Annotated in this window: 59 protein-coding genes, 1 CRISPR repeat array and 1 riboswitch (1 of these 61 running past the window's edge); of the genes, 17 read left to right on the top strand and 42 right to left on the bottom strand. The window is 62.7% G+C overall.

Annotation, left to right across the window (positions count from 1 at the left end):
- The 11 genes in view from flgL to flgB are tightly spaced (at most 18 nt apart) and all read right to left on the bottom strand, a layout consistent with a single transcriptional unit that may run on beyond the window.
- Positions 1-463 carry the 5' portion of a flagellar hook-associated protein FlgL gene (flgL, locus tag B3C1_RS09190; protein WP_008484391.1) on the bottom strand. Its footprint begins 437 nt before the window's first position, so only the first 463 of its 900 coding nucleotides appear in the window; its start codon is at positions 461-463; its stop codon lies off the left edge, out of view.
- On the bottom strand, positions 463-1,803 hold the full coding sequence (gene flgK / locus B3C1_RS09185; protein WP_008484390.1) for a flagellar hook-associated protein FlgK: 1,341 nt from the start codon (positions 1,801-1,803) through the stop codon (positions 463-465). Before flgK ends, flgL begins: the two co-directional genes overlap by 1 nt.
- A gap of 2 nt (positions 1,804-1,805) precedes the next feature.
- Complete coding sequence (locus tag B3C1_RS09180) at positions 1,806-2,222, bottom strand: rod-binding protein (RefSeq protein ID WP_008484389.1); 417 nt, start codon at positions 2,220-2,222, stop codon at positions 1,806-1,808.
- An 11-nt stretch (positions 2,223-2,233) separates the two neighbouring features.
- Positions 2,234-3,346 carry a lateral flagellar basal body P-ring FlgIL gene (fgIL, locus tag B3C1_RS09175; protein WP_008484388.1) on the bottom strand — a complete coding sequence of 371 codons (1,113 nt, stop codon included), beginning with the start codon at positions 3,344-3,346 and terminating at the stop codon, positions 2,234-2,236.
- Between the two features lie 12 nt (positions 3,347-3,358).
- Positions 3,359-4,024: a flagellar basal body L-ring protein FlgH gene (flgH, locus tag B3C1_RS09170; protein WP_008484387.1), complete on the bottom strand. Its 666-nt coding sequence runs from the start codon at positions 4,022-4,024 to the stop codon at positions 3,359-3,361.
- Positions 4,025-4,034: 10 nt separating this feature from the next.
- On the bottom strand, positions 4,035-4,820 hold the full coding sequence (gene flgG, locus B3C1_RS09165) for a flagellar basal-body rod protein FlgG (protein WP_008484386.1): 786 nt from the start codon (positions 4,818-4,820) through the stop codon (positions 4,035-4,037).
- Positions 4,821-4,838: 18 nt separating this feature from the next.
- Positions 4,839-5,570: a flagellar basal-body rod protein FlgF gene (flgF, locus tag B3C1_RS09160; RefSeq protein WP_008484385.1), complete on the bottom strand. Its 732-nt coding sequence runs from the start codon at positions 5,568-5,570 to the stop codon at positions 4,839-4,841.
- A gap of 11 nt (positions 5,571-5,581) precedes the next feature.
- Entirely contained in the window at positions 5,582-6,766 is a 1,185-nt protein-coding gene (flgE, locus tag B3C1_RS09155) for a flagellar hook protein FlgE (RefSeq protein WP_008484382.1), read from the bottom strand.
- Positions 6,763-7,422: a flagellar hook assembly protein FlgD gene (locus tag B3C1_RS09150; RefSeq protein ID WP_008484380.1), complete on the bottom strand. Its 660-nt coding sequence runs from the start codon at positions 7,420-7,422 to the stop codon at positions 6,763-6,765. The genes flgE and B3C1_RS09150 overlap by 4 nt, the downstream gene beginning before the upstream one ends.
- A 9-nt stretch (positions 7,423-7,431) precedes the next feature.
- Complete coding sequence (gene flgC / locus B3C1_RS09145) at positions 7,432-7,869, bottom strand: flagellar basal body rod protein FlgC (protein WP_008484379.1); 438 nt, start codon at positions 7,867-7,869, stop codon at positions 7,432-7,434.
- Position 7,870: 1 nt separating this feature from the next.
- A complete protein-coding gene (gene flgB / locus B3C1_RS09140) occupies positions 7,871-8,251 on the bottom strand; it encodes a flagellar basal body rod protein FlgB (RefSeq protein WP_008484378.1) in 381 nt (126 codons plus the stop codon).
- Positions 8,252-8,406: 155 nt separating this feature from the next.
- On the opposite strand from flgB, the gene flgA reads away from it, so the two are divergent.
- From flgA to flgN, 3 genes are read left to right on the top strand one after another with little or no spacing between them, the layout of a single operon-like run.
- Positions 8,407-9,084, top strand: coding sequence for a flagellar basal body P-ring formation chaperone FlgA (gene flgA, locus B3C1_RS09135; RefSeq protein ID WP_192813361.1), 678 nt, complete (start codon positions 8,407-8,409; stop codon positions 9,082-9,084).
- Positions 9,085-9,141: 57 nt separating this feature from the next.
- Positions 9,142-9,402 carry a flagellar biosynthesis anti-sigma factor FlgM gene (locus tag B3C1_RS09130; protein WP_008484376.1) on the top strand — a complete coding sequence of 87 codons (261 nt, stop codon included), beginning with the start codon at positions 9,142-9,144 and terminating at the stop codon, positions 9,400-9,402.
- Positions 9,399-9,827, top strand: coding sequence for a flagellar protein FlgN (flgN, locus tag B3C1_RS19360; protein WP_008484375.1), 429 nt, complete (start codon positions 9,399-9,401; stop codon positions 9,825-9,827). Before B3C1_RS09130 ends, flgN begins: the two co-directional genes overlap by 4 nt.
- Here flgN and B3C1_RS09120 read toward each other — a convergent pair.
- The 16 genes from B3C1_RS09120 to B3C1_RS09045 form a co-directional block, all read right to left on the bottom strand.
- The gene (locus B3C1_RS09120) at positions 9,787-10,206 is read right to left on the bottom strand and encodes a flagellar FliJ family protein (RefSeq protein ID WP_008484374.1); all 420 of its coding nucleotides are present in this window, start codon (positions 10,204-10,206) and stop codon (positions 9,787-9,789) included. The genes flgN and B3C1_RS09120 overlap by 41 nt on opposite strands.
- Positions 10,206-11,522 (bottom strand): FliI/YscN family ATPase, encoded by a 1,317-nt coding sequence (locus tag B3C1_RS09115; RefSeq protein ID WP_008484373.1) that lies wholly within the window; start codon positions 11,520-11,522, stop codon positions 10,206-10,208. The genes B3C1_RS09120 and B3C1_RS09115 overlap by 1 nt, the downstream gene beginning before the upstream one ends.
- Positions 11,519-12,178 carry a FliH/SctL family protein gene (locus tag B3C1_RS09110; protein WP_008484371.1) on the bottom strand — a complete coding sequence of 220 codons (660 nt, stop codon included), beginning with the start codon at positions 12,176-12,178 and terminating at the stop codon, positions 11,519-11,521. Before B3C1_RS09110 ends, B3C1_RS09115 begins: the two co-directional genes overlap by 4 nt.
- A gap of 2 nt (positions 12,179-12,180) precedes the next feature.
- Positions 12,181-13,176: a FliG C-terminal domain-containing protein gene (locus B3C1_RS09105; protein WP_237750987.1), complete on the bottom strand. Its 996-nt coding sequence runs from the start codon at positions 13,174-13,176 to the stop codon at positions 12,181-12,183.
- On the bottom strand, positions 13,169-14,836 hold the full coding sequence (gene fliF / locus B3C1_RS09100; protein WP_008484369.1) for a flagellar basal-body MS-ring/collar protein FliF: 1,668 nt from the start codon (positions 14,834-14,836) through the stop codon (positions 13,169-13,171). The genes B3C1_RS09105 and fliF overlap by 8 nt, the downstream gene beginning before the upstream one ends.
- A gap of 12 nt (positions 14,837-14,848) precedes the next feature.
- Positions 14,849-15,175, bottom strand: coding sequence for a flagellar hook-basal body complex protein FliE (fliE, locus tag B3C1_RS09095; protein ID WP_008484368.1), 327 nt, complete (start codon positions 15,173-15,175; stop codon positions 14,849-14,851).
- A gap of 9 nt (positions 15,176-15,184) precedes the next feature.
- Positions 15,185-16,501 (bottom strand): sigma-54-dependent transcriptional regulator, encoded by a 1,317-nt coding sequence (locus tag B3C1_RS09090; RefSeq protein ID WP_156804514.1) that lies wholly within the window; start codon positions 16,499-16,501, stop codon positions 15,185-15,187.
- A 2-nt stretch (positions 16,502-16,503) separates the two neighbouring features.
- Positions 16,504-17,262, bottom strand: a complete 759-nt coding sequence (locus B3C1_RS09085; RefSeq protein ID WP_008484366.1) for a MotY family protein — start codon at positions 17,260-17,262, stop codon at positions 16,504-16,506.
- Between the two features lie 376 nt (positions 17,263-17,638).
- A riboswitch (cyclic di-GMP riboswitch) is annotated at positions 17,639-17,726 on the bottom strand.
- Positions 17,727-17,927: 201 nt separating this feature from the next.
- Positions 17,928-19,994: a flagellar biosynthesis protein FlhA gene (flhA, locus tag B3C1_RS09080; RefSeq protein ID WP_008484365.1), complete on the bottom strand. Its 2,067-nt coding sequence runs from the start codon at positions 19,992-19,994 to the stop codon at positions 17,928-17,930.
- A gap of 9 nt (positions 19,995-20,003) precedes the next feature.
- A complete protein-coding gene (gene flhB, locus B3C1_RS09075) occupies positions 20,004-21,131 on the bottom strand; it encodes a flagellar biosynthesis protein FlhB (RefSeq protein ID WP_008484364.1) in 1,128 nt (375 codons plus the stop codon).
- The gene (gene fliR / locus B3C1_RS09070) at positions 21,128-21,919 is read right to left on the bottom strand and encodes a flagellar biosynthetic protein FliR (RefSeq protein ID WP_008484363.1); all 792 of its coding nucleotides are present in this window, start codon (positions 21,917-21,919) and stop codon (positions 21,128-21,130) included. The genes flhB and fliR overlap by 4 nt, the downstream gene beginning before the upstream one ends.
- The gene (gene fliQ / locus B3C1_RS09065) at positions 21,916-22,185 is read right to left on the bottom strand and encodes a flagellar biosynthesis protein FliQ (RefSeq protein WP_035481623.1); all 270 of its coding nucleotides are present in this window, start codon (positions 22,183-22,185) and stop codon (positions 21,916-21,918) included. Before fliQ ends, fliR begins: the two co-directional genes overlap by 4 nt.
- A 4-nt stretch (positions 22,186-22,189) precedes the next feature.
- A complete protein-coding gene (gene fliP / locus B3C1_RS09060) occupies positions 22,190-22,915 on the bottom strand; it encodes a flagellar type III secretion system pore protein FliP (protein WP_008484359.1) in 726 nt (241 codons plus the stop codon).
- On the bottom strand, positions 22,912-23,289 hold the full coding sequence (gene fliN, locus B3C1_RS09055; protein ID WP_008484357.1) for a flagellar motor switch protein FliN: 378 nt from the start codon (positions 23,287-23,289) through the stop codon (positions 22,912-22,914). The genes fliP and fliN overlap by 4 nt, the downstream gene beginning before the upstream one ends.
- Positions 23,286-24,152 carry a FliM/FliN family flagellar motor switch protein gene (locus B3C1_RS09050; RefSeq protein WP_008484355.1) on the bottom strand — a complete coding sequence of 289 codons (867 nt, stop codon included), beginning with the start codon at positions 24,150-24,152 and terminating at the stop codon, positions 23,286-23,288. Before B3C1_RS09050 ends, fliN begins: the two co-directional genes overlap by 4 nt.
- Before the next feature lie 146 nt (positions 24,153-24,298).
- Positions 24,299-25,027 (bottom strand): Crp/Fnr family transcriptional regulator, encoded by a 729-nt coding sequence (locus B3C1_RS09045; RefSeq protein WP_008484353.1) that lies wholly within the window; start codon positions 25,025-25,027, stop codon positions 24,299-24,301.
- Between the two features lie 47 nt (positions 25,028-25,074).
- Between B3C1_RS09045 and B3C1_RS09040 the strand changes: the two genes are divergently transcribed.
- The 4 genes from B3C1_RS09040 to B3C1_RS09025 all read left to right on the top strand — a co-directional run bounded on the left by B3C1_RS09040 (position 25,075) and on the right by B3C1_RS09025 (position 28,285).
- Positions 25,075-25,575 (top strand): Mpo1 family 2-hydroxy fatty acid dioxygenase, encoded by a 501-nt coding sequence (locus B3C1_RS09040; RefSeq protein WP_008484352.1) that lies wholly within the window; start codon positions 25,075-25,077, stop codon positions 25,573-25,575.
- Between the two features lie 125 nt (positions 25,576-25,700).
- The gene (gene dkgB, locus B3C1_RS09035) at positions 25,701-26,501 is read left to right on the top strand and encodes a 2,5-didehydrogluconate reductase DkgB (RefSeq protein WP_008484351.1); all 801 of its coding nucleotides are present in this window, start codon (positions 25,701-25,703) and stop codon (positions 26,499-26,501) included.
- An 88-nt stretch (positions 26,502-26,589) separates the two neighbouring features.
- Entirely contained in the window at positions 26,590-27,579 is a 990-nt protein-coding gene (locus B3C1_RS09030; protein WP_008484350.1) for a catalase family peroxidase, read from the top strand.
- 91 nt (positions 27,580-27,670) lie between these two features.
- Positions 27,671-28,285 carry a LysE family translocator gene (locus B3C1_RS09025; RefSeq protein WP_008484349.1) on the top strand — a complete coding sequence of 205 codons (615 nt, stop codon included), beginning with the start codon at positions 27,671-27,673 and terminating at the stop codon, positions 28,283-28,285.
- A 34-nt stretch (positions 28,286-28,319) separates the two neighbouring features.
- On the opposite strand, the gene B3C1_RS09020 is transcribed toward B3C1_RS09025, so the two are convergent.
- The gene (locus B3C1_RS09020) at positions 28,320-29,288 is read right to left on the bottom strand and encodes a calcium/sodium antiporter (RefSeq protein ID WP_008484348.1); all 969 of its coding nucleotides are present in this window, start codon (positions 29,286-29,288) and stop codon (positions 28,320-28,322) included.
- Positions 29,288-30,136: a mechanosensitive ion channel family protein gene (locus tag B3C1_RS09015; RefSeq protein ID WP_008484347.1), complete on the bottom strand. Its 849-nt coding sequence runs from the start codon at positions 30,134-30,136 to the stop codon at positions 29,288-29,290. The genes B3C1_RS09020 and B3C1_RS09015 overlap by 1 nt, the downstream gene beginning before the upstream one ends.
- A 221-nt stretch (positions 30,137-30,357) precedes the next feature.
- Between B3C1_RS09015 and B3C1_RS09010 the strand changes: the two genes are divergently transcribed.
- Positions 30,358-31,266 carry a L,D-transpeptidase family protein gene (locus tag B3C1_RS09010; RefSeq protein WP_008484345.1) on the top strand — a complete coding sequence of 303 codons (909 nt, stop codon included), beginning with the start codon at positions 30,358-30,360 and terminating at the stop codon, positions 31,264-31,266.
- A 12-nt stretch (positions 31,267-31,278) separates the two neighbouring features.
- On the opposite strand, the gene B3C1_RS09005 is transcribed toward B3C1_RS09010, so the two are convergent.
- On the bottom strand, positions 31,279-31,545 hold the full coding sequence (locus B3C1_RS09005; RefSeq protein ID WP_008484344.1) for an Lpp/OprI family alanine-zipper lipoprotein: 267 nt from the start codon (positions 31,543-31,545) through the stop codon (positions 31,279-31,281).
- A gap of 156 nt (positions 31,546-31,701) precedes the next feature.
- Positions 31,702-31,866, bottom strand: coding sequence for a hypothetical protein (locus B3C1_RS20170; RefSeq protein WP_156804513.1), 165 nt, complete (start codon positions 31,864-31,866; stop codon positions 31,702-31,704).
- Between the two features lie 234 nt (positions 31,867-32,100).
- Here B3C1_RS20170 and B3C1_RS09000 point away from each other — a divergent pair, with 234 nt between their 5' ends.
- Positions 32,101-34,173 carry a TonB-dependent siderophore receptor gene (locus B3C1_RS09000; RefSeq protein ID WP_008484343.1) on the top strand — a complete coding sequence of 691 codons (2,073 nt, stop codon included), beginning with the start codon at positions 32,101-32,103 and terminating at the stop codon, positions 34,171-34,173.
- On the top strand, positions 34,163-35,296 hold the full coding sequence (locus tag B3C1_RS08995; RefSeq protein WP_008484342.1) for an acetyltransferase domain-containing protein: 1,134 nt from the start codon (positions 34,163-34,165) through the stop codon (positions 35,294-35,296). Before B3C1_RS09000 ends, B3C1_RS08995 begins: the two co-directional genes overlap by 11 nt.
- 39 nt (positions 35,297-35,335) lie before the next feature.
- On the opposite strand, the gene B3C1_RS19795 is transcribed toward B3C1_RS08995, so the two are convergent.
- On the bottom strand, positions 35,336-35,494 hold the full coding sequence (locus B3C1_RS19795; RefSeq protein ID WP_008484341.1) for a YqaE/Pmp3 family membrane protein: 159 nt from the start codon (positions 35,492-35,494) through the stop codon (positions 35,336-35,338).
- Between the two features lie 237 nt (positions 35,495-35,731).
- Between B3C1_RS19795 and B3C1_RS08985 the strand changes: the two genes are divergently transcribed.
- Positions 35,732-37,573, top strand: a complete 1,842-nt coding sequence (locus B3C1_RS08985) for a hypothetical protein (RefSeq protein WP_083858293.1) — start codon at positions 35,732-35,734, stop codon at positions 37,571-37,573.
- 44 nt (positions 37,574-37,617) lie between these two features.
- Here B3C1_RS08985 and B3C1_RS08980 read toward each other — a convergent pair whose 3' ends face one another.
- The 3 genes from B3C1_RS08980 to B3C1_RS08970 are packed head-to-tail and all read right to left on the bottom strand — an operon-like array spanning position 37,618 to position 42,211.
- The gene (locus B3C1_RS08980; protein ID WP_008484340.1) at positions 37,618-40,695 is read right to left on the bottom strand and encodes a MexW/MexI family multidrug efflux RND transporter permease subunit; all 3,078 of its coding nucleotides are present in this window, start codon (positions 40,693-40,695) and stop codon (positions 37,618-37,620) included.
- A complete protein-coding gene (locus B3C1_RS08975; RefSeq protein ID WP_008484338.1) occupies positions 40,692-41,792 on the bottom strand; it encodes an efflux RND transporter periplasmic adaptor subunit in 1,101 nt (366 codons plus the stop codon). The genes B3C1_RS08980 and B3C1_RS08975 overlap by 4 nt, the downstream gene beginning before the upstream one ends.
- Positions 41,789-42,211 (bottom strand): DoxX family membrane protein, encoded by a 423-nt coding sequence (locus B3C1_RS08970; RefSeq protein WP_035481619.1) that lies wholly within the window; start codon positions 42,209-42,211, stop codon positions 41,789-41,791. Before B3C1_RS08970 ends, B3C1_RS08975 begins: the two co-directional genes overlap by 4 nt.
- Positions 42,212-42,537: 326 nt before the next feature.
- Here B3C1_RS08970 and B3C1_RS08965 point away from each other — a divergent pair, with 326 nt between their 5' ends.
- The gene (locus tag B3C1_RS08965) at positions 42,538-43,623 is read left to right on the top strand and encodes a branched-chain amino acid aminotransferase (protein WP_008484336.1); all 1,086 of its coding nucleotides are present in this window, start codon (positions 42,538-42,540) and stop codon (positions 43,621-43,623) included.
- A 38-nt stretch (positions 43,624-43,661) separates the two neighbouring features.
- Here the strand turns inward: B3C1_RS08965 and B3C1_RS08960 are convergent, their stop codons facing one another.
- Positions 43,662-44,084 (bottom strand): RidA family protein, encoded by a 423-nt coding sequence (locus B3C1_RS08960; protein ID WP_008484335.1) that lies wholly within the window; start codon positions 44,082-44,084, stop codon positions 43,662-43,664.
- A gap of 92 nt (positions 44,085-44,176) precedes the next feature.
- Between B3C1_RS08960 and soxR the strand changes: the two genes are divergently transcribed.
- Positions 44,177-44,620: a redox-sensitive transcriptional activator SoxR gene (gene soxR / locus B3C1_RS08955; RefSeq protein WP_008484334.1), complete on the top strand. Its 444-nt coding sequence runs from the start codon at positions 44,177-44,179 to the stop codon at positions 44,618-44,620.
- A 4-nt stretch (positions 44,621-44,624) separates the two neighbouring features.
- On the opposite strand, the gene B3C1_RS08950 is transcribed toward soxR, so the two are convergent.
- Complete coding sequence (locus tag B3C1_RS08950) at positions 44,625-44,888, bottom strand: DUF4031 domain-containing protein (protein ID WP_008484333.1); 264 nt, start codon at positions 44,886-44,888, stop codon at positions 44,625-44,627.
- A gap of 71 nt (positions 44,889-44,959) precedes the next feature.
- Positions 44,960-45,886 carry an NAD-dependent epimerase/dehydratase family protein gene (locus B3C1_RS08945; RefSeq protein WP_008484330.1) on the bottom strand — a complete coding sequence of 309 codons (927 nt, stop codon included), beginning with the start codon at positions 45,884-45,886 and terminating at the stop codon, positions 44,960-44,962.
- A 150-nt stretch (positions 45,887-46,036) separates the two neighbouring features.
- Here B3C1_RS08945 and B3C1_RS08940 point away from each other — a divergent pair, with 150 nt between their 5' ends.
- Together B3C1_RS08940 and B3C1_RS08935 are read left to right on the top strand one after the other, a co-directional pair.
- Positions 46,037-46,351: a hypothetical protein gene (locus tag B3C1_RS08940; protein WP_008484329.1), complete on the top strand. Its 315-nt coding sequence runs from the start codon at positions 46,037-46,039 to the stop codon at positions 46,349-46,351.
- Positions 46,348-47,604: a saccharopine dehydrogenase family protein gene (locus tag B3C1_RS08935; RefSeq protein ID WP_008484328.1), complete on the top strand. Its 1,257-nt coding sequence runs from the start codon at positions 46,348-46,350 to the stop codon at positions 47,602-47,604. The genes B3C1_RS08940 and B3C1_RS08935 overlap by 4 nt, the downstream gene beginning before the upstream one ends.
- Positions 47,605-47,632: 28 nt before the next feature.
- Here B3C1_RS08935 and B3C1_RS08930 read toward each other — a convergent pair whose 3' ends face one another.
- From B3C1_RS08930 to B3C1_RS08920, 3 genes are all read right to left on the bottom strand, one after another.
- Positions 47,633-48,043, bottom strand: coding sequence for a MerR family transcriptional regulator (locus tag B3C1_RS08930; protein WP_008484327.1), 411 nt, complete (start codon positions 48,041-48,043; stop codon positions 47,633-47,635).
- 85 nt (positions 48,044-48,128) lie between these two features.
- Positions 48,129-48,386, bottom strand: coding sequence for a YkgJ family cysteine cluster protein (locus B3C1_RS08925; protein WP_008484326.1), 258 nt, complete (start codon positions 48,384-48,386; stop codon positions 48,129-48,131).
- An 89-nt stretch (positions 48,387-48,475) separates the two neighbouring features.
- The gene (locus B3C1_RS08920; RefSeq protein WP_008484325.1) at positions 48,476-49,678 is read right to left on the bottom strand and encodes an MFS transporter; all 1,203 of its coding nucleotides are present in this window, start codon (positions 49,676-49,678) and stop codon (positions 48,476-48,478) included.
- A 138-nt stretch (positions 49,679-49,816) separates the two neighbouring features.
- On the opposite strand from B3C1_RS08920, the gene B3C1_RS08915 reads away from it, so the two are divergent.
- Entirely contained in the window at positions 49,817-50,716 is a 900-nt protein-coding gene (locus B3C1_RS08915) for a LysR family transcriptional regulator (protein ID WP_008484324.1), read from the top strand.
- A gap of 124 nt (positions 50,717-50,840) precedes the next feature.
- Here B3C1_RS08915 and B3C1_RS08910 read toward each other — a convergent pair whose 3' ends face one another.
- Positions 50,841-51,284, bottom strand: a complete 444-nt coding sequence (locus tag B3C1_RS08910; protein WP_008484322.1) for a (R)-mandelonitrile lyase — start codon at positions 51,282-51,284, stop codon at positions 50,841-50,843.
- 104 nt (positions 51,285-51,388) lie between these two features.
- Between B3C1_RS08910 and B3C1_RS08905 the strand changes: the two genes are divergently transcribed.
- Complete coding sequence (locus B3C1_RS08905; protein ID WP_008484321.1) at positions 51,389-52,279, top strand: LysR family transcriptional regulator; 891 nt, start codon at positions 51,389-51,391, stop codon at positions 52,277-52,279.
- A 194-nt stretch (positions 52,280-52,473) separates the two neighbouring features.
- A CRISPR array of direct repeats spans positions 52,474-53,232; the repeat unit is 27 nt; unit sequence GTTTATCCCCGTGGGCACGGGGAACGC.
- Between the last annotated feature and the right edge of the window lie 29 nt (positions 53,233-53,261).

Here is a 53,261-nt window from a genome sequence, read left to right as displayed (position 1 = left end):
CCAGGTTGCCGGTGCCGTCGTCGGCGATAGCGGCCTGGTCCAGCTGGCTGCCGGCCATCAGGTAATGGCCTTCTTCGTCCTTGGCGTTGGCAAAATCCAACAGGTTGTCGCGCAGGCTCTTGAGCTCAGAGGCATAGGCCTGGCGGTCGGAGTCGGAGGCAGAGCCGTTCTTGGCGGCCAGGGCCAAGTCCTGGACCCGCAGCAGTACGTCGAAGCTGGCATCGAGGTAGCTCTCGGTCTGCTCGAGCTTGCTGGTGACGTCGCCGATGTTCTTGAGGTACTGCTCCATGTTCTGCTGGTCCCGGTGCAGGCCAAGCAGGGTCACGGTCCCCAAGGGATCGTCCGACGGCTTGGTAATGCGCTCGCCGGAGCTCATCTGCTGGATGAGTTTGCCGTATTCGGCGCCCTGGCGGCTCAGGCCGGAGAGCACGTATTGACTGAGTTGTCCGCTACTGACGCGCATCAGAACATCCCCATAAGCGTGGAAAAGATCTCATCGGCGGCGCTGATCACCTTGGCATTGGCCTGGTAGGACTGGATGTACTGCATCAGCTTGGCCGCTTCCTCGTCCTGGTTGACGCCGCTGACCGAGTTGCGCTTGTTCAGGGCGTCCAGTTGCAGGCTTTCGCTGGCGGTGGCCAGGGATTGGGCCTGGCCGGAACGGACCGCCAGATCGCCAAGCAGCTTGCTGTAGTCGTCGTACAGGCCGGTTTTCATCTCGACCATCACCAGCAGGTTGCTGTTGTCGCCGATGCCGCCCACCGGGTTGCCGGTGCCGTCGTCGCCGGTAAAGGCCAGGGCTTCGGGGGTAATGGCCGGGTCAAGGGCCAGGGAGCCCGCCGGGTTGGTCGGGTCGTAGCTGAACAGGGGCGTGCCGGGATTACCGTTGAGGTCAAAGCCGGCGGCCAACTGGGTGTTGAACTGGTCGGCCAGGCTTTGGGCCTGGGCGTTGAGGTCACTGCGCAGGCTGGCCAGTTCGCCCAGTTTGTAGTCGCGGTTGGCACCAAGGGAGCCACCGATGTTGTTCAGGCTGAAGGTCTCGTTGACGAACTTGAGGGTGATATCGTCACCGGCGCGGCTCAGGGTGGCGCTGCGGCTGCCCATCACCAGCGGCTGGCCGCCGGACAGGGTGATGGTCAGGGAGCCGTCGTCCTGCTGGGTGGTCTTGACCGTCACCTGCTTGGACAGGGCCAGCACCAGTTCGTCGCGCTGGTCTTCCAGGGCCGAGGTGTTGCCGCCCTTGGCCTTGACCTCAATGATGGTCTGGTTGAGGGTGGCGATGCTCTGGGCCTGGGTATTGATGTCCACCAGGGTGGCATCGGCCTGCTCGTCCAGCTGTTTTTCCTGTACGTCCATATTGCCGGACAACTGCTTGAAGCGGTTGGCCAAGGCCTCGGCGGTGGCCAGCACCTGCTGGCGGGGCGCGATGGACTGGGGCGCGGAAGAGGCGGCGGAAAGGGCCGAGAAGAAGCTGTCCAGGCCGTTGCTGATACTCAGCTCGTCACTGCCGAACACCGCTTCCATCTGGCTGATCATGGTGCTGTATTGGCTGTCGTAACCGCTCTTGGTATTGGCGCGCCACAAAGAAGCAGTCAGGTAACTGTCGTTGATGCGGCGCAGCTGGGTCACTTCCACACCGTCGCCGGCATTGAGGGTGCCAAAGCCCCCGCCGTTGCGGGCCACCATCAGGGCGTCCTGGCGGCTGTAGCCCTGGGTATTGAGGTTGGCGATGTTCTGGCTGACCACGTTCATGGCGTACTGGGACGCCTGCAGGCCGGACAAACCGTTATTTAGCAAACTCATGTTCAGTTACCGTCAGCGGTGCGGATCAATGGCTGGCGCAGGGCAGCCGTGCTTATAGAGGAAGAAGCGACAGCGCCTTGGTCATTCTTTAGGGCAACGCTACCCTCCCCTGCCCCTGCCAGGTGGTGGCCCAGTTGGCGGGTCATGGCTTCGGCGATGCCCAGCTTGGCCTTGGAGGCCATCTCGGTGGCCAGCTGGCCGTCGGCCATGCTCTGGTAGAACTGCTGCTGGCGGCTGGACAGGAAGCTGTCCTCGTCGGCCATGGCCTGGGTGGCGTCACGCATGTTCTTGAGCACCAGTTGCAGGAACATGGCTTCAAATTCGCTGGCGGCGGCCTCCAGGCCGGCCTTGCCCTTGAGGTTACGAAGGCGGCTGGTGTCCTGGTAAAAATGGCTTTCAGTGGCCTGAAGAGAAATCATGCTGCGGTTCCTTAAATCACCACCAGGTCACCTTCCAGGGCGCCGGCTTCATCCAGGGCCTGGAGGATGGACATGATGTCGCCAGGGGAAGCCCCCAGGCTGTTGACCGCCTGCACTATCACGTCCAGTGAAGTGCCGTCGGGCCAGATGAACATGTTGGGCCTTTCCTGGTCCACGTTGATCTTGGAGTCGGGGGTGACCACGGTGCGGCCGGGGTTGTTGGACCTGAAGCCGCCGCCGTTAGGCTGGGACACGTTGAAATCTTCGCTGATGGTGACCGTCAGGCTGCCGTGGGTAACGGCGGCCTTGTGGACCCTGACGTCCTGGCCCATCACCACGGTGCCGGTACGGCTGTTAAACACCACCCGGGGGCGTTGGCGGCCCATATCCACCTGCACGTCTTGCAGCATGGACATGAAGATCACCCGCTGTTCGTTCTCCATGGGCGCCCTGACCAAAATACGGCCGGCGTTCTGGGCCGCCGCCACCTGGGGACCGAACACCTGGTTGATGGCCAGCTCCACGTTACGGGCGGTCTTGAAGTTGGGCACCTTGAGGTTCAGCACTACCTGGGGCTTGGGCTCGGCGCTGCCGGGCACTTCCCGCTCTATGGTAGCGCCGTTGGGGATGATGCCGACTGTGGGTACGTTGACAGTCACCGAAGAGCCGTCGTTACCGTCGGCTTTGAGGCCCCCCACCACCAGGTTGCCCTGGGCAACGGCGTAAATCTCGCCGTCCACGCCGCGCAGGGGCGTCATCAGCAGGGTGCCGCCCATCAGGCTCTTGGCATCACCGATGGAGGAAACGGTCACATCCAGGGTCTGGCCACGGCCTGCCACGCTGGACAGGTTGGCATGCACCGACACCGCCGCCACGTTCTTGAGCTTGGGGTCGATGTTGGCCGGCAACTGCACCCCGAACTGCTTGAGCATGTTGGTCATGGACTGGCTGGTGAACTTCACCTGGTTGCGGTCACCGGTGCCGGACAGGCCCACCACCAGGCCGTAACCTACCAGTTGGTTTTCCCTTAGGCCCTGGACGTCGGCGATGTCCAGCAGCGGCCGGCTCTGGGCCAGGACGGTGAAGGTGAACAGGCCGCAAAGCCAGCAAAGGGTGCGTAGCATGGTCAGCTCCAATCAGAAGGGGAACAGGGGACTTTGGAAAAAGCGGGTCAACCAGCCAGGCTGGTTGGTCTCCGCCAGGGAGCCGCGCCCGGCGTAGGTGATCTGGGCATTGGCCACCCGCTGGGAAGAGACCCGGTTCTGCTGGTCGATATCATCGACCCGCACCAGGCCCTTGAGGCGCAGGAATTCGTCGCCCTGGTTGAGCTTGATCCACTTCTCGCCGCGCACCGCCAAGACGCCGTTGGCCATGACCCCGGCCACCGTCACGGTGATAAAGCCGCTCAGGGAGTTCTGCTGGCTGGCGCTGGCGCCACCGGCAAAGTTGCGGTTGGCGTCGACGCTGGCCCCCAGATCGTTAAAGGTCTTGTTGCCAAACACCGGCGCGCCTATGCCCATGCTGGACTGCTTGTCCAGGCTGGTGTCGGCCCGCTTGGAAGACTGGGTCTGCTCGTCCAGCACTATGGTCAGGATGTCGCCGACCCGGTAGGCCCGGCGATCCTGGAACAGGGTAAACATCTGGGCCGGTGCGTACAGGCTGCCATCCTCGCCGGGCTGGGCATTGGCCTCCACCAGGGTCGGCGCCCAGTCGGACTCGCCCGGCTGCGGCACCCCCAGGTCGTAATGGATGCTCTGGCAGCCTGCCAAAGCCAGCATGAGCATGAGAGCCAGTACGCGCATTCCCTTCCCCTTACACAGACTGGTTGATGAACTTGAGCATCTGGTCGGTGGAAGAGACCACCTTGGCGTTCATCTCGTAGGCGCGCTGGGTGGCGATCATGGTGACCATCTCTTCCACCACGGACACGTTGGAGCCTTCCAGGGTGCGCTGCTTGAGGCTGCCCAGGGCTTCGTTGCCCGGTACCCCTTCCAGGGGCTGGCCGGACGCGGCGGTCTCCCGGTAGAGGTTGCCACCCATGGCTTCAAGGCCGGCGGCGTTGGTGAAGTTGACGGTGGTGATCTGGCCAAGCTCCTGGGGCTGGGCGTCGCCGGCCATCTGGGCGGTGACGGTGCCGTCGGTGCCGATGGACAGGGACAGGGCCGTTTCCGGGATCTGGATCTGCGGCACCAGGGGCAGGCCGTCGGCGTTGACCATCAGGCCGTCGCTGTTGCGGCTGAACTGGCCGTTACGGGTGTAGGCAATCTCGCCGGAGGGCAGTTCGATCTGGAAAAAGCCCTTGCCGACGATGGCCACGTCCATATCCTGGCCGGTGGTCTCGAAGCTACCTTCGGTAAACACCTTCTGGGTACCGACGATACGCACGCCGTTACCCACCTGGATACCGCTGGGCAGCTGGTTTTGCTGGTCCTGCTGGGCACCGGGCTGGCGCTCGATCTGATAGAACAGATCTTCAAAGGCGACGCGATCGCGCTTAAAGCCAACGGTGTTGACGTTGGCCAGGTTGTTGGAAATGGTCGCCATCTTGGCGTCTTGGGCGGCAAGGCCGGTTTTGGCAACCCAAAGTGCTGCTTGCATCAGTTATCTCCTCTAGCTTCAGGCACCGCGCACCAGGCGGCTGCCGGAAGCGGACAATTCATCGGCGGTCTTCATCATGCGGATCTGCACCTCGAAGGTGCGGGCCAGGGACAGGGTGTTGACCATCTCATCCACGGCGTTGACGTTGGACTGCTCCAGGTGGCCGGACTCCACAACGACGTTGGGGTCGGCGGCGGCCAGGGCGCCGTCCTGCTGGCGGAAGAGGCCGTCGTCACCTTTTTGCAGGCTGGCGATGGCCGGGTTGACCAGTTTGAGCTGGCCCACCTGCAGTACGGCATTGCCCCCCACCGGCACCACGGACACTGTGCCGTCCTGGCCGATGGTGATGGAACGGTACTCCGGCACCTGCAAGGGGCCGTCCACGCCGGTAACTTCCTTACCGTCGGCCAGCAGGCGGCCGTCGGCATCGACACTCAGGTTGCCGGCACGGGTGTAAGCCTCGTTGCCGGTCTGGTCCAGCACCGCCAAAAAGCCGTTGCCACGGATGGCCAGGTCCAAGTCCCGGCCTGTGGTTTCCATGGCACCGGGGGTGAAGTCGGTGGTGGGCGCCTGCTCCTGGGCCAGGATCTTGGAGGCAAAACCTGCCCCCTCGACCTGATAGGCGGCCACCCGCTCCATGTCGGCCCGAAAGCCGGTGGTGCCGGCGTTGGCCAGGTTGTTGGCGTGGATGCGCTGGGCCGTCAGGGTGTGCAGCGCGCCGCCCATGGCGGTGTAGAGGTAACGTTCCATGACCTAATCCCTTACCAGGAGCTGAACAGCACCTGGGTCATCTTGTCGGCGGTGCTGATGCTCTTGGCGTTGGCCTGGTAGTTACGCTGAGCGGTCATCAGGTTGACCAGCTCACCGGTCAGGTCGACGTTGGAGCCTTCGTAGGCACCGGCAGTCAGGGTACCCAGGCCACCGGCACCGGGATCGCCGATCACGGCGTTGCCGGAAGAGAAAGTGGCGGTCCAGCTGGTGTTGTCGCCCTTGGCCAGGCCGTTGGGGTTGGAGAAGTTGGCCAGGGCCACCTTGCCTTGCAGCAGATCTTTGCCGTTGGTGAACACGGCGAAGACGGAGCCGTCGTCGTCTACCCGTACCCCGGCCAGCTCGCCGGAGCTGTAGCCGTCGGCGTCGTAGCTGGCGCTAAAGTCGGCGGCGTACTGGGTGGTGCCGGTGTAGGACACGTCCAGGGCGATGGGGTCGGCACCGGCCGGAGTCATGTTCAGCACCACAGGAGTGGTGGGGGCGGCCAGGGTGCCGTCGGTGTTGAAGTTGACGGCCTGGGTGACACCGGTGGCGGCGCCGTCAACGTAGTAGTTGCTGTCCCAGGTGTTGGCACCGGTCTTGACGAAGTACTGGGTGACGGTGTGCTCGGTACCCAGGGAGTCGTAGACGCTGCTGGTGTAGGAGTAGTTGAAGCTGTTGGCGTCGGCCGGGTCAAAGGGGGTGGTGGCCGGCACGGCGGCATCGGCACGCAGGTTGGCCTTGAAGTCCAGGCGGGTGCTGGCCTTGGCCGCCAGGTTGGAGGCGGAGATCTTAAGATCGGTCACCACACCGGTCAGCAGGGCGCCGTTGGCGTCCACACCGTAGCCTTGCAGCTTCTCACCGCCGGCACCGACGATGAAGTTGCTGGCGTCCTTGTTGAAGGTACCGGCGCGGGTGTAGGCGGTCTGGCCCTGGGCATTTTTGACCATGAAAAAACCCTGGCCGGAAATGGCCAGATCCAGGGAGCGGCCGGTGAATTCCTTGCTGCCGTCCTTGCTGAAATCCTGGGACACCTGGGCCACTTCCACACCGCCAGGCTCGCCACCGGCGTAGAGGGCGGCGTACTCGGCACGGGCGGCCTTAAAGCCGGCGGTGGAGACGTTGGCGATGTTCTGGGAAATGACGTTCAAAGCCTGGTTGGTTGAGCGCAGGCCGCTCAGGCCGATGTTGTAACTCATGCGGGTTCTCCAAGGAATTCACTGACGCTGAACAGGGACATGCTGCCGACACCGGCAACTTGCAGCTGGATGTCACCGCCATTGGCCGGGATACTGACCTTTTCGACCTGGCGATTGAGGTAAGGGGTGTAGCTCTGGCTGACGTCGCCGTTCTTCACCACCACTTCGAACTTGTAAATGCCTTCGGGCAGGGTATCGAGCTCGAAGGGGATGTCCCCTGCGGCCTGTTGACCGAAGTCGCGCTCCTGCACCACCTTGCCGTTGACGTCTGTCACTTTCAGGGTGACCGACTCGCCGGACTCGGGCAGACGCACCTTGCCGGTAATGGCCTCTTCCTTGTCCAGGCTGAGGTTGCTTGCCGGCACGCTGACCTGCTTGCCCACCAGTTGGGTGCTTTGCAGTACCTGCTGAGTGTCGAGCAGGGTGTTGCTCTGGCTCTGCAGGCTCATCATGTTCTGGATCCCTTCCACCGTGGACATCTGCGCCAACTGAGAAACGTACTCGGTGCCGTCGATGGGGTTGAGGGGGTCCTGGTTGTTGATCTGGGCCACCATCAGCTGCAGGAACTCGGTCTGCAGGGCGCCGGCGCTGTTGCTGGCGACACCGCTGCCGGTGCTGGTGTTGGTGCTGCCGTTATCGACCTGGGAAACGCTCATGGGCTCTCCTTATGCCTGGCCCAGACGCAGCAACGACTGCTGCATACTGTTGGTGCGGGTGATGACGTCGGCCGCCGTCTGGAAGGTGCGGGACGCCGACATCATGTCGGCCATCTCTTCCACCACGTTGACGTTGCCGTAGTAAACGAAGCCTTCGCCGTCGGCGATGGGGTTGCCCGGCTCGAAGCGCTTCTCTATGGTGCGGTCGGACTGCACCAGATCGGCGATGCGGACATTGGCGCTGGCCAGGTGAGCGCCGCTGGCGCCGCCGTCCACGTCCATGCTCTGGTAAAGGGTGGCGAACACCGGCTTGATGGCGCGGTAGGCCTGGGCTTCGGAGCCGGCGGCGCTGTCGGCGTTGGCCAGGTTGGACGCCACGGTGTTCAGGCGCACGGTCTGGGCGCGCATGGCGCTGCCGGCGATGTCGTAAATGCTGTTAAAGGCCATGTTATTGTCCCTCTATGGCTTTCTTGATGCCGGCCAGCTTCATGTTCAAAAAGGTCAGGCTGCTCTCGAAGTCCATGGCATTGGAGGCAAACTGGGTCTGTTCAACACCCAGCTCGCTGGTGTTACCGTCTTCGGAGGGCTGCATGGGCACCCGGTAGCGCAGATCGCTGTCCAGGCTCAGTTCGGGCAGGCGCTGTTGGCTACTCATGCCCTGGATGTCGCTGGCCAGGCCGCGCAGGGCCGTCTTGAAGTCGTAGTCCCTGGCCAGGTATCCCGGGGTATCCACGTTGGCCAAGTTGCCGGCGATAACCCGGGAGCGTTCGACGCGCATAGCCAAGGCGTATTGATGTATACCCAAGGCTTTGTCCACACTAATGCCCATGTTCGAAGGCTCTCCCTTTTTTGATGCAAAAAGCTAAACAAGGGCTGTGCCAACTTTAAAAGCATTTAAAAACAATGAATTACAAATACAATCATCAGAAAGGGAAAGCGCTGCGGAAGCAAAAACTTCCGCTCTGGAAAGCCGCCCTTCCCCTTTTGGCACTGCTACAGGGGCAGGCCCTGGCCACCCCGGGCCAGGATCTGCAACAGGCCCTGGTCAAAGACGCCAAACAGCGCCTGGCCACTTATGCGCGCCAGCTCGACTGGCCCCAATACCAGGCCAAGGCCTCGGCCTGGGTACCGGACAGCGCCGACCATCTGCCCCCCTGCAACCAGCCTTTGCGGCTGGCCCCAAGCCGCCTTGGTGCCGAGCCCTGGGGGCGTATTCCCTATGACGTCAGTTGCAGCGCCCCGGCCTGGCAACTGCGGGCACGGGTGGAGGTCAAGGTCAGCCTGCCGGTGTGGACCGCCCGCCAGGGCATACGCCGGGGCCAGCTGATAGAGGCGGCAGATCTGCTGCGCCGCACCCTGCCCCTGGAGGGCATCTACGGCGGCTTTGTCACCGATCAGCGCCAGCTCATCGGCCAGCAGGCCAAGCGCAACCTGCGCCGGGGCCAGGTGTTGGGGCCGGGTACTGTGGCAGCCCCGCTGTTGGTACAAAAAGGGGAAAATGTGGTGATCCGGGTAGACCAGCAGGGAGTGCGGGCAAGTATGAAGGGGGTAGCCCTTTCAGGAGGGGCCAGGGGGGAGAGTGTCCAGGTGCGCAATCTCTCGTCCGGTAAGGAGATCACCGCCTGGGTAGTGGACAAGGGGATAGTCGAAACCCGCTTTTAAAGTTTTCGGAAGGCGCCGCCGCTTTTTATTCTCGAAGTTACTTTTCTGGCGCTAACCATGAAAATCCATTCAAGTTCCAACGTTTATCAGTTGGTCGACCGCCCTCGTGGCGAGGCTTTCAAAGCCCAGGTCGACGACGCTCCCCGGGTCACCTCCGATCCGGCCATCGGCAATACCGATCTGGCCGGGGTGCTTGCGGGCACCAGCGATGTGGATGTGGCCAAAGTCAACGAAGTTCGCCAGGCCCTGCTGGAGGGTCGCTTGACCCTGGATCCCGAGCAACTGGCCGAGGACATTTTGGCGATGCACCGATCATGACAGTCAAAGAAAAACTCGCGGCCCTGGTCAAGGGCGTGAAAGCGGACATCGTTCGCTGTGAAGAACTGCAAAAACTGCTTCGCCACCAGGAAAGGCTGCTGACCCGCACCGATACCGACGGGCTCACCCACCTCAACCTGGTACTGACCCCGACCCTGGACGCCCTGGCCGGCAGTGCCAGGGAGCGCAGCTCCCTGCTCGATGGCCTGGGTTTTGGTAACGGCGATGACGCCATGCAGCTGTTGCTGACCAAACTGCCCGAGAAGATGTCCAACGATGTGGCCGCCCTGTGGCAGGCCCTTGGCCAACGACTCAGCCAGTGCAAGTCCATCAATGAACGCAACGGCCACCTGTTGGCCAGCCAGCAGGAACTGCTGGCCGAGGTCATAGGCCGGACCCCCTTGGAGTACGGCGTCGAGAGCTGACCCATTCGTCCATCTGCTGTTGTTCTTGTTTCGTTCCTTCCATTCGCGCCAGATCGGCGCGTTTTTTTTGCACCACTTCCAGGCCCTTGACCTTGCCGAACTGCTTGAGCAGCAACTGCTGCTGGTAGTTCAGGTCCAGCTGAGCCAACTCCATCTCCTGCTGCTGGCTGGCCAGCATGTCCCCCAACTGGCGCCGAAGCGCCAGCCGGTTCTGATGATAGAGGGCGCTGTGGCTGGCCACCTGGCCCAGGTGCTGGTCCACATCGCTGAGCAGCTCCACCCGCTGGCGGTGCTGCTCCAGCTGCTGGTGCTTTTGCACCTTTTGGCTGCCGAGGTTTTCCAGCAGGTTCTGCTGGCGCTCCAGGAACAAATCAAACATCAGGCCAGTACCTCTTCAAGGGCGGCCAGGCTCTGGGAAAAATCCGCAGCCTGGTGGATGCCCTGTTGCAGGAAGGCGGCGATCTGCGGATAACGCCGCACCGACTCGTCCAATTCCGGATCCTGGCCGGGCTGGTAGCCCCCCAGGGGCAACAGCTCCCTGACCTGCTGATAGCGCGACAGCAGCCGTTTGAGGCGCAGCGCCTGCTGGCGATGCCCTTCAGTGGTCACTTGGGTCATGACCCGGGAGATGGAGGCATTGATGTCGATGGCCGGGTAATGGCCGGCTTCGGCCAGGCTGCGGCTCAGCACCACGTGGCCGTCCAGGATGGCGCGGGCCGCGTCGCTGATGGGGTCCTGCTGGTCGTCCCCTTCGGCCAAGACGGTGTAGAAGGCCGACAACGACCCCTGGCCGGCGCCGTTGCCAGCCCTTTCCGCCAGGCGGGTCAGGGCCGCAAACACCGACGGTGGGTAGCCTCGGGTAGCAGGGGGTTCACCGATGGCCAGGGCCAACTCACGCTGGGCCTGGGCATAACGGGTGAAGGAGTCCATCAGCAGCAGCACGTCCTGGCCCTGGTCGCGGTAATACTCGGCCAGGCGGTGGCAGACCTCGGCGGCGCGCAGGCGCAGCAGCGGCGACTGGTCGGCCGGGGCGGCGATGACCACGGCCCTGGCCATGCCCTCCGGGCCCAGGGCTTCTTCGATAAATTCCCGTACTTCCCTGCCCCGCTCGCCGATAAGGCCGACGATCACCACCTGGGCCTGGGTGTAGCGGGTCATCATCCCCAACAGCACACTCTTACCGACACCGGCGCCGGCGAAAAGGCCGAGGCGCTGGCCCTTACCGGGGGTTAACAGGGCATTCATGGCGCGAACCCCCACGTCCAGTGGCTCGCGGATAGGGGTGCGTTTAAGGGGGTTGAGGCTGGTATTGTGCAGGCTGATAAGCTCGCCCACCGGGGGCGGCAGGTCGTCCAGGGGCTGCATCATGCCGTCGAGAACGCGGCCCAGCAGGGCCGGTCCGGCCGGCAGCCGCCATTCGTCGTCCAGGGGTTTGACCGAGGCGCCGGAATAAAGGCCAGAGACATTGCGATAGGGCATCAAGAAGGCGGTGTCGCGGTCAAATCCCACCACTTCGGCCAGGATAGGTACGCCGCCTTTGGTATCCACCAGGCAGCGCTGCCCCACCACCAGCCGGCAGCCCACCACTTCCAGGGTCAGGCCGGTTACCCTGACCAGACGGCCGGCCACATCCCCCAGCTCTACCTCGCCCAGCTTGCCGGCGGCCCGGCTCAGTCGCTCGGCGAGGGCTGTCACTGCTCGTTCTCCAGTTCGTCGCGCACCTGGGCCATGCAGTTTTGCAGGCGCTCTTCGGAGCGGATCAGCAGTTGCTGCTGGTCGCTCTCCAGGCGGCAATCGCCGGTGCCCAGCTCGCCATCGGCCAGCAGCGGGTAGTCGCCGCACTGGTTGATGCCGACCTTGCCTAGGCGCTGGTGATCATCGCTGGACAAGAAGATCTTGATGGGGCCCTTGGTGCTGTCCAGGCGGCCGACGGCCTCCTGAACCAGGGTCAGGATCTGGGAGGGGTTGAGGCTGAGCTCGGCATGGATCACCCTTCTGGCCACCTGCTCTACCAGGGCGCAGAGGCTGTCGGTGTTGTCCGCAAGTTGCTGCTGGCGGGCCTGTTCCAGGGCGTGCTGCACCGACACCAGGGGCGCCAGGGCCTGCTCGAAGTCGGCGCGGCCGGCGGTTTCGCCCTGGCCCTTGCCTTCCCGAAAGCCGTTCTCGAAGCCTTGCTGCTGCCCCTGACGGCGGCCGTCTTCCAGGCCCTGGTGCAGGCCCTTTTCCTGGCCCTGCACAAAACCGTCATCGTACCCTTGCTGGAAGGGATCCGGCTCACCGCTGTCCCTGGCGTGCAGGGACGACAGGGCGATAAAGCGGTGGCGGCGGTAGTTACCTTTTATTTTATCCATGGCTAGCTGACCGTCTTTTCCTCAAACAGCTGATAGCTGAGCTGCTGTTCCTCGTGGAGACTGCGCACCAGGGCCATGATCTCGCCCCTGGCCTGATCGGCACGGCTCAGCGGTACCACACCCATGGCTTGCTGGGCGTCTTGCAGGCCTTGGGCCATACGCTTGGGCAGCGCCGCCAACAGGGCGTCCCGTACCTGGGCATCGGCACCTTTGAGGGCCAGGGCCAGGGTTTCGGTGGGCACTTCCTGCACCAGGGTCTGCAGCACTTCGTCGGACTGGCGGGCCAGGGTCATGAAGTCGTACATGTTCTCGGCCACCATGCCGGCGGTGTCCTGATCGTGGAGCTTGAGCATCTCCATCAGGGCGCCACGGTCACCGTGGTAACGGTTGAGGATGTCGGCGGCCTGGCGCACCCCGTCCACCTTGGCGGTGGATTGCTCGGAGACGAAGTGCAGGCAGCGGGCCAGGGTGGTCTTGAGCTCTTCGAGCACCTGGTCGCTGACTTCCTTGAGGTTGGCCACACGGAACAGCAAGTCGTCGTGGGCATCCTTGGGCAGGGCCGCCATCACCGCCGAGGCGTTTTCCGGCGGCAGGAAGGCCAGCAGCACCGCTTGCAGCTGGGGATGCTCGTTGCGGAAGAAACGGGCCAGGGTATCGGCCGGCACCCAGTGCAGGGCCTTGAGCTCCTGGCGCAGGGCATCGCCGTAGATGCTGTCGATCATGCCCCTGGCCAGGCGTTTGCCCAGGGCCATATCCAGGGTCTTCTCCAGGTAGTTACGGGAGGCGGCACTGATGCCGCTGTGCTCACGGTAATGGTCGAAAAAGCCCTGCATCACATCTTTGGCTTCCTGGGTGGACACGCCGCTGAGCTTGGCCATGCGCTGGGACACGGCGGTAACTTCGTCACGGCTCAGGCGGGCCATCACCTTGGCGGCGGTGCTCTCACCCATGGACAGCAGCAGTATGGCGGCCCTGTCCAGATCGGTTCTTTCAGTCATGGCGTTGTTCATCGCTGCTCACCCATTGTTTGACCACTTCGGCGACTCGGGCCGTTTCCTTGTCCACCAGCAGTTGCAGGTGCTTGAGTTGTACTTCCAGCTCGGAGCCCGGCGGCGGCAAGGCGGCCAACAGCTCTTCTTCGTCGTCGTCCAGTTCGGCGCGGCTGCGGGACTGGCTCAGCAGTTCGCTGTCGTCCTCGTCCAGGGCCAGCAGGTCGTCGTCGCCAGGAGCCTGGGCCGGACGCACCAGGTGGCGTACCAGGGGCCGGATCCCGAACAGGATCAGCAGCAGTACCATCAGGCCACCCACGGCGTAACGCAGGTAGTTCTGCCAGACCGGCTCTTGCCACCACTGGGCCTCTGGCATGGGCAGCGGCTTGGTCTGGGCGGCAAAGTTGAAGCTGTGCAGGCTGAACTGGTCACCCCGGGCACCGTCGAAACCGACGGCGGTTTTTACCATGTCGGAAAGCTGATCCAGATCGGCCTGTTGCCAGCCCCCTTCCGGGGCCTGGGCACTGTTGACCAGCACCGATACCGACAGCTGGCGCAGGCGGCCCTGGGCATACTTGGTGTGGGTCACGGCGCGGCCGGTTTCGAAGCGGCGGTTGGTTTCTTCACGCTGGCTGACCGCTTTTTGCGGTTCGGCGTCGGCCTGGCCCTGGGCGTTGTTCTGGGGCACAGGGGGCCTGTTGGTCAGGGCGCCGGGGATCCCCAGGGCGATGGAGTCGGTGGAGCTGTCACGCTTGGCGTTTTCCTGGGTCAGCACCGGGTCCCCTTCCAGGGCCTCGCGGGTTTCGTTGACGCTGGAAAAGTCCACGTCCGCCGCCACCTGCACCCGGAAGTTTTCCATACCCAGCAGCGGTTGCAGCATGGCGCTGGCGCGCTCTTTCATGCGCTCTTCCAGGCGGGTGCTGTAGTCCATCTGTTTGCCGGAAAGGCGGGCCGGGTTGTCCAACTCGCCAAGGCCGGCCGACAGCAGGTTGCCGTTCTGGTCCACCACGGACACGGCGCCAGCGGTCATGCCGGGGATGGAGCCTGCCACCAGGTTAAGGATGGCCTCTACCTGGTTCTGGTCCAGGGGCGAAGCCAGGTCCACCATCACCGAGGCGGTGGGCTTTTGCTCTTCACGGCCCACAAAGAGGGTGCGCTTGGGCACAGCCAGGTGGACCCGGGCGCTGCGCACCGGGTCAAGGGCGATGATGGTGCGGGCCAGTTCCCCTTCCAGGGCGTGCATGTAGCGGGCCGACTCCATGAACTGGCTGGTGCCCAGGGTGGAGATGTTGCCCAGTTCATCCAGGCCGGCCGGCAGGGCCGCCTTGACGCCCTTGGCAGCCAGGCGCATGCGGGCATCGGCCAGGCGGTCTTCGGCTACCAGCACGTTGCCGCTGTTGCCGTCGAGCTGGAAGTCGATGCCTTCTTTTTCCAGGGTATCGATGATGGTCGCTTTGTCGTACAGCTCCTGCTTGCCGTAAAGAGGCACGTACTGGCGGCTGCTGGTCCAGAGGATCACCACTATGGCGCCAGCCACTATGGCGGCCAGCAGGGCTATCACCAATACGGAACGGGAATCGGCAGTCAGGCGGCGCCATTGGCCGCCAAGGGATTTGAGGCTGGCGCTCAGGGCTTCGCCGCCGGGGGCGCTTTTGATCAATTCGGCCATGGGTTCCTTTCCTTACACCGGCATGCGCATGATGTCGTCGAAGGCCGACACCAGTTTGTTACGGACCTGGACCAGGGCCGAGAAGCTCAGCCCTGCTTTCTGGCTGGCCACCATGGCCCCCACCAGGTCGTCACTTTGGCCGGTTTCCACGGCGGTCATCAGATCGCCGGCGGCTTTCTGGTCGAAGTCCACCTTGTTGACGGCGGCCTTCATGGCGTCGGTAAAGGAGCCTTCACCTTGGCCGGCGATACGGTTGGGAGAGATACCGTCGGCTTCTAGGCTCAGGCGATTCAGTTGCTGCAGCAGGCTGGCCTGGGTGCTGATATTGTCGATTTTCATGGTTCGTCCTTAGCCACTTACGACCAGTTGATTGACGTCTATGCCCTGCTCGCGCATGGCGGCCAGCTTGTAACGCAAGGCCCGGGTGGTGACACCCAGGGCGTCGGCAGTGTTCTGGCGATGGCCGTTGAAACGGCGCAGGGTGTCCAGCACGTGCTGGAACTCGGCGCATTTCTTGGAGGCCTGCAATGAGGTCACTTGTGGATCGAAGCTGCGCTCTATGCTGCGAGGCAGCATCAGATCTTCAGGCTGCAGCACCAGGCCGCGAGCCAGGATCAGGGCGCGCTGCACCACGTTTTCCAGCTCCCGCACGTTGCCGGGCCAAGGGTGGGACAGCAGGCTGCGGGCTGCATCTGGGTGCAGTTCAAAGGCAGTGCCATCGGCGTACTTGTCCAGGAAATGGCGGGCCAGGGGCAGGATGTCGTCCGGGCGCTCGCGCAGGGCCGGCCAGGCCAGGGGCAACACGTCCAGGCGGTAGAACAGGTCTTCACGGAAGCGGCCCTTGGCTACTTCCTCACGAAGGTCCTTGTTGGTGGCGGCGATGATGCGCACGTCCAGCTTGACCTTCTGGTTGGAGCCCAGTTTCTCCAGCTCACGCTCCTGGATGACCCGCAGCAGCTTGGCCTGCAGATCAAGGGGCATCTCGGAGATCTCGTCCAGCAGCAGGGTGCCGCCGTTGGCCAGTTCGAACTTACCCACCTGGCTGGCCACGGCGCCGGTAAAGGCGCCTTTGGCGTGGCCAAAGAGGGTGGACTCGAGCATGGACTCGGGAATGGCGGCGCAGTTGACGGCCACATAGGCACCGTTGGCGCGGCAAGACTGGTCATGGATGTAACGGGCCAGGCGCTCTTTGCCGGTGCCGGACTCGCCACTGATCAATACCGATGCGGTGGTCTGGGCGGCCTTTTTGGCCAGCAGCAGCACCTGGCGGCTGGCCTGGGAGGCCACCACCATGTTGGGAATGGGTTCGTGCAGGCTGATAGCGTGGCTGACCACGGCCAGCAGCTGCTCTTCGGTAAAGGGCTTGAGCAGGTAGTCCATGGCGCCTTGGCGCATGGCCTCGGAGGCCTTGACGCTCTGGTGGGCCCGAACCAGGGTCACCACCGGGCACTTGGGATGGGCGCGGCGGATGCGGGCGACAAACTCGCTCAAGGGGGTGTCAAGGTCGGCATCCACCAGCACCAGCATGGGCTCGGTCTGGTGCAGGCTGATTAGGGCGGTGGGGCAATCCTGCGCCACTACCAGGCGGTAACCGGCCTGTTCAACCTGACGGTAAACCGGGTCTTCGGATCCACGGGGATCCACCAGCAATATAGTCTTGTCCATCTTCATTTCCCTGTCCTGGTCCGAACGACCCTAATGGTGACCAGGCGGTTCTTCTGCCGGTCGGTCGCATTCTGGTTCTTGGTTGCGGGGTAGCGGTCGCCGTGGGCGCGGGTCTGGATGAGCTTGTCAGCCATCCCGGCTTCCTTGAGGGCGGCCTTGACGTCGGCAGCGCGCTCTCGGGCCAGCTGCAGGTTGCCAAGGTGAGAACCGGTATCGTCGGTGTAGGCGTCGACCAGGACCTGGCCAACGGCCTTGTCCAGTTTGACGTAACGGGCCAGGCGACCCAGCAGCTGACGCTGTTCCAGGGTCAGGGCGCGCTCACCGGGCTGATAGAACAGGGCAATGTCCCTGGCCTGGCGGTAAGACATGGGGGCTTGCTCGTCCAGGCAACGGCGAAAGGCGCTAGAGCCTTCCCGCCATTTGACGCTGGGCAGCTCCAGGGCTTCCCGAGGCAGGGTCACCAGGCCCCACTGGCCCTTGTCCAGGGCGCTGAGCAGGGCTTTGCTTTCACCTTCACCAAAATGCAGCGGCAAGGTGGCAGCGGCGGCATGAACCGGGCTTTGGAAAGCCGGCTGCCAGGGGGCGTTGTGCCAGGACAGGCTGACCCCTTTACTGGTGGATGGACGGACACTGGGCTGGACCTGGAAAGCCAAAGCTTCCCCGGCGTGGCGCACGAAGCGCGCCTCGCCAAAATCCTTCACCGGCAGTGCCAATGTGCAGACAAAGTGATCACCTGTGAACTGCCAGGCCACCTTGTCCATATCGGGCCTCAGCGTTTCGACCGCATGGGACGAATACGCCAAGCACCCTAGCGTTAAAAACGCCAGGAATGGTCTGTGCATCTTCTTCCCTCAACGACAGAATGTAGGACTCGGCAGGGCTTAGCCCAGGCGCAAGGATCCCGTATCCGGCCCACGGGGGGCAGTTGAGAAAAGTGCACTGTTTCCAGCTGCAACGTACATAAAGGTCGTGCCTACTCAAAGTGTGATGAATGAGTAGCCGGATAAGGTGTGCTGACACCTTGTGCTGAGCACAATAGCGTCATCAAGAGAAAGGAATGCCATGGAGACATCTGAGCACAGTTAAGTATGCTCGCTGGCGCTAACACAGTGATGTCACCAAGGTAACAACCTTAGCTCTGGCAACCCCGCTATCGTAGGACCTTTGTCCCTTAGACCGGAGGCTTTGCGTCCTGAGCTTTCGCCGCAGTTTGCCCTTATCAACAGCTAAGTTTTGGAAGCTCGGCTTCCATTACTTAAACGGAACCTTAACGGTTCAGGTCCTAGCATATATTTGCATATTGCTTGCGTAAAGTGCCTAGCAGAAAAAAACATATAAATTAAATCTTCCTGAAACACTTTACTTAACAAAACAACAACATGCCCTATGAAAGGCCGGACCAGAGGCCCGGCCTAAAGACCATTTTTTAGCCCAGGGTTCCCACTACATCTATATGCATTTTTTCGGGAATTTCATTATACGAGAGGACCTTAAGCCCACGGGCGAAGGTCCGCGCGTAGCGGGCCAGCAAGGGCCGCAGCTGGGGAACGACCAGCAGTACAGGGGGATGCCCCTGACGCTGCATTTCGTCCTTCAAATGCGGCATCACTTGTTGCAATTTTCCTAACAGACTCGGTTCTATGGGGAAGCTGTCCAAGGACACCTTGCCCCCTGACTGGGCCTGGTTCAACGCCTTCAGCAGGGTCTGTTCCAGCTTGTCATCCAGGGTCATGGTCACCAGCTGTTCCCTGTCCCCTATGGCCTGGCGCACCAGGCTGCGTTTAAGGGCGCAGCGCACGTCGGCGGCCAGCAGCACCGGGTCCTTGGTCAACTCGCAGCTGTCCACCAGAGTGGTGGCTATGGTGCGAATATCCATTAGCCCCACCTGGTCGGCCAGCAACTGGCGGAATACCCGCAGTTGCTGAATGGGTGTCAGCTGGCTGTTAAGACTTTCCGCCAGCTTGTCCGACACCGCTTTGAGCCTGTCCCCAAGGGCGATGACATCGTCATGGCCAAACAGCTCGTCCAGATGTTCACGCATCACCTTGCCCAGATGGGTACCGATGATGGTGGCACTGTCTACCACCGAATACCCCAGGTTCAGGGCCTTGGCCTTCTGGTCGGGGGAGATCAGCACGGCATCCATCTGGTAGGCCGGCTCCACCGTCAATTCCCCGTCCAATTGGCCGTAGACCTCGCCACTCTGAATAGCCATCAGTCTTTCCGGGTCTACTTCCCCCCTGGCGACCGCAACGCCGCCAATCTTTATTCGATATTCACTGGCACCAAGCTGTAGGTTGTCGCGGATACGTACTTCCGGAACCAGGAAACCCATCTGTTCCGACAGGGTTTTTCTCACACCCCTTACCCGGCCCAGCAGTTCGGCCCCCTGGGCCTTGTCCACCAGGGTCACCAGCCGGTAGCCCAAATCGATGGCCAGGGTGTCCACATGGGGTAAGTCGGTCCAGACCAGGGGTTGGTCCTTGCCGAGCTTGTCGGTGAGCTCCTGGTAGCTTTCCTGCTTGGTATTGACCGGTTGTACCTGCCCTTGGCGCCAGGCGGTAAAGGCCAGCACGGCGGCAAAACCCAGGAAAGCCTGCCAGGGCATGCCGGGAATAAGGCCAAGCACCGTCATTACCGCAGCGGCGGTCCAGATCACCCGGGGCGAAGCCAGCAGCTGATCGTTGACCTGCTCGGACATCTCCGACTCGTCGTTGACCCGGGTGACGATGATGGCGGCGGCGGTGGCCAGCAGCAGCGACGGGATCTGGGCAACCAGGCCGTCACCTATGGTCAGCAGGGCATAGAGCTTGAAGGCTTCAGCGCCGGACAGGCCGTGCTGGAAGACCCCGATAGCCAGGCCGCCCAACAGGTTTATCACCAGGATCATCAAGCCGGCGATGGCGTCGCCGCGCACGAACTTGGACGCACCGTCCATGGCCCCGTAGAAGTCGGCCTCGCTGGCCACTTCCTGGCGGCGCTGTTTGGCCTGGGCCTGGTCGATAACCCCGGCGTTCAGGTCGGCGTCGATGGCCATCTGCTTGCCGGGCAAGGCGTCCAGGGTGAAGCGGGCCGCTACCTCGGAGATCCGCTCGCCACCCTTGGTGATCACCACGAAGTTGATGATCATCAGGATCACGAAGACCACCATGCCCACCACATAGTTGCCGCCGATCACCACCTCACCGAAGGCTTGAATAACCTTACCGGCGGCGTCGGAGCCGTTGTGGCCGTTGAGCAGTACTATCCGGGTCGAGGCCACGTTCAGCGTCAGGCGCATCAGGGTGGCCACCAGCAGGATGGTGGGGAAGACGGAGAAGTCCAGGGGCCTTTTCGCCGACACCGACACCAGCAGCACCAGTACCGCCAACACGATGTTGAAGGTAAAGAGGGTATCGATAAGCCAGGGCGGCAGCGGCAGTATCATCATGGCCAGTACTGACAGCAGTACCAGCGGGATGGCGGCGTAAGAACTGTTAAAGGACGACTTCACCTTTACTCCCTATCGTCTCAATGAAGCGGGGATCTTGAACTGGGGCAGCGGCGCCGGCCTTCTCCCCCCCTTGGCCTTGAAGGCATTCAACTGGATCACGTACATCAGCACGTGGGCAACGGCGTTATAGAGGCCGGCGGGTACTTCCTGGTCCACCCGGGTGGAGTGGTAGATGGCCCTGGTCAGCTCAGGCAGTTCCAGGACCGTCTTATTGTGTTGCGCCGCCACTTCGCGGATGCGCAGCGCCAGGGCATCGGTGCCCTTGGCGATGACATAAGGGGCTTCGGCGGCGCTGGCGTCGTATTTGATGGCCACCGCGTAATGGGTCGGGTTGGTGACGATAACGTCCGCCTCCGGTACACGCCTGTCGATACGCTGGCGCGACACCTGCATCTGCAATTGGCGGATACGGCTCTTGATCTCGGGGCTGCCTTCGCTGTTCTTGTGCTCGTCTTTGACTTCCTGCTTGGTCATGCGCAGTTTCTTGAGCATGGACCAGCGCTGGAAAGGCACGTCCAGCACGGCGATAAAGAGCAGTACCAACCCCAGCCAAATCACCGCCAGGGCCACCAGGCGCAGCCCCGTGGCCAGGCCCACCCCCAGGGGTTGGCGGTTCATCTCCAGCAGCTCCAGCCAGTGGCTCCAGAGCACCCAGGCCATCACCGACAGCAGCATGCTGACCTTGAGGATGGACTTGAGCAGCTCCACCAGGCTCTGGGAGGAAAAGATGCGCTTGATGCCGGACAGGGGGTTGAGGCGCTTGAACTGGGGAGAGGCCCCTTTAAGGGCCAACAGCCAGCCGCCGGGGATCATGCCGCTGATAAAGGACACCAGCCAGAGGATCACCAGCAGCGGCAAGAAGGCATTGAGGGCCAGGGTGGCGGCATCCCCCAGGTGGCGCAGCATCTGCCCCGGTTCGTTGCTGTCCGCGTGGTCCAGCTCCAGCTGCAGATGCATGATGGCCGTGGCAAAGCCGCCAAAGCTCTCGGACATGGACAGTATCAGCACCCCACCCAGCAGCACCAAGGCGGCGCTTTGCAGCTCGCGGGAGCGGGCTATCTGCCCTTCCTTGCGGGCCTTGTCCAGGCGCTGGGCCGAGGGCTTTTCTGTTTTGTCCTGGGCGCTGTTGTCGCTCATGGCGCCACCCCTGTCACCATCAGCCGCATCTCATCCATGGCCTGGGCCGTATAGTCGGCAAAGCGCCCCGGCACCCCGGATACGGTCAGCAACAGGCACAACAGGCCCATGGTCATGCTCATGGGAAAGCCAAGGGCGAAGATGTTGAGGCTGGGGGCCGAGCGGTTCATCACCCCGAAACAGAGGTTGACCACCAGCATGGCGATGATGGCCGGCATGGCCAGGATCAAGGCGCTGCCGAACACCCAGCCGAACAGGCCGAGGATCCGTTGCAGGTCCAACTGGAAGAGGCTGGCGCCGGGAGGCCAGGTGTAGAAGCTTTCCACCACCACGTCCAGCACCACCAGGTGGCCATCCAGGCAGAAGAACAGGAAGGCGGCCAGCACCATCAGCAGTTGCCCCATCAGCGGCACCGACTCCCCATGGGCCGGGTCGTTCATCACCGCCATGGCCAGACTCATCTGCAGGGACAGGATCTGGCCGAGCATGGTCATGACGGTAAACAGCATCTGCACCATCAAGCCCAGCAGCAAGCCAAACAGGATTTGCTCGCCGGCCAGGGCCAGGGCTTGCAGGGAAAAGGGATCCACCGCCGGCATGGCGGGCATCATGGGGGCCAGCAGGGACGCCAGCAGCAGGGCCAGCAGCACCCTGACCTGGGCGGTCTGCAGGTAGTCGCCAAACAAAGGCAGCGCCCATAGCAGGGCGCCGATACGCAGAAAAGGCCACCATGCCTTGCCAAGCCAGGCCACCAGGTCGCCGCCGGACAAGGCCAGGAAGCTGGTCATCCCAGGGCCCCGGGAATGGTCATGAACAGTATCTTGAAGGCGTCCATCAGCTTCTCGAGGATCCAGTGGCCGGCGAAGGCCAACATGCCCAGGGTCACCAGCAGCCTTGGCAGGAACGACAGGGTCTGTTCATTGATCTGGGTAGCCGCCTGAAAGATGCTGACCAGCAGGCCCACCACCAGCCCGGGCACGATCAGCACACAGACGATGAGGATGATGTTCAGTACCGCCTCGTAAATGAGGGAAACGGCCATCTCTGGAGTCATGGCGCTACCCGAAACTGGCCGTGAGCGTACCCACCGTCATGGCCCAGCCGTCCACCAGCACGAAGATCATCAGCTTGAAGGGCAAGGAGATGATCAGCGGCGACAGCATCATCATACCCATGGCCATCAGTACCGAGGCCACCACCAGGTCGATGATGAGGAAGGGGATGAACAGCATGAAGCCGATCTGGAAGGCGGTCTTGAGTTCCGACAGCACAAAGGCCGGCATCAGCACACTGAACGGCACCTCTTGCGGCTGCAAGGTCAGGGGTTCGCCGGCGATGCGCAGCATCTGTTCGAGCTCCGGCTCCTTGGTCTGCTTGAGCATAAAGGTGCGCAGGGGCTTCTCGGCACGGACGAAGGCCTCTTTGAGGGTGATCTCGTCGGTGTCGAACGGCACGAAGGCGTTGTCGTAGATGTCGGTCCAGACCGGCCTCATGATCAGTATGGTCAGGGTCAGGGCTATGCCGATCAGCACCCGGTTGGGAGGGCTTTGCTGCAGACCCAGGGCCTGCCTGAGCACCGCCAGCACCACTATGATGCGGGTGAAACTGGTCAGCATCAGCAGCATGGCCGGCAGGAAGGACAGGGCCGTCATCAGCAGCAGTATCTGCAGCTTGATGCTGTAATCGTCCGACGTATCGCCGTGGCTGACACTGAACAGCGGCAGATCGGCCCCGAAGGCCAGGCCCGGCAACAGCAGGGCCGCTAGCAGCAAAAGACGTTTCATGCGTGACCGGACAGGCTGCTCAGGCTGAGGCCGTCCATGACTTCCGTCAGGCGCAGGCCGTATTTACCGTCCACCACCACCACTTCGGCCTTGGCCAGCAGGGTGCCGTTGACCCGCACGTCCATGGGGGCGCCGGCCTGCTTGTCCAGGGGCAGAACTTCACCCTGGCTCAGCTGCAACAGATCGCCAAGGGCGATGTCGATGCTGTCCACTTCCAGGGTCAGGCGCACCGGAATGTTGCGGAACAGGGCCAGGTCGCGAGGGGCCTTGGCCTGGCCGGCGTTTTGCTGATCTTCGCCCAGCAGCGCATCCAGGCCGCCGTCTTCCAGACCAAATTCGTCCAATACATTGGTCATGTTTGCTTGCTCGGTCATGCTACGTCTCCGACCCTTTCAGTGATTTTGAGCACCAACTGCTCGCCTTGTTCAGCCACTTGGCCGCCCAGGCAAACAACGTTACCGGCGTGGGCCATGACTTTGTCGTTGAGTTCGATTGGCAGTATGTCCCCTGCCTTGAGGTCGCTCAGCTCGCCCAGGGTGAGGTGGAAGCGAGCTAGCTCCAGCTTGAGCCGCACCGGCACCGTCTGCACGGCGCTGCGCAGCTGCTTGTCCATGTCTTCCGGGGCCGGCAGGGTGGGCAGCTTTTCGCCACCCAGGTCCAAGGGCCAGCAGCACAGCCAGCTGACCTGCCAGTCGGCGGTGGCCAGCTTGATCTCGCTGGTCACCATGGTGCTTTGCGGCCCACGGTTGCTCCAGCGGCTCTGCCAGCCGTCCAAGGACAGGCCCAACTCGGCAAAGAGGCCGCCGAGCAGGTAATGAAAGAGTTTTTGGGCCAGCCGTTCTTCGGTGTCGCTGACGGTCCTGTTGGACAGGGCCTTGTCGCTGATGCTGGACACCTGGCCGCCAAAGAAGAGTTCAGACAGGCTGAACAGGGTACGGCTGCCAAACCCGAGGAATACGCCGGGGTTGTCGTTGCAGGACGCCGTCAGCCAGTAGTCGGCTTGAAACTGGGTCTCGGGGAGCCAGGGCGTCAGGGAGACATTGATGCCGTTGTCGTTGAACAAGTGGCGGCAATGCACGGTCAAGGCGTCGCCCAGCTTGAGATTCCAAGCGGAAAGGCGCCCACGCAGATAATCTGCCTTGCGGTTTTCGCCAAGCAGATCGTAATTAGGACATTGTTCGGCTCTCGCGCCTGAGATGAAGCGCCTGCCCTGGCCGACCAGGGATCTATCCTGCATGCAAGGGTTCCCTACTATCCACAGAGAGCTATTCGGTTGCTTCTCTATAGGGGCGACAGGCGTAGTGGGGAACTTGAGATTTTTTTTGAGATTTTTTCAAAGGGGGGCGGCCGGGCGGAAAAATGCCAGGCCAGCGCTGGCCGGGGCTAGCTATGAGGTAAGTACCCGCTTAGCTTGTCGAGCGCCAAAAGACGGACCTTGCCGCGCCCAAGCGCCAGCACGCCGCCAGACTGTAACTCCTGTAGCAGCCCGTTGATGCTCTGACGGCTCATGGCCAGCATGTCGGCCAATTGCTGCTGGCTGACCGGTAATTCCACCGCCAACGACTGGCCTGGTTGCAGGTTGCCATGGCTGTGGGCCAGCAACCAAAGCCGCCGCGCCAGCCGGGCCAGGGGGGTCTGCAGGGCCGAGTCTTCATGCCATTGCATCAATAGCCGCAGTTTCTGCCCCATCAACAGGCCAAAGTCCTGCCAATGGCGGGGATGCTGGGCCAACCAGGCGCGCACCTGCCCCTGGGGCAGGTGCCAAAGCAGGGTTGGCCCCTGGGCTTGGGCGTCGTGGGTGCGCTGGCGGCCGTCAAAAAGGGCTATCTCCCCGAACCAGTCCGGGGCCGACACCATGGCCAGCATGGCACTGCGCCCGTCCGGATGCTGGCCGGTCATGGCCATGACCCCGTCCAGCACCCCATAGAGGCCACAAGGGCCGTCGCCACGGCGAAACAGATACTGGCCCGGCGCCAGGCGCTTGAAGCGGCCCTGGGCCAACAGCCACTGGCTACACTCAGGGTGCAGATCCTTGAACCACTGGCCACGGCCCAGCACCGATGCCAGCTGTTGCGGTGAAAACAGGCTAGTGTCGCCTGGCTGACAGAGCATGGCGGTCTCCTGCCCTAGACTGGTCGTAAAACAATAAGGAGCAGCAGATGAAATCCCTCGGCACCCACCTGGCCCAATACGCAGCCTACCACAGGGACAGGCGCAACATTCTCACCCACTTCGTGGGCATTCCCCTTATCGTGCTGGCCGTTGCCATACTGGCGTCGCGCCCGGCCTGGGCTTTGGGGCCTGTGATGCTGAGCCCGGCCCTGGTGCTGGTGGTGCTGAGCTGCCTCTTCTACCTGCGCCTGGCCCTGGGCCTTGGCCTGGTGATGACGGCCCTGATGCTGCTGGCGCTCTGGGCCGGGCAAGGGATAGCCGCCTGGAGTACAGGGCCCTGGCTGGCCACCGGCCTTGGGCTGTTTGTGGTGGGCTGGGTGTTCCAGTTTGTCGGCCATTATTACGAGGGGCGTAAGCCGGCCTTTGTGGACGACCTGGTAGGCCTTGTCATCGGCCCTCTGTTTGTGGTGGCCGAAGCGGCCTTCCTGCTGGGGCTGCTGCCGGCCCTTAAGGCCGAAGTGGAAGCCAGTGCCGGCCCGGTGCACTGAGCACTTTTTCCAAATACGAAAAAGCCTTGTGCCAGTGCTGGGCTTTTTCGAAAGGATAGGCCCTGGCCCAATAGCTCCCTGTCGGCCGCCCCTCGGCGGCCTTTGCCACCAACAAGGAGCTATCCATGGGCATTCCCTCTCTTGGCCTTGGCACTTTTCGCCTCAAGGGCGACGCCGCCTACCAGGCCGTCAGCACCGGCCTGCGCCTGGGTTATCGCCATATCGACACCGCCCAGATCTACGACAACGAGGCCGATGTGGGCCGCGCCATTACCGATGCCGCCCTGCCCCGTGACCAGCTGTTCGTCACCACCAAGATCTGGACCGAGCATCTGGCCCCGGGCAAGCTGGTGCCCAGCCTGCAGCAAAGCCTGGCCAAGCTGGGCCTGGACCAGGTCGACCTCACCCTTATCCATTGGCCAAGCCCCCAGGACGCCGAGCCGGTGGCCCAGTACCTGGCCCAGCTTCAGGACGCCAAAACCCAGGGGTTAACCCAGGCCATAGGGGTGTCCAACTTCACCTTGCGCCATCTCAAGGAAGCCCTGGCGGCGGTCGCCCCCGGCCTTATCGCCACCAACCAGGTGGAAATGCACCCCTTCTTGCAAAACCGCGCCCTGCTGGATTTTTGCCGGGCCCAGGGGATCCGGGTCACCGCCTATATGCCTTTGGCCTACGGCAAAGTGATGGCCGACGATACCCTCAAGGCCATAGGCGCCAAGCACCAGGTCAGCGCCGCCAGCGTCACCCTGGCCTGGTTGCTGGCCCAGGACATCGTCGTTATCCCCTCCTCCACCCGGGAGGCCCATCAGCTCAGTAACCTCAAGGCAAAGGAACTGGTGCTGGATGCAGGCGACATGGCCCGCATCGCCGGCCTGGACCGGAACGAGCGGTTGGTGGCCCCGGACTTCGGGCCCGCCTGGGATTGATAAAGGAGGAGGCTTTCAAGGGGCGGGCCCACAGAGCATTGTCCACTGGCTAGACTCTAAGGCTGAACAGAGTCCCCAGGAGAGCCCCATGATAAAGCCCCTCTATGCCGCCCTGGCCGCAGCGCTGCTGGCCGGCCCATCCTATGGCGCCGAAGGCAACGTCAGCCCGGTGCAGATGATCTCGGCCATGGAAGATGCCTTTGGCGTTCACCCCGGCCAGCGGCGCAACCACATCAAGGGCAGCTGCGCCCTTGGCAGCTTTAAAGGCCTGGCGGCCGGGGCCAGCTATTCCCGCTCTGCCCTCTTTAGCGGCCAGGCCATACCTGTGGTGGCCCGCTTTTCCCTAGGAGGCGGCAACCCGGCGGCCAAGGACGCCGACAAGGGCGTCAGGGGTATGGCCCTGGAGTTCAAACTGCCCGGCGGCGCCTTGCAGCACATGACCATGATCAACGTGCCGGTATTCGGCGCCGCCAAACCCCAGACCTTCTACGATCTGCTGCTGGCCCTTAAACCGGACCCGGACACTCAGCGCCCGGACCCGGCCAAGGTCAAGGCCTTTGTGGACAGCCACCCGGATTTCCAGGCCATGGCCGCCTTCACCCAAAGCCATAACCCACCGGCCAGTTACGCCAACAGCCCCTACTACAGCCTCCATGCCTTCCAGTTCCTGGACAAGGACAACCAGGCTACCCTGGTGCGTTGGCATTTCAGCCCCCAGGATGGGGAAAAGCCCCTGACCGATGCCGAGCGGGAACAGGCCCCGGCCAACTTCCTGGAGCAGGCCCTTATCGACCGGGCCGCCAAGGGCCCGGTCAACTGGGATATGTACCTGACCCTGGGCCAGCCGGGTGACCCGGACAATGACCCGTCCCACCCCTGGCCCCAAGACCGCCAGCAGGTAAAGGTAGGCACCCTGTCCATCACCCAGGCCATGGCCCAGGACCAGGGCAATTGCGGCCCCATCAACTTTGACCCCATGGTGGTGGCAGACGGCATCGCCGTTACCGACGACCCGGTGCTGCGGGCCCGCTCGGCGGCCTATGCCCTGTCCTTTGGCAAGCGCCTGTCCGGCCAGTAGCAGGACCCAGGCGGCCACTGGCCGCCTTTTACTCGCCCCATAACCAGCACCCGGTTAGACTGCCCCCACCTTCTCTCAGCCCAGACTCGCCATGACACTGCAAAGCGCCCTTTCGTTTTTCCTGGCCATCTACATCTTTTGCCTGACCCCTGGCCCCGGGGTCTTTGCCATATTGGGCCGGGCCCTGACCAAGGGCGCCGGCGCCTGCCTGTGGCTGGGCCTTGGCATGATCCTCTCCGATCTTTTGTACCTGCTGGCCGCCTGCTTTGGCCTGGCGGCCCTGGCCACCCACTTTGGCGGCGTCTTCACCCTGATCCGCTTTGCCGGCGCCGCCTACCTTTTGTACCTGGCCTACCGCATGTGGACCGCCACCCCCACGGCGCCGGGGGAAGAACACCCGGGCCGGGGGGATGGCGCCTGGAGCTTTGTGCAAGGCATGGCCATCTCCCTGTCCAACCCCAAGGTGATCCTCTTCTACATGGCTTTCCTGCCCACTTTTATGGATCTGACCGCCTTGAGTGGCCAGGACATAGTGCTGGTGCTGGCCCTGACCTTTGTGGGATTGTTCCTGGGGGTATGGACCGTGGCCCTTTTTGCCGACCGGGCCAGGCTCTGGTTTCGTTCGCCCCGTGCCATGAAGGGCCTTAACCGTGGCGCCGGCAGCCTGATGGCCGCCGCCGGCCTCTTTTTGGCAAGCCGGGGCTGAGGCAACAAAAAGGGGAGCTATCGCTCCCCTTGGGTCAGGTCAGGATGCCGTGCACCAAATAGCCGGTGTAGCCCAGGTAAATCAGCAGCAGCACGCTCCCTTCCACCCGGTTGATGCGGCCCTGGCGCTTAAAGCCATAGCCCATCAGGAACACCAGTACCGTCAGCACCGCCATCAGCAGCCAGTCCCGGTGCAGCACTTCCGGCTCCACGCTCAAAGGCTCGATACCCGCCGCTATGCCCACCACCGCCAGGGTGTTGAAAAGGTTGGAGCCGATAACGTTGCCAAGGGCCAGGTCGTGCTCGTTTTTGCGCACGGCGGCAATACTGGACGCCAGCTCCGGCAGGGAAGTGCCCACCGCCACTATGGTCAGGCCAATCACCAGGTCGCTCACTCCCAACTGCTGGGCAATGCTTACCGCTCCCCACACCAGTACCCTGGAACTCACCACCAGCAGCACCAGGCCTACCGCCAACCACACCAGGGCCAGTTTCAGGCTCATGGGGTGGCTGTCCAGGTCGGCGTCGGTTTCCTGGGCCAGCACGTCGCCACGCTGGCGCATGCCCTGGTAAATGCTCCAGCCCATCAGCAGGGCAAAAAGGCCCAGCAGGATAGCGGCGTCCATGCGGTCCAGATAACCGTCCAGCAGCAAGGCACCCGACACCAGGGTTACCACCCCCAGCAAGGGCAGCTCCTTGCGCATCACCTGGGATTTGACCGCGATAGGGCTAAGCAGGGCCACCACCCCCAAGATCAGGGCGATGTTGGTGATATTGGAGCCATAGGCGTTACCCAGGGCCAGATCCGGGTTGCCGTCCAGGGCCGCCAGGGCCGAGACCACCATTTCCGGGGCCGAGGTGCCAAAGCCGATGATGACCATGCCGATCAGCAGCGGCGGCATGCCCGCATAACGGGCGGTGGCGGCGGCGCCATCCACAAAACGGTCAGCACTCCACACCAGCAGCGCCAGGCCGGCCAATATGGCCAACAGGGGTAACAACATCAGTCGGTTTCCTTAGTGATAAAAGATTGGCCGGGCGCCAGGCTGAGCACCCGTTGCGGGAAGGGAATAGACAGGCCGGCCGCTTCGATTTCGGTTTTGAGCTTTTGGTTAAGGTCCCAATAGAGAGCCCAGTAATCTTCCACCTTGGCCCAGGCGCGCAGCTGCAAATTGACGCTGCTTTCCCCCAGGCTCTGCACCATGGCCTGGGCGCCAGGGTCTTTGAGCACCCGGCTGTCCTCGGCGGCCAGGCGCAGCAGCACCGCCAGCCCTTTGTCTATGGCGTCGCCGTAGGCGATACCCACCACCAGATCCATGCGGCGCTTGCCGTTGCGGCTGAAGTTCTTGATGGGGGCGCCCCAGAGGCTGCTGTTGGGAGCGCTGATATAGAGGCCGTCTGCCGTTTCCAGCACTGTGGTGAAAAGCCCCACTTCCCGCACCGTACCGCCAAAGCTACCGCACTCGATAAAGTCGGCCACCTTGAAGGGACGCAAAATCAGCAACATGATGCCGGCGGCGATGTTGCTCAGGGTGTCTTTGAGGGCCAGGCCAATGGCCAGGCCGGCGGCACCCAGCAGGGCGATCAGGCTGGAGGTATTGACCCCCAGCACGTCCAGCAGTATCACCAGCCCCACCAGGTAGATGGCATAGCCGGCCAGGCTCGACAGCAGTGGCACCAGGGTTTCGTCCAGGCGGTTCAGGCGCTGGTGGGCACGGCGCACCGAGCCTTTAACCCAGCGGGCCAGTACCAGGGTCACCAAGAGTATGGCCAGCACCAGCAAGGCCCTATAGCCCAGGTCCAGGATCAGGTTGGCGTTGGCCTGCCAGAATCCCTTGAATTGTTCTGCCATGAGTTTCGCCCCTCCAAGGCTTAAGTGGGGGCGATCTTAAAGGCAGCAGACATAAAAATCAGTACGGTATAAGGACCCTACAGATCGGGAAAACCGTAAAATGGGGCCTGGCTGGCATTATTGCGCCCGGTTTGGCTCCAGAACACCAACTTCGGCTTAATTCAGGCAGAGTGGATACTTAGGTCGTAAGATGAACCTTGGATACCCCAGCCGGAGAGTCCATGCGCCTGCTATTGAGTCTGCTGTTGCTGAGCTTTGGCGTCAGCGCCACCCCCTACCCCTTGCCCGATGCCGACAGCGCCTACCTGGGCCGCATCATCAACCACAAGGTCAAGCAAGGGGACTACTTCGAAGCCATAGCCCGCCGCTACAGTGTCGGGCCGTTAAACATCATCGAGGCCAACCCAGGTATCGACCCCCTGCTGCCGCCCCCAGGCACCCATCTGTTGCTGCCCACCGCCATGCTGCTGCCCAAGGTGGAACGGCGGGGTATCGTCATCAACTTGGCGGAGCTGCGTCTTTACTATTTCGACCAGGCCCACAAACAGGTGCATGTGTTCCCGGTGGGCATAGGCCGTATCGGCCTGGACACCCCCCTGGGCCAAACCACCATCATCAACAAGCAAAAGGACCCGGTCTGGCGCCCCACCAAAGGCACCCGCGAGCGTTATGCCGAGCAAGGAAAAACCCTGCCCGAGCAGGTGCCGGCCGGGCCGGACAATCCCCTTGGCCAATACGCCATGCGTTTGGGCTTTGGTAACGGCGAGTACCTTATCCACGGCACCAACCTGGAAGCGGGTATAGGTATGAGGGTCAGCGCCGGCTGTATCCGCCTGGAGCCTCGGGATATCGAGAGCCTGTTCAAGATGGTACCGGCCGGCACCCCGGTGCGGGTGATCAACCAACCGGTCAAGACCTCGGTGGAGCCAAACGGCAACGTGTACCTGGAGGTGCACGAGCCCCTGTCCAGGCCCAACAACGAAGAAGGCAAGACCCTGCGCCTGAGCAAATCCCAGCAGAAGCTGCTCAGCAACCCGGCCCTGAGCAGTGCCAAGGTCAGCCAGACCCTGCTGCGCCAGCCGGGCCTGCCGGTGAAGGTGGGCAGGTTGGAGAAAGAAAAGGCGCCTTAAGGCGCCTTTTGGTTATTTCTTGTAGTAGGTCGACGACATGTTGTCGATTCGCTGGTTGGCCCTGCGGGCCTCCATGCTGGCGCTTTCGGCTGCGGCCTTGGCGTCCTGAATGTCCTTTTTCATCATGGCCTGGTCAGAGGCCAGTTGGTCGACTTTGCTGCTCAGTTGGTCAATCTTGTTGGACAGCATTTCAGCCTGGCTGTCCATGTTGTTGCTGGTGCAACCAAAGAGCGCGGTAGAGCCTAAGACCAGCGCCGCCAACATCACTGTACGCTTCATATCCACTCCTTTTTCCATAGATGACAAACCTTTACTGCCGTTGAGGATGGCACGCTAAAGTGTGGCATAAATTTCTGTTTCTGCTTGCGCAACGGCGGACTGGATCAGGGGCGGTTAAAAAGAAACCTGCCGGGAGGCAGGTTTCTGACGGGAGGCTCAACGTTCCAGGGGACCGTAGTCCCTGTCCCTTGCGGGGCAGAATGAGCGCATTTCTTCTGAAAAATCAGGACCTTCATCTTCAAGGCGTGCGTCCAGCAGCTCCTGGTCGAGCCGTTCTTCGGCCCGGGGCAGTGGCGCCTGCCGATCTTTGGGTCGCGCCATGGTTACCTCCCTGTCGTTGTTGGGTCATAAAGCTTTAGCCCATGGCCACAGGCCTGCGCAAGCACCAAGATCGCCGACCAGTCCTAAGCCCCTAAGCAGGCAGTAAAACTTTTTTCGCCGCTGTGACAGCCTCCTGTAAAGAAGATGCAAGCTTGCCCTGTCAGCCTGGGACTTCCAAAGAGCCCGCCATAAAAGTTATGATATAACAAATCAAAGTTATTGCCGTACCGACCCATGCCCCCAAGCTCTTGCAAACTGCTGCCCCTGGCGGCGCTCCTTGGCCTAAGCACGGCCCAGGCCGATGAGGTGGAACGCCTCACCGTCCGCTACCACCAGGCTTACAGGGGTGACATTCCCAACAAGGCCCTGCCCCAAGCCATTGAAACCCTGGACAGACAACTGCTGGACAACAGTGCCGCCAGCCGCTTCCAGGACGCCTTGGATTTTTCTGCCAGCATCAGCCGGCAGAACAACAGCGGCGGCCTCTGGGACAGCTTTGCCCTGCGCGGTTTTCCCGGCAACGAAAACATGCCGTCGGCCTACCTGGTGGACGGTTTTAGCGCCGGGCGTGGTTTCAGCGGCACCCGGGACCTGGCCAACGTGGCCTATATCGAGGTGCTCAAAGGGCCGGGGTCGGCCCTTTACGGCCGCTCCGAACCGGGGGGCACCGTCAACATCATCACCAAAAAACCCCAATACCAGACCGAGGGCTACCTCAAGGCTGAGTTGGGACGCTTTCAGCACCAACGCCTGGAAGGGGACTTCACCACCGGCCTGAGCGAACGCCTGGCCTTTCGCATCAACGGCGCCTGGCAGGACAGCGACAGTTTCCGCGACCAGGTCTTCATCAAGAAAAAGCTGGTCAGCCCCTCGCTGCGCTACCAATTGGCGGAAGATGCAGCCTTGCTATATAGCGGCGAGTTTATCGACCAGCAGCAGCTGTTCGACCGGGGCCTGGTGGCTCTGGACGGCATTGCCCTGCCCGACTCGCGTTACCTGGGCGAACCCGATGACGGCCCCACCCAGGTCAAGGGATCCGGGCACCAGCTGAACTACCAGCAGCAACTGGCCGGGGGCTGGTCCCTGCAGGCCGGCCTTAACCTGCGCCACTCGACACTGAACGGCTATTCCTCCGACGCCGAACTGTCCCCCAGTCGCCAAAGCCTGTTCGAGGACGGCCGCAGCCTGGACCGCCAAAGGCGCTACCGCGACTACCATTCCGACGACAGTTCCCTGCGCCTGGAACTGAGCGGCGCCCTGGACACGGGCCCGGTGCGCCACCACCTGCTGCTGGGCAGCGATGCCTACCGCTATGAACTGGCCACCGGCCTCTACCGTTACCGGGGCCCAAAAGGCAGCTACAGCCTGGACATACTGGCTCCTCAGTACGGCCAGAATGCCCCCGAGGTAGCCCTGCTCTATGACAACAGGGAGGTCCAGAAGGCCTTCGGCGGCTACCTGCAGGATCAGATGGACTTGAGCAAGCAGGTCAAGCTGCTGCTGGGTCTGCGCTTTGACCACTACCAGCAGCGCATTCATGAGCTGGCTTCAGGGCAGCGTTCCCAACGCAGCCAAAGCCGCCTGAGCCCGCGCCTTGGCCTGGTCTATGTGCTGAGCGACAGCCTCAGCCTCTACGGCAGTTATTCCGAAGGCTTTGTGCCCCTGAGCGGCACCGACTACCAAGGCCACCCCTTCGGAGTGGAGGAAAGCCAGTCGCTGGAACTGGGGCTCAAGTTCGAGCTGCAGGCGGTCAGTGGCACCCTGGCCCTATTCGATGCGGACAAGTCCAATATCTTGGTGGCCGACCCCGTCAACGTCGGTTTCTCGGCGCCTCTGGGCCAGGCCCGCAGCCGAGGCCTGGAACTGGATATCAAGGCCGACCTCGGCGACAACCTGCAAGCCAGGCTGTCTTACGCCTACCTGGACACCCAAACCACCAGCGACAGCCTCAACGCCGATTGGGGGCTGGCGGTGCCCAAGGGCAGCCCCCTGGTCAATATTCCCCGCCATAACCTCAGCCTGATGCTGAGCCAGTCCCTGCAGCCCCTCGGCCTGGATGGGGACACCGGCCTGAGTTACCGCTTCGTGGACAGCCGCCTGGGCGACGCCGCCGACCTGAGCTTTCGCCTGGCGCCCTACAGCTTGGTGGGCCTGTTCCTGCACCTGCAGCTGGACGACAACCTCAAGCTGGCCCTGAACCTGGACAACCTGTTCGACCAAAGCTACATCGACAGCAGCTATAACGCGCTCTGGGCCTACCCGGGCGCGCCGCGCAACCTAAAAGCGAGCCTGACCTATGCCTTCTGAGACTGCCCTTAACCGCCGTATCGGCAGCATCGACATGATGCGTGGCCTGGTGATGCTGCTGATGCTGGTAGACCATGTCAGGGAGAGGTTTTACCTGCACATGCAGGTCACCGATCCCATGACCCTGGACAGCACCAGCCCCGGCCTGTTCCTGAGCCGCTTTGCCGCCCACTTCTGCGCGCCCACCTTCGTGTTCCTGACCGGCCTTTCCGCCTGGCTTTACAGCCAAAAGCCCGGCCGCAGTGCCCGCAGCTTCCTGGCCAAAAGGGGCCTGTTCCTGATCGCCCTTGAGCTGACCCTGGTGACCTTTTCCTGGATGGGCAGTTACCAGACCCTGTACCTGCAGGTGATCTGGGCCATTGGCCTGAGCATGCTGGCCCTGGCCGCGCTGGCGAGCCTGCCAAGGCCCTGGCTGCTGGCCCTGGGGTTGGTCATTGTTTTTGGCCACAACCTGCTGTCTCCCATCAGCCTGCAACCGGGAGACTGGGGATACAGCCTTTGGACTGTGCTGCACGACAGAGGCTACCTCATCAGCCAAGGCCCCCTGGCGGTGAAGGTGAGCTACCCCGTGTTGCCTTGGATAGGGGTTATCCTGCTGGGCTATGGCGCAGGCCCCCTTTATGGCCGCACCCTGCCGGCGGCGCGCCGCCACCAGTGGCTGCTGGCCCTGGGCCTTGGCTGCCTGGTGCTGTTTGCCTTGCTAAGGGGCCTTAATCTCTACGGTGAAAGCCTCCCCTGGCAGCAGGGCAGCAACCTGGGCTGGACCCTGATGTCCCTGTTCAACCTTACCAAGTACCCGCCATCATTGGCCTTCCTGCTGGTGACCCTGGGTGGCATGTTCCTTGGCCTGCTGGCCTTCGAACGGCCCCTTGGCCGGTTGGGAAGCTGGCTCAGCGACTTTGGCGCCGCCCCCATGTTCTTCTACCTGTTGCACCTCTATGTGCTGCTGGGGCTCTACAGCCTGGCCATAGCCCTGCTCGGTCCCAACCACGGCACCCTGCTGGGGGTGGACAGCATCGCCTGGGTCTGGTTGATCAGCGCCGCCCTGGCCCTGTACTTCCCCACCCGCGCCTTTAGCGCCTTCAAGCAGCGCCAGCCCTGGCCGCTCCTCAAATACCTGTAAAAAAAGCGGTGCCTAGGCACCGCTTTTTTATTACCGGATTCAGCGTTTGGCGATCACCCAAACCGCGTGGATGATGCCCGGCAGGTAGCCGAACAAGGTCAGCAGAATATTGAGCCAGAAGGCCCCGCCCAGCCCCACTTGCAAAAAGACCCCCAGGGGCGGCAGCAAAATGGCAAAGAGGATGCGGATAAGATCCATGAAAGTGCTCCTTTTCCTTGGGTGTACCCCAGTGATACCAGCCTGCCCTGGCCAACCCCAGCTCCTTTTCCCCTTCGTTCAGCAATAGCGAGCGACGGCCCTCACATTCTGTAACAGCCCTGTTGACGCCCGGCGGGGCCTCTTCTATGCCTACTAGGCAATAAAACAAGAGGTCAAAAATCAACCGCATGTTATCAATGTCGTGCATGCATCCCTGAACCATGGAGGATCAGCGATATGTACAGGAGTACCCTGCTTTGCCTCGGCCTGGTTTCCGGCCTGCTCGCCCTGCCAACGGGCGCCAAGGAAGCCTCAGCGCCACCGGCCAATCCCAAGGCCACCAGCCTGTCCCTGACCAAACTGAGCGACGACAGCGCGCTCTTGTCCGGGCGTTTTCCTCAGTTTGAAGCCGGCAGCCGCTTCGCTTTCAGCCTCGGTAAGGAGGAGGTTGAATTCAGCGACACCGGCGAAAACGGCGATCTGAAGGCCAAGGACGGCCTCTTCACCGCCAAGGTGCCCTTCGACTTCGAAGCCTTTACCAAGGCCAACCAGATCCTGGCCGAAGGCAAAGAGCGGGAACTGGCCCTCTTTGCCCCGGCCGACCGCCAGCAGCTGGGCAGCCAGAAATGGATCCCGGAGGGCGACCAACTGCTGGTGCTCGAGACCCTGGCCGGTAAGGAACGGCGCTTTGCCCTGCCCCTGGACCCGCGCCTGGTGCCCATTGGCGAGCCCTTGCCGCTGCCGCCCCTGGGCCCGCCGGTGGGCCTGCCCCCGGACAACCCGGTGCTGGGCCCCACCAGCATTCCCGACTCCCTGATGATCACCAAGCTCAGCACCGTCAACGATCCCAGCCGTACCTGGGCCTGCCAGGCCGCCGGCAGTGCCCCCAGCGGTAACCCCCAGGGGGACTGGACCTTCTGGCAGCTGATGGAAAACATGGCCAACGGCACCGCTTCCACCTCGGACTTCATCAAGGAACTGTTTGGCAACTGGCAAAACAACCAGTTGATCAACGGCCACAACGTGGCGGCCCGCCCCGGCGTCTACCAGCAGGTGATAACGGCCTGGGAGAACCGCTCCGGTGGCCCCGGCGCCGACCTGCTGCCGCAACAGAGCCCCTTTCGGCTGCTGGGCATAGTGCTGCGGGCGGATCTTCGCGGTGGCGGCAGCTTCTATGGTGGCGGTGACGCCGGCGAAGGGCGCTTCGTGTTCGCCCTGCACGACGGTAACTGCAACCCCATGGCCAAGACCCTGATCCTCGAGTACAAGGTGCCCATCAGGGGCTGCACCGCCATCCGTGACTGGGCCCGGGACTGGAAAGCCCTGTCCAGCTCCGCCAACTACAACGACGACCTGCAGCAGCTGACCGACGTCTTCACCCAGGCCGGAGCCGCGCCCCTGGAGCCCAACGCCAGCGCCATCAGCCAGGTGCGCAGCAACGAGTTGCTGCCCCAGTCCCCCGGCTGGGAGCTGCGCGAATTCGTGCTACCCCAGGGCGGCGGGTTCCTGACCCAGACCTCCGTCAAACAGGAACCGCAGCTGGTGCACAACAACTCGGCGCTGTTGGCCAGCTTCATCAACAGCAGTTGGAATCAACTGGTGGGGCCCCCTTCGGGCAACCATGAGGTGACCCTGGCCCACAACAGCCAGCCCTTCCTGGCCGGTGCCGCCCCCTCCCCTGTGCTGTGGAACGTGCAGGCCAGCCAGCTGACGGCGGTACCCACCACCGCGTCGCCGGTGAGCCCCTTCCCGGCCACGGTGCAGGACGACGCCGTCTTCGAACTGGCGGTCAACACCTGCTCTGGCTGTCACACCCTGGAGACCGGCACCAGCTTTGCCCACCTGCACTACAACACCATGCCGGGCCAGCCGGCGCTGCTGTCGGGGTTCTTGACCGGTATCAGCCTGCCGGATACCCGCAAGCCGGCCATCAGTCGCCACTTCAACGACCTGGCCAGGCGTGCCCAGGACCTGGACAACGCCGCCAACCTGTCCTGCCGGCTGATCGGCGAGGTGCCCTTTGGCAACCTGGTGCTGAGGGAGCTGACCGCAGCGCCGCCCTTGCGGGCCGTGCACTGACGCAAAAAAAGGCCGGGTAACCGGCCTTTTTTATGCCCAACAGCTTAAGGGGCCGGCACCGATGCCAGCTGTTTGGCCCGCTCGGTGGCGCCCAGCGCCTGGTGGTCACGGGCCAGCAGCCGGTAGACGCCGGGCAGCACGAACAGGGTGAAGAGGGTTCCCACCAACATGCCGCAGACGATCACCAGGCCAAGGCCAAAGCGGCTGGCCGCACCGGCGCCGCTGGCAAAGAGCAGCGGGATCAGGCCAAACACCATGGCCGCCGTGGTCATCAGCACCGGCCTTAGCCGGATCTTGGCCGCCTCCAATATCGCCTGGCCCCTGTCCAAACGGCGGCTGACCTGCAGTTCGTTGGCGAACTCCACCATCAGTATGCCGTGCTTGCTGATAAGGCCTATCAGGGTCACCAGCCCTATCTGGGTATAGATGTTGAGGCTGGCCCAGCCCAGGGCCAGGGGCAGCAGGGCGCCGCAGATGGAAAGGGGGACGGTGATCAGGATGATCAGCGGGTCCACTAGGCTTTCATACTGGGCCGCCAGTACCAGGTAAATCACCACCAGGGCCGCCAGGAAGGCAAAGACCAGGGTGTTACCCTCCTGCACGTATTGCCGTGAGTCCGACTGCCAGTCATGGCTGAAATCGGCCGGCAGCTGCCGGGCGGCCTGGTCGAGGAAGGCCACTGCCTCTCCCAGCGACACCCCCGGCATGGGAATGGCCTGCAGGGTGGCGGCGTTCTGCTGGTCGAACTGGGTGCGCTTGTTGGGCTCCACCGCCCGGCTCAGGATCACCACAGTGGACAGGGGCACCAAGCCATGGTCGCGGGTGCGCAGGTACTGGCGGGCCAGGGCCTGGGGGCTCAGCCGCTGTTCCTTGACGCTTTGGGGAATGACGTCGTAGGCACGGCCGTCCAGAGGGAAGCGGTTCACGTAGTTTTCTCCCACCAGCACCGCCAGGGACTCGCCGATGTCGGCCATGGCGATCCCCAGGCTATTGGCCTTGGCCCTGTCTATCTGCAGCTGCACCACCGGCTTGTTGTAGTCCAGGTCGCTGTCCACCACTGCAAACAAGCCACTTTGGCGGGCCTGGGCCTTGAGCTGCTCCATGGTGGCGTACAGCTGGGGGTAGTCCAGGGGGCTTCTTAGCACCAGCTGCACCGGCAGGCCGCCGGTGGAGCCGGGCAGCGGCGGCAGCTGAAAGGCGAAGATGCTGCTGCCTTCCACGTCACCGACCGCCTGCTGCAACTGGGCCTGGATCTGGGAAGCATCCCGCGTGCGGCTTTCCCAGGAGGACAGGTTAATGCCTCCAAAACTGTCGGCCGGGCCGTCGGTGCCGTTGATGATCCAGGTGCTTTCGGTCTCGGGAATGCTCAGGTAGACCTTATCGAGGGCCTTGGCAAAATGCTCCACATAATCGAGGTTGGCGTATTGGGGCGACTTGATGGCCGTCAGTACACTGGCCTGATCCTCCACCGGAGCCAGCTCCTGCTTGGGCAACTGGTAAAGCAGCGGCAGGCTCAACAGCACCAGGGCACCAAAGGCCGCCGTCAGCCAGGGGCGCGCCAAAGACCAGGCCAGCAGCCGGCCGTAACGGCGGCTAAGGCCGTTGAACAATCCCTCGGCAAAGCGGGCCATGGCCCCTTCCTGCTGCTTGGGCGCCAGCAGCAGCGAACTCATCACAGGTGACAGGGTCAGGGCCACCACCCCGGACACCACCACGGCGCCGGCCAGGGTCAGGGCAAACTCCTTGAACAAGGCGCCGGTCAGGCCCCCCATCAGGCCTATGGGGGTGTAGACGGCAGCCAGGGTAATGGTCATGGCAATGACAGGGCCGGCCACCTCCCTTGCCCCCATCAGCGCCGCCACCACCGGGCTGCTGCCCTCCTCGATATGGCGGTGCACGTTTTCCACCACCACTATGGCGTCGTCCACCACCAACCCTATGGCCAGCACCATGGCCAACAACGTCAGCAGGTTGATGCTGAAACCGAAGGCCAGCATCAGGCCCAGGGCCCCGAGCATGGAAAGGGGAATGGTGGCCACCGGGATCAGCACGCTGCGGGCCGACCCCAGGCAGAGATAGATGACGACGATGACGATCACCAGGGCCTCGAGCAGGGTATGCATCACCTCGTCGATGGACGCCTGGATAAAACGGGCCGTTTCAAAAGCCAGGTCCACCTTGACCCCGGGCGGCAGGGTTTGCTCTATCTGCGGCAGCAACTGGCGAATGCCGTCCACCACCACCAGGGGATTACCCTTGGGAGTGGCGAAGATCCCCAGGTGAACGGCCGGTTTGCCATCCATCATGGCACTGGTTTCGGTGGCAGCCGCCGCCAGCTCAACGGTGCCTATGTCGCGGATCCGCACCTGGCCGTCCTGGTCGCTGCGCACCACCAGGTCGCGAAAGTCATCGACGCTGGCCAATTCGGTATTGACCCGCACACTGGACACCACAAACTGGCCCTTGACCTCCCCTGGCGCCGCCTGGAAGTTGTTGCGCCGCACCGCCTCGGCCACGTCCACCGCCGTCAGCCCCCGCCCCGCCAGCCGTTCGTTGTCCAGCCAAAGCCGCATGGCCAGGTGCTGGCCACCGAAGCTCTGCACCTTGGCCACCCCTTCGATGGACGCAAAACGCGGCTCCACCACCCGCGACAGGTAGTCGGTCAGGGCCGGGATAGACAGGCTATCACTGGAAAAGCCCACATAGGCCACGGCGGTAGACTCGCCGTTGGAGCGCTCGATGACGGGATCATAGGCGGCTTGGGGCAGCTTGTAGCGCACCGAACTGACCTTGGCCATCACCTCGGTCATGGCCTGGGTGGAGTCGCGGTTAAGGGCCAGGCGCAGGGTCACCAGGCTGCGCCCCTGTACCGAAGAAGAGGACAGGTAATCTATGCCTTCCACCGAGGCCACCGCCTGGGTGATAGGCTGGGTGACAAAGCCCTGCATCAGCTCCGAGCTGGCCCCGGGATACTGGGTGGTGATGGTGATGGTGGCACTTTCCAGCAGCGGATACTGGCGTATGGGCAGCTTGCCCAGGGCAAAGACGCCAAGCAGCAGGATAAGGGCGCTGACCACCAGCGCCAGCACCGGCCGGCGTACGAATTTGTCGGTAAAGGTCACAGGCCTGCCTCCCCGGCCAGGGACAAGGCGGCCAGGCTGTCGGCCTTGGCCTCCACCTGCATGCCGTCAGCCAGCTTCATCTGCCCCGAGGTCACCACCTGCTGGCCCTGCTCCAAGCCCGCCGTGATCTCCACCAGCCCCTGCCAGCGCTCGCCGCTTTGCACCGTCACCCGCTTGACCACCAGCCCGGCCGGGCCAGGTTCGGCAACAAAGACGGTATCGCCATAGGCGCTGTAGGTCACCGCCGTCTGGGGCACCAGCAGGGCCGGCGGCTGATCTTGGCGAAGCACGGCAATGCTGGCGAACATGCCGGCCTTAAGGCGGCCGTCGCCGTTGCTCAGTTCGGCCTGCAGCTGCAGGGTTCGGGATTTGCCCACCAAGGGGTCTATGGCCACCACCTTGGCCTCGAAGGCCTCTTCAGGGAAGGCATCAACCCGCACCTTGACCGGCTGGCCCAGGGCCAGGCCCGGCAAGGTCCGCTCGTCCAGGGCAAAATTGGATTTGAGACGGTGGCCGTCCACCAGGTTGGCAATAGGCGAAGCCGTGTCCAGGTATTGGCCCAGTTGCACCCGCCTTATCCCCATGACCCCGGCAAAGGGGGCCTTGATGGCCTTTTGGTCAATCAGGGCCTCAACCCGCATCAGCTCGCCCTTGGCCATATCCCTGGCCGCCTCGGCGTTGTCCAGCTGTTCCTGGGGCGCCAGTTTGTCGGCTACCAGTTGCTTGCTGCGCCTGAGCTGGGCCTGGGTGTTGCGCAGCTGCGCCTCAAGCCGCTGCCGTTCGGCCTGCTCGACGGCGTCGTTCAGTTGCACCAACAACTGGCCTGCCTGGACCTGCTGGCCGGATTCGAAGGCGATGCGGGTAACCCGGCCAGCCACTTCGCTGGTCAGCTGTACCTGCCTTGTCGCTTCCAGCTCGCCTATGCCCTGGTAACGCCTTGGCAGCTCGGCCAGGGTCACCTCGGCCAGGGCCACCTTGACCGCCGGCCAGGCCTGGCCTTGCTGGGAGTCCTGGCCGGCATTGGCAGCCCCATAAATCAAGGCTACCAGGGCCACGGGAGCCAGCACTGCCAGCCCGAGTAACAAAGTGCGCTTCATACCAGCCCTCCTACCAGCAACTGGCGCAGGCGGCTGGCAATGGCCACCGCCATCAGGCCCCCCACCACGGCCAGGTGTTCCAGGGCGAAATAGAGGGAAAGCTGGGCGGCGCTACCTTCAAGCAGCCAGAAGTGGTGTACCAGGGGAATGGTCAACAGCAAGAATACCGCCAGGGCAGCCGCCCCCAGCCACAGGGCCCTGTCCAGCAACAACAGGGCGGACCCCAACAACAGCAAGCTGGCGGTAGCCAGGTTGAAAAGCCAAGGGGGATTGAGGCCAGCCCCCTGCATTTCCTGCAGGCCGCCCTGCCAGTCCAGGACCTTGGCCAGGCCCGAACACAAGAACATCAGGGCCAGGCAAAGCCGGGCCAACAACCAAAAGCCACTGCTGGCCAAGATCCTATCGAGTCTAGATTGCATAAAGGGCTCCCTCACCCAAGTTCCCACCGCCCTCTTGGCGGCGCCAACACTGGGCAGGGCGCCCAGGCAGCCGGGACTCTACAACCTAAAGTTAACTTGAGGTCAAGGTTGCTTTGGGCCCCTCCCCCAGGCCCCTGACCAGGGGGAGCTGGCGGTGGCCGAACACATTTGGCAGGGCACAAACCTTGATAACCGGCCGGCAACGTTGCATCTTCAATGGTCAGCCGGTCTTGCCACAGCGGCACTCCAGGGTGCCAGCGCTATCCCGCCCCGGCCGCGCCTTCTTAGAATGATGTTGATGTTGAACGAATGACCCCGAGGAACCCATGAGCCATCCGCTGTCCATTGAGCCCTGCGACGCCCCCACCTCCACCGAACAGCGCCAGGCGCTGCTGCATAACCCGGTATTTGGCAAAGTCTTTACCGACCACATGGTGACGGCGCAGCACAGCGCCGATAAGGGATGGCACCAGGCCCGGCTCAAGGCACGCCATGACTTCCAGTTCTCCCCCGGCACCACAGTGCTGCACTATGGCCTGGAGATCTTCGAAGGGCTCAAGGCCTACCGCCAGGCCAACGGTTCCGTTGCCCTGTTCCGCCCCGAGGCCAACGCCAAGCGCTTTGCCAACTCGGCCCGCCGCCTGGCCATGCCGCCCCTGCCCGAGGCCATGTTCGTCGAATCGGTCAAGGCCCTGGCCCAGTTGGACAAAGACTGGATCCCCCAGCAGGACTTTGCCTCCCTGTACCTGCGCCCCTTTATGATCGCCACCGACGCCACCCTGGGCCTCAAACCCGCCGAAGAGTGTCTGTTCAGCGTCATCGCCTGCCCGGTGGGGGCCTACTTCAAAGGGGGCGCCGCCGCCGTTTCCCTTTGGGTGTCTGACCATTTCACCCGCGCCGCCCCCGGCGGCACCGGCGACGCCAAATGCGGCGGCAACTACGCGGCGGCCATGGTGGCCCAGCTGGAAGCCAGCCGCCAAGGTTGTGACCAGGTGGTGTTCCTGGACGCGGTGGAAAGGCTCTGGGTGGAAGAGCTGGGGGGCATGAACGTCTTTTTCGTGTTCGACGACGGCTCCATCCAAACCCCGCCCCTGACCGGCACCATACTGCCCGGCATCACCCGCGACTCCATACTGCAACTGGCCATGGACAAGGGCCTGACGGTGCGCGAAGAGCGTTACTCCATCGACCAATGGCAGCAGGACGCCCAAAGCGGCCGGCTGGTGGAAGCCTTCGCCTGCGGCACCGCCGCCGTGGTCACCCCCATAGGGTCGGTCAGGGGCAACCGCCACGAATTCACCATTGGCAACGGCCAGGGTGGCGAAGTGACCGCCATGCTCAAAGGCGCCCTGCTGGATATCCAGTACGGCCGCGCCGACGACCCCCACGGCTGGATGCTGGCCCTGGACTGAGCAACAAAAAGCCCCGCTAAGCGGGGCTTTTTCATGGCCTAGGCCCTGGCTTTAAAGGCGATGGCGTCCACCTCTATCTGCATCCCCGCCAGGGCCAGGCAAGGCACAGGTATCAGGGTACTGGCCGGCAGGGTCTGTGGGGTGCAGTAGCGGCCCAGTTCCTGGCCCCAGATGACCAGCTTGTCGGCGTCGTGGTCGACGATCAGCACCGTTATCTTCAACAGGCTGGCAAAGGTCAGCCCATGGGCCGCCAGCACGGTGTCGAGGTTACCCAGGGCCACCTGCACCTGGCTGCGAAAGTCATTGCTGAGCCTGTGTTCCAGGCCCTCACCGCCACTTTGTCCGGAAATGAACAGCCACTCCCCGTCGGCCGGGGCCGTTAGGCTGTGGCAAAAGCCGTAGGGGCTGGGGTCAAAAAGGCCGGCGGGGTTGAGGCGGCTGAGGTTTTGGGCGCTTGGCATCTGTTGCTCCTTGGGGTTATGCCTGACAATGGCGCACAATGTACAAGCTAAAGTTAACTTGAACTCAAGGGCTTTCGGGGAGTATCAGAGCCATGGCAAGCCACTTCTACCTGAGCATCGGCGAGCTGGCCGACCGCAGCGGTATCGCCCAGTCGGCACTGCGTTTTTATGAGCAAAAAGGGCTGATCTTTGCCGAACGCACGCCGGGAAACCAGCGCCGCTACCACTCTTCCATGCTGCGGCGCATCTCACTGGTCAGGGTGGCCCAGTCGGTGGGGTTTACCCTGGAGGAGATCACCGCTGAACTGGCGGCCCTGCCCATGGACAGGGTTGCCACCCAGAAAGACTGGCAGCGCCTGGCCGAGCGCTGGCAAGCCGAACTGACCGCCCGCCTGGCCCGGCTGCAGTCCCTGAAAGACAACCTTACCGGCTGTATCGGCTGCGGCTGCCTGAGCATGGAAAAATGCCAGTTGTTCAACCCCGAAGACAGCCTCTGTGCAGAGGGCAAGGGGCCAAGGCGGATAGCGGGCTACTAGGGCTTCAGGCGCCCTGTTTACGGCGGGTCCAGACGATGCGCCCCGCCTCTTTCATGGTGATCTCAAGGGCCCCGTGGTAAACGGCCAGGGCCCGCATCTCCAGGTTGATGTCGTAATGGCTCTTATGGGTACCTGGGTGCTGGTGCCAACGCCGGTGCATGCCGATCAGCGCCGCCATGGCGTGCAGCTCTTCGTCGGTGTCGGCCAGCATGTGGCACATCACCATATTGCGAAAAGGGGCCTTCATGTTGTCGACGTAAACGGCCAAGGGCAAGGCTCCAGAGGAAGGACAAGGCCCCCAGCTTAGCAAAAGCCCTGCCCCAGTTCAGCCCTGCCCTGTCAGCGCCCCTGGGCTGCTATGGCCTTAAGCCCTTCTTGCAGGGACGTTACCTTGAAATCGGGAAAGCGCGCCTTGAACTTGTCCGATACAAAAAGGTTGTCCACCTGGTAGCGGGGCAAAAGTTCTGCCGCGTCCCGCAAGGTTTGGCTAAAAAGCCCGGCCAATTTGAGCTGCCAGGCCTTAAGCACCTTGTAGCGGGGAGCCGCCCCCAGCACCTCGGCGGCCAGAGTCACCAACTGGCGGTAGGTAAGGCGGTTGTCGTCACAGGGCAGGTGCCAGGTCTGGCCGAAGGCGTCCGGGGTATTGCCCAAAAGCGCCATGGCCCGGCTGGCATCGGGGGTGTAGATAAGGCTTCTAAGGGTGTCGTCGCGCAAGAACACCTTGGCGGCTTTGCCGGCCTTCAAGGGGTTGATGGCGGTGGCGTTGGTGATGCTCTGGGTCTTGCCCGGCCCGTAAAATTCCGGGGCCCGGCAGATAAGGGCCTGCACCCGGCCCTTTGCCATGGCTTTAAGGAGCATATTGGCAATGTCGCCCCGCACCCTGCCCTTGGGGCCATAAGGCACAAAGGGAGTCTCTTCGGTCTGGGGGGCACTGGTCTGGGGATACATATAGGTGTTGTCGAAGAACACCAACTTGGCCTTATGGGCGGCGCAGGCGTTGATGACGTTTTCCATAATAAGCGGCCACTGGGCTTGCCAGAGCGCCGTGTCCATGGGCAGGCCGGCGGTGAGGTAGACCACCTCTGAGCCGGCGACGGCGTCCATGGTCTGGCCGGCGTCCAACAGGTCAGAGCTCAGCAGTTGGTCGCTGCCGTTAACCTGTTGCGGCCGGCGGCTGACCAGGCGGATTTGCTCGGTAAAGTCCGCTTTTAGCGCCTTGGCCAGTTCTTGGCCGATTTGCCCGCTGGCACCCAGTATGGTTTGCATCTTGCCTTGCCTCTTTGCTCGTTATTGCACTGGCGCCAAGGCTAAGGTTAAAGCCAGCTTTAAGGTCAAGCCCGGTCTTGCCCTATTGACCTTAAAGCCAGATTTAACCTTAGAGTGGCACCAGGGTTTTAAATCAAGGTAGGCAAGGTGATGGCAAAAGAGATGACCCAAGTGACCTTCGGCAGCCAACAGGTGGCGGTGATCGCCGAGGGCTATTACCACAGGTTCCGCATGAACCCGGATCTGGACCAGGTTGACGGCCGCTGGCAGCAAACCCTGGTGCAGACCAATACCCTGGCCTTTGCCCAGCAGCTGCTGCCGCGAAAACTGCGCCTGACCCAGGGCCAAGGCCCCTTGAGCACCTTGCTACAACAGCTGGAGGCGGGGCTGGTGCTGCGTTTTGATGTGGTGCAGGACGCCCAATCGGCCCTGTATCTACCCACCCCTTTAGGAGCCCGCCTATGACAGCGCCCCGTTTTGATCTGGTGGTGTTCGGCGCCACCAGCTTTGTTGGCCAAATTTTGACCCGCTACCTGAGTCAGTACCTGGCAGAAAGCCAGGAACCGCTGCGCTGGGCCATCGCCGGGCGCTCGGCCGCCAAGCTCGAAGCCCTTAAGGCCTCCTTGGGGGAAGCGGGCAAGGACCTGCCGATACTGATTAGCGACGCCACCGACGCCAGCCAAATCGCCGCCCTTTGCGCCCAAACCCAGGCCGTGGTGTCCACCGTCGGCCCCTATGCCCTGTATGGCGAGCCTTTGATTAAGGCCTGCGCCGAAGGGGGCACCGACTATTGTGACCTCACCGGCGAGGCCCAGTGGATAAAGCGGATGGTGGACAAATACCAGGCCGCCGCCCGCCAAAGCGGCGCCCGCATCGTCCATTGCTGCGGCTTTGACTCGGTGCCCTCGGACATGGGGGTGTGGCTTTTGCAGCAAGAAGCCGTCAAACGCTGGGGCCAGCCCCTTGGCGAGATCACCATGAGAGTCAAGGCCTTAAAAGGCGGTGCCTCCGGCGGCACCGTAGCCAGTATATTGCAGTTTATCGAAGAGGCCCTGGCCGACCCGGCTATCCGCAAGGACATCAACAATCCCTACTCCCTGTGCCCACCGGCGCCGGTAAACAGCGCCCGCCAGCATCAAGTCAAAGCCGCCGAATACGACCACAACGCCCAGTCCTGGGCGGCGCCCTTTCTGATGGCCGCCGTTAACGAACGGGTGGTGCATCGCTCCAATGCCCTCTTGGGGCAGGCCTACGGCCAGGACTTTAGCTACAACGAGGGGCTGCTGACCGGCCCCGGCCTCAAGGGCCGCCTTAAAGCCTTTGGGGTAGTGGCGGTCCTGGGGGCCTTTATGCTGGCCGCCCTGGTAAGGCCGGGCCGCTACCTGATGCAACGCTTTTTACTGCCCAAACCCGGCGAGGGCCCAAGCCCCGCCGCCCAGCTTGCTGGCCACTTTGACCTGCGCTTTTGGGGCAAGGGCGAGGCTGGCCAGGCCCTTAGCCTCAAGGTTACCGGCGACCGGGACCCTGGCTATGGCGCCACCGCCAAGATGCTGGGCCAGGCCGCCCTCTTCTTGGCCCTTAATATGCGAGAAGGCAGTGAGAAAACCGGCAGGCCCGGCGGTTTTTGGACTCCGGCCAGCGCCTTTGGCGAGGGTTATCTTGACCGCCTGCGCCGCCACAGCGGTATGACCTTTACGCTTGGCGACGGCGCGCCATAAAAAAGCCGGGCTTAGCCCGGCTCATCCTTTATTCTTGGTCTTTTTGCAGCTTGGCCAATACCCGCTTGGCGTTGGCGGCGCAGTCCATATCCGCAGGCTTGGCCTCAATATCCCCGATAATGGCCAGCAGTTGCCCCTTGCTGCTGGCAAGGCGCGCCTCTAAAGCCTCGATGTCCACCACCTTGGCTTTTAGCGCCGCCAGCAGCTCTTGGTGCTGCCAATCATTGAGATCCGGCGGCAACAGGGTGCGAAGCTCGTCCAGGCTAAAGCCCGCCTGCTGGGCGCTGCTGATAAGGTTCAAGGCCTGCACCGCCTCGGGGGGATAACTGCGATAGCCGTTGGCCTTGCGCTTAACCAGCTTGAAAAGGCCGATACGTTCGTAAAAGCGAATGCGCGACGGCGCAAGACCGGTGCGCTCTGCCAATTCTCCGATATTCATGCTGCCTTGCTCTTAGCCAAAAAACCCTACCCCAAGGTTACCTTGCCCTGACGGCCATTGCCCGTGCCCATTGCCCTGGGCGGGCTTATACCGGGCGGGTGGCGATCTCCAGGTCCCCCAGCCAGCGCAGGGCCTGGTCCCGGTCTTGGCCGCACATCTCTTGGGAGGGCTTGAGGCCGGCGCAAAAGGCCGGGCGCTCGGGGTGGCCGAAGATCTTGCAGCGAAAGTCGTCTGCCAGTTGCACACAGCGCACATTGGCTGGCTTACCCTCTGGCATACCGGGAATGGGGCTGGTGATGGAAGGCGCTATGCAGCAGGCCCCGCAGTGATCACGACAATTCATGTAAGGGTATCCTGCAGGAAAAGTGCCGTCATTTTGCCAGAAAGGGACGCTGAGCACCCAACCGAAAAGCCACCTGACGGTGGCTTTTTTCACTGGCCAGAGGCTTTGCAGCGCAGGGCAAAAGCCAGGGCCGCACTCAGGGTAGCCAGGGCCACCACCCCTTGCCAGCCCGCCATGGCCAAGGCCTGGCTGCCCAGCAATGAACCCAGTGACATGCCCACAAAGACAGTGGTGAAGAACACCGCATTGATACGGCCCCTGGCATTGGGATCCAGGCGATAGACCAGCGACTGGTGGGAAACCAGTGCCATCTGCAAGCCGAAGTCGAAGACAACGGTACTCAGCGCAATCAATACCAACTGTGCCGTCGTGCCCAGCCATGGCAAGGCAAACATGGCGGCAAAGGCCAAGCTGACCAGGGCCGCGCCGAACTGGGTGACTTTGGCAGAGCCGATGCGGTCACTCAAACCGCCAGCCAGCGGCGCAGCAATGGCACCGGCGGCGCCCGCCAAGCCGAAGGCCCCGGCGATATCGCTGCCCATGTGAAAGTGTCGGCTCAGCATCAGGGCCAGGGTACTCCAGAAGGCGCTGAAGCCAATGGAAAGCAGCCCCTGGGCAAGGGCGGCATGACGCAAGGCCGGGTAACGAACAAAGAGTTGCCCCACCGAGCGCAGCAATGCCGGGTAACTCAGCTTTGCGTGGGTTTCAAAGCGTGGCAGCTGCCGCCACAGCATCAATCCCGACAGCACGATGATCACAGCGGCTATTTGGTAGGTAGCGCGCCAGCCGAGATGGTCGGCAATAACACCACTGAAGGTGCGGGACAACAGTATGCCCAGCAGCAGGCCCGTCATCACTGTTCCCACCGCTTTGCCCTGTCGCTGCGGCGGCGCCAGGATAGCGGCACTGGGGACTATGTCTTGCGCCAAGGTGGCAGTTATGCCGATCAGCAGGCTGGTCAGTAGCAGGCTGCCGATGCCGCCCGACAGGCTGCACAGCAGCAGCATCAGTGCCAGCATGATGCTTTTGATGCCGATCAGTTGGCGCCGGTCATAGCGGTCGCTCAGAGGGAGCAGGAAGAACAGCCCCAAGGCGTAACCGAACTGGGTCAGGGTTGGAACCAGGCCAACCTGTTCGATACCAAGACCCAGCTCCTGCTGCATCAAGGGCAGGATAGGCTGAGCATAATAGATAGATGCCACCGCAAAGCCGGCACCACTGGCCAAGGTGAGAGTGGTCGCCCTGGTATAGGCGGGGGGCTGTATTGCGTGAGTGGCGAGTTGCGAGCGCATGGACATTGTCCTCCAATCCGATAGTGGCGCTATTTTGCAAAGCCAGGCATTGGCGCTGTAGCCACTTCACTGGTAGAACTGTTATACGCTTTACGTATGGCTAGCCTGCTTGTGAACAACGTTGATCGTATAGAGTTGATGCGCACCCTGGTGAGGATCATCGAAAGTGGCAGCCTCTCTGCTGCTGCCAGACAACTGGATACCACCCAACCCACCGTCAGCCGCCGCTTGGCGCAGTTGGAAAGCCTGTTGGGCGCCAAGCTCATCTTGCGCTCTACCCATGGCATGAAGTTGACCGACGACGGTGAGCGCTGTTATCGGCATGCCCGCACCCTGCTGGCCCAGTGGGATGCCATGGCCGAAGAGCTCGCCGGCAATGACGAGCAGATAGCGGGTGTGCTGAGAGTCAGAGTGCCCCACGCCTTTGGCCAGCAGCAGATGCTGCCGCACCTGATCGACTTGCTGAAACGCTCACCGGCGCTGAGTGTGGAATGGGTGCTCAATGACAAGACCCCCGACTTCATCGCCGAAAACCTCGACTGTTCCGTGCAGCTGGGGCACATCAGCGACCCATCGGTCGTGGCGGTGCTGCTGGCAGAGGTGCCCAGGATCATGGTGGCCTCGCCACAGCTGCTCAGCCAAACCGGTACCCCGCAACAGGTCGCGGAATTGCCGGCCATGCCTTGGGTAGCCCAGAGCCCCTACCATCGCCGAGAAGTGCTGCTTCGCCATCAGCAAAGCCAAGCGGTAGAGCAAGTCGCCATTGCCCCCAGGCTGACCACAGACAGCCTTTATGCGGCATACAATGCCGCCTTAATGGGACTGGGGGTAACCACGGTGTCGCACTGGATCGCCGCTGACGCCCTGGCTGACGGCCGTTTGGTGCAGCTGTTGCCCCAATGGCAACCGGACCCATTGCCGGTATACCTGGTGTACCCCTATGCCAACTATTACCCGGCGCGGCTCAGGCACTTTTTTGCATTGATGAAAGAGGTGATGCCCAACCTGGTTGGTACCGTCCAGCCTCAGCGCCGTTGAGTCTGTCTTGGCCCCTGGGTTTGGCTGAGCTGGGCTCGGGCCATCTAGCCCTTTGTCAAAGCGCCGGGGGCCATAAAGGCGCTTGTTGTCAGGCACATAGGCAACAGCTGGCTCTTGGGTCGGCTTAGTCTTTTTTGACCGGGCCTGCCAGGTAGTCTTCATCGGACACCGGCTCAAACCAGGTAACCGGGCTGCCGTCCAGCGCTTCTTGCACTGCCACGTGCTGCAGGGCTGTGGTGTCGGTGGCGCCGTGCCAGTGGCGGCGGCCGCAGTTACACCAAATCAGGTCACCAGGGCGAATTTCGGTTTTCGGGCCGCCTTCGCACTGGGTCCAGCCCACACCGTCGGTCACCAACAGGGTCTGGCCGAGGGGATGGGCGTGCCAGTTGGTGCGGGCGCCGGGCTCGAAGTTCACCACCGCCAAGCCGATGCGAGACGGGGCGGGGGCATTGAAGATGCGGTCGATGCGCACATTGCCGGTAAACCAGTCGGCCGGGCCTTTGATGGCAGGAGTGGCACCGGCACGGTGCACCTGCATGTCTAGGTCTTTGTTATCGGTATTGCTCATAACCGGCTCCCGGTTGTGTTGAAAGGGGAGCTAACAAGATAGCAATGCCTGATTGCGCTGATAATATGGCTAATTAAGAACCCTGTTTTAAGAAGCGCTTCATAATGACGAGCCCGAGTCTGGACGAACTCAAGGTATTTGTGGCCGTTGCCCGTGAGGGTAACTTTACCCGGGCTGCCGCCCATCTGGGGGTGTCGCCTTCGGCGGTGAGCCAGACCTTGCGAACCCTCGAAGAGCGCCTTGGGGTGCGGCTATTGACCCGCACCACCCGCAGCGTCACCCGCACCGAAGCCGGTGAGCGGCTGCTGCAAAGCGTGGCGCCGCTGCTGGAAGAAATCGATGGCCACCTGGCAAGCCTTGCCGACCTGCGGGACAACCCGGCCGGCACGGTGCGCATTACCGCCGACGAGTTTGCCTGCCGCCATGTGTTATGGCCCAAGCTGGCGCCGCTATTGGCCACCTACCCAGAGCTCACCATAGAACTCATCACCGACTATGGCCTCACCGACATCGCTGCCGAGCGCTTCGACGCCGGGGTCCGCGTCGGCGGCATGATAGCCGCCGACATGGTGGCGGTGCCCATAGCGCCAAGGATGCGGCTGATGACGGTGGCGTCCCCCGCCTACCTGGCCGAAGCCGGCACCCCACAAACCCCCGAGGCGCTAACGGCGCACCGATGCATTAACCTGCGCCTGCCCACCCACGGCGGCCTTTATGCCTGGGAGTTTTCAAAGGCCGGCCAGGAGTCTCGGGTGCGGGTGAGCGGGCCGCTGATTATGAACAGCTCCCTGCAAATCCTCGACGCCTGCCTGGCTGGCACTGGCTTGGCGCAACTGCCCAATGCCCTGGTGGAGCCTCATATTGAAGCCGGTTCGCTGGTGGAGGTACTGGCCGACTGGTGCGAGCCCTTTGACGGCTACCACCTCTACTACCCCAGCCGGCGCCAGCAGACTGCGGCTTTTAAGGTGGTAGTGAATGCCCTAAGGATGACGTAAGAAAACACACCGCCTGGTGGGTATAGGAAGATCCGCAAGCATGAGATTTCTGCTAGAGCCAAAGCCCTCGAGAGCTCTTTGACCTTCACCGTGAGCGAGAAAGTTCCGGCCAGATAAACAGGATACTTGTGTGGCCCAGCTCATTCCAGCAGGTGCGGGGAGCAACACGTCGTCAAAAGCATTCAGCGGCGTAAGATTTGCCCCGTGGGCACGGGGAACGCCAACAAAGGCAGCCTGTTCTTTATCTGGGACCCGGTTTATCCCCGTGGGCACGGGGAACGCATGGCAAAGGCCATAGTGCTGGCGTCGCTTTCCGGTTTATCCCCGTGGGCACGGGGAACGCATCAACAGCCAGGTAGGCAGACCGGATCAACTCGGTTTATCCCCGTGGGCACGGGGAACGCGGCCGGAGCCCCCGACTGGGACAGTGGCACCGCAGTTTATCCCCGTGGGCACGGGGAACGCATTTACTTATATATACATTATACGCAGTAACACGGTTTATCCCCGTGGGCACGGGGAACGCTTTATGCCAGTGGCCGCCTCGAAATCCTCTGTCGGTTTATCCCCGTGGGCACGGGGAACGCTTCCTGGCCGAGGTCAGGTGCGCCCAGGTCGTCGGTTTATCCCCGTGGGCACGGGGAACGCTTCCTGGCCGAGGTCAGGTGCGCCCAGGTCGTCGGTTTATCCCCGTGGGCACGGGGAACGCTTCCTGGCCGAGGTCAGGTGCGCCCAGGTCGTCGGTTTATCCCCGTGGGCACGGGGAACGCTTCCTGGCCGAGGTCAGGTGCGCCCAGGTCGTCGGTTTATCCCCGTGGGCACGGGGAACGCTTCCTGGCCGAGGTCAGGTGCGCCCAGGTCGTCGGTTTATCCCCGTGGGCACGGGGAACGCTTCCTGGCCGAGGTCAGGTGCGCCCAGGTCGTCGGTTTATCCCCGTGGGCACGGGGAACGCATCGATGGCCGCGAAGAGGTGGTCAAAAT

It is taken from the genome of Gallaecimonas xiamenensis 3-C-1 (genome assembly GCF_000299915.1).
In the GTDB taxonomy this organism is placed as follows: Bacteria; Pseudomonadota; Gammaproteobacteria; order Enterobacterales; family Gallaecimonadaceae; genus Gallaecimonas; species Gallaecimonas xiamenensis.
This window is presented reverse-complemented; position numbering and strand designations above follow the sequence as displayed.

Bases quoted from the DNA above. Each gene is read 5' to 3' on its own strand.
- flgK (WP_008484390.1), bottom strand. From the start codon at position 1,803: ATGAGTTTGCTAAATAACGGTTTGTCCGGCCTGCAGGCGTCCCAGTAC.
- B3C1_RS09180 (WP_008484389.1), bottom strand. From the start codon at position 2,222: ATGATTTCTCTTCAGGCCACTGAAAGCCATTTTTACCAGGACACCAGC.
- fgIL (WP_008484388.1), bottom strand. From the start codon at position 3,346: ATGCTACGCACCCTTTGCTGGCTTTGCGGCCTGTTCACCTTCACCGTC.
- flgH (WP_008484387.1), bottom strand. From the start codon at position 4,024: ATGCGCGTACTGGCTCTCATGCTCATGCTGGCTTTGGCAGGCTGCCAG.
- flgG (WP_008484386.1), bottom strand. From the start codon at position 4,820: ATGCAAGCAGCACTTTGGGTTGCCAAAACCGGCCTTGCCGCCCAAGAC.
- flgF (WP_008484385.1), bottom strand. From the start codon at position 5,570: ATGGAACGTTACCTCTACACCGCCATGGGCGGCGCGCTGCACACCCTG.
- flgE (WP_008484382.1), bottom strand. From the start codon at position 6,766: ATGAGTTACAACATCGGCCTGAGCGGCCTGCGCTCAACCAACCAGGCT.
- B3C1_RS09150 (WP_008484380.1), bottom strand. From the start codon at position 7,422: ATGAGCGTTTCCCAGGTCGATAACGGCAGCACCAACACCAGCACCGGC.
- flgC (WP_008484379.1), bottom strand. From the start codon at position 7,869: ATGGCCTTTAACAGCATTTACGACATCGCCGGCAGCGCCATGCGCGCC.
- flgB (WP_008484378.1), bottom strand. From the start codon at position 8,251: ATGGGCATTAGTGTGGACAAAGCCTTGGGTATACATCAATACGCCTTG.
- B3C1_RS09130 (WP_008484376.1), top strand. From the start codon at position 9,142: ATGAAAATCCATTCAAGTTCCAACGTTTATCAGTTGGTCGACCGCCCT.
- flgN (WP_008484375.1), top strand. From the start codon at position 9,399: ATGACAGTCAAAGAAAAACTCGCGGCCCTGGTCAAGGGCGTGAAAGCG.
- B3C1_RS09120 (WP_008484374.1), bottom strand. From the start codon at position 10,206: ATGTTTGATTTGTTCCTGGAGCGCCAGCAGAACCTGCTGGAAAACCTC.
- B3C1_RS09110 (WP_008484371.1), bottom strand. From the start codon at position 12,178: ATGGATAAAATAAAAGGTAACTACCGCCGCCACCGCTTTATCGCCCTG.
- B3C1_RS09105 (WP_237750987.1), bottom strand. From the start codon at position 13,176: ATGACTGAAAGAACCGATCTGGACAGGGCCGCCATACTGCTGCTGTCC.
- fliF (WP_008484369.1), bottom strand. From the start codon at position 14,836: ATGGCCGAATTGATCAAAAGCGCCCCCGGCGGCGAAGCCCTGAGCGCC.
- fliE (WP_008484368.1), bottom strand. From the start codon at position 15,175: ATGAAAATCGACAATATCAGCACCCAGGCCAGCCTGCTGCAGCAACTG.
- B3C1_RS09090 (WP_156804514.1), bottom strand. From the start codon at position 16,501: ATGGACAAGACTATATTGCTGGTGGATCCCCGTGGATCCGAAGACCCG.
- B3C1_RS09085 (WP_008484366.1), bottom strand. From the start codon at position 17,262: ATGGACAAGGTGGCCTGGCAGTTCACAGGTGATCACTTTGTCTGCACA.
- flhB (WP_008484364.1), bottom strand. From the start codon at position 21,131: ATGAGCGACAACAGCGCCCAGGACAAAACAGAAAAGCCCTCGGCCCAG.
- fliR (WP_008484363.1), bottom strand. From the start codon at position 21,919: ATGACCAGCTTCCTGGCCTTGTCCGGCGGCGACCTGGTGGCCTGGCTT.
- fliQ (WP_035481623.1), bottom strand. From the start codon at position 22,185: ATGACTCCAGAGATGGCCGTTTCCCTCATTTACGAGGCGGTACTGAAC.
- fliP (WP_008484359.1), bottom strand. From the start codon at position 22,915: ATGAAACGTCTTTTGCTGCTAGCGGCCCTGCTGTTGCCGGGCCTGGCC.
- fliN (WP_008484357.1), bottom strand. From the start codon at position 23,289: ATGACCGAGCAAGCAAACATGACCAATGTATTGGACGAATTTGGTCTG.
- B3C1_RS09050 (WP_008484355.1), bottom strand. From the start codon at position 24,152: ATGCAGGATAGATCCCTGGTCGGCCAGGGCAGGCGCTTCATCTCAGGC.
- B3C1_RS09045 (WP_008484353.1), bottom strand. From the start codon at position 25,027: ATGCTCTGTCAGCCAGGCGACACTAGCCTGTTTTCACCGCAACAGCTG.
- B3C1_RS09040 (WP_008484352.1), top strand. From the start codon at position 25,075: ATGAAATCCCTCGGCACCCACCTGGCCCAATACGCAGCCTACCACAGG.
- dkgB (WP_008484351.1), top strand. From the start codon at position 25,701: ATGGGCATTCCCTCTCTTGGCCTTGGCACTTTTCGCCTCAAGGGCGAC.
- B3C1_RS09030 (WP_008484350.1), top strand. From the start codon at position 26,590: ATGATAAAGCCCCTCTATGCCGCCCTGGCCGCAGCGCTGCTGGCCGGC.
- B3C1_RS09025 (WP_008484349.1), top strand. From the start codon at position 27,671: ATGACACTGCAAAGCGCCCTTTCGTTTTTCCTGGCCATCTACATCTTT.
- B3C1_RS09020 (WP_008484348.1), bottom strand. From the start codon at position 29,288: ATGTTGTTACCCCTGTTGGCCATATTGGCCGGCCTGGCGCTGCTGGTG.
- B3C1_RS09015 (WP_008484347.1), bottom strand. From the start codon at position 30,136: ATGGCAGAACAATTCAAGGGATTCTGGCAGGCCAACGCCAACCTGATC.
- B3C1_RS09010 (WP_008484345.1), top strand. From the start codon at position 30,358: ATGCGCCTGCTATTGAGTCTGCTGTTGCTGAGCTTTGGCGTCAGCGCC.
- B3C1_RS09005 (WP_008484344.1), bottom strand. From the start codon at position 31,545: ATGAAGCGTACAGTGATGTTGGCGGCGCTGGTCTTAGGCTCTACCGCG.
- B3C1_RS20170 (WP_156804513.1), bottom strand. From the start codon at position 31,866: ATGGCGCGACCCAAAGATCGGCAGGCGCCACTGCCCCGGGCCGAAGAA.
- B3C1_RS09000 (WP_008484343.1), top strand. From the start codon at position 32,101: ATGCCCCCAAGCTCTTGCAAACTGCTGCCCCTGGCGGCGCTCCTTGGC.
- B3C1_RS08995 (WP_008484342.1), top strand. From the start codon at position 34,163: ATGCCTTCTGAGACTGCCCTTAACCGCCGTATCGGCAGCATCGACATG.
- B3C1_RS19795 (WP_008484341.1), bottom strand. From the start codon at position 35,494: ATGGATCTTATCCGCATCCTCTTTGCCATTTTGCTGCCGCCCCTGGGG.
- B3C1_RS08985 (WP_083858293.1), top strand. From the start codon at position 35,732: ATGTACAGGAGTACCCTGCTTTGCCTCGGCCTGGTTTCCGGCCTGCTC.
- B3C1_RS08975 (WP_008484338.1), bottom strand. From the start codon at position 41,792: ATGAAGCGCACTTTGTTACTCGGGCTGGCAGTGCTGGCTCCCGTGGCC.
- B3C1_RS08970 (WP_035481619.1), bottom strand. From the start codon at position 42,211: ATGCAATCTAGACTCGATAGGATCTTGGCCAGCAGTGGCTTTTGGTTG.
- B3C1_RS08965 (WP_008484336.1), top strand. From the start codon at position 42,538: ATGAGCCATCCGCTGTCCATTGAGCCCTGCGACGCCCCCACCTCCACC.
- B3C1_RS08960 (WP_008484335.1), bottom strand. From the start codon at position 44,084: ATGCCAAGCGCCCAAAACCTCAGCCGCCTCAACCCCGCCGGCCTTTTT.
- soxR (WP_008484334.1), top strand. From the start codon at position 44,177: ATGGCAAGCCACTTCTACCTGAGCATCGGCGAGCTGGCCGACCGCAGC.
- B3C1_RS08945 (WP_008484330.1), bottom strand. From the start codon at position 45,886: ATGCAAACCATACTGGGTGCCAGCGGGCAAATCGGCCAAGAACTGGCC.
- B3C1_RS08940 (WP_008484329.1), top strand. From the start codon at position 46,037: ATGGCAAAAGAGATGACCCAAGTGACCTTCGGCAGCCAACAGGTGGCG.
- B3C1_RS08935 (WP_008484328.1), top strand. From the start codon at position 46,348: ATGACAGCGCCCCGTTTTGATCTGGTGGTGTTCGGCGCCACCAGCTTT.
- B3C1_RS08930 (WP_008484327.1), bottom strand. From the start codon at position 48,043: ATGAATATCGGAGAATTGGCAGAGCGCACCGGTCTTGCGCCGTCGCGC.
- B3C1_RS08925 (WP_008484326.1), bottom strand. From the start codon at position 48,386: ATGAATTGTCGTGATCACTGCGGGGCCTGCTGCATAGCGCCTTCCATC.
- B3C1_RS08920 (WP_008484325.1), bottom strand. From the start codon at position 49,678: ATGCGCTCGCAACTCGCCACTCACGCAATACAGCCCCCCGCCTATACC.
- B3C1_RS08915 (WP_008484324.1), top strand. From the start codon at position 49,817: ATGCGCACCCTGGTGAGGATCATCGAAAGTGGCAGCCTCTCTGCTGCT.
- B3C1_RS08910 (WP_008484322.1), bottom strand. From the start codon at position 51,284: ATGAGCAATACCGATAACAAAGACCTAGACATGCAGGTGCACCGTGCC.
- B3C1_RS08905 (WP_008484321.1), top strand. From the start codon at position 51,389: ATGACGAGCCCGAGTCTGGACGAACTCAAGGTATTTGTGGCCGTTGCC.